The following is a 57671-nucleotide window of genomic DNA, read 5'->3' as shown; positions in this document are numbered from 1 at the left end:
GGCAGACGGACCGCCAGGTCCTCGCCCAGGAGCGGGGTGCACAGGCAGGCGAGGAACCAGCCGAGGTCGTATCGCTCCAGTTCGCTCAGCACCCGTGCCCGCCCGAACAGCAGCGTGCCGCCCCCGTCGATCTGCGGGAACTCCTGGTCGAGTGCCTCGTCGAGCGCCCGTGCGCGGGCACGGTCCGCGTCGGTGGGCTCCTCGCGCAGCACGACGAGCAGGTCCAGGTCGCTGCGTCCCACGCGCGCGGTGCCCCGTGGGATCGACCCGTAGAGGTACGCGCTGTGCAGCCCTGCCCCGAACACCGCCGGCAGCCGGTCCCGGGCCGCGGCGACCACGGGCCGGTAGTCGTGCGCCACGCGCGCGAGGGAGCCTTCGCGCGCGATGTAGCCCCGCGCGTCCAGCCCGGGGCGGTGAACGGTTTCGGTCATGCGTTCACTGTGCCGGGGGACGCGGGACGGCGCGGCTGGTTTTCGCGGGTGGGGCGACCGTCCGCGAGTGGCTGACGGTCGCCGCCGTGCGTCCAGAGGTTGACGGGCGCCGTGCGTCCAGGGGACTGACGCCCGCCGTGCGTCCAGGGGACTGACGCCCGCCGTGCGCCCAGGGGACTGACGGTCGCCATGCCCCGGGGGCTGAAGGCCGCCCTACGTCGGGGGTCAGCGCGAGCGCTTCGCCAGCCGCTCCACGTCCAGCAGGATCACCGCGCGTGCCTCCAGCCGGAGCCAGCCGCGCTGGGCGAAGTCGGCGAGCGCCTTGTTGACCGTCTCGCGCGAGGCGCCGACGAGCTGGGCCAGCTCCTCCTGCGTCAGGTCGTGGACGACGTGGATGCCTTCCTCGGACTGCACGCCGAAGCGCCGGGAGAGGTCCAGCAGGGCGCGGGCCACGCGGCCCGGGACGTCCGAGAAGACCAGGTCGGACATGGCGTCGTTGGTCTTGCGCAGCCTGCGGGCGACGGCGCGCAGCAGCGCGGTGGCCACCTCGGGGCGGGCGTTCAGCCAGGGCTGGAGGTCGCCGTGGCCGAGGCCGAGCATCTTGACCTCGGTCAGCGCGGTGGCCGTCGCCGTGCGCGGGCCCGGGTCGAAGAGCGACAGCTCACCGATGAGCTCGCTGGGGCCGACCACGGCGAGCATGTTCTCGCGGCCGTCGGGGGAGGTGCGATGCAGCTTGACCTTGCCCTCGGTGACCACGTAGAGCCGGTCGCCCGGGTCGCCCTCGTGGAAGAGGGAGTCGCCGCGTGCCAGGGTCACCTCACTCATGGAGGCGCGCAGCTCCGCGGCCTGCTCGTCGTCGAGTGCCGCGAAGAGCGGGTTGCGCCGCAGAACGTCGTCCACGAGTTCTCTCCTTGTCGACCTGCTCAGGGGATCTTGCTCCCCGGTGTACCAGGGGACCGTGTTCCCCGTTTTGCCGGACGGTCCAAACAGTGTGATCTGTCACAAGGATGCCGCACACGTGTCCCGAGGTAAGCGGCAGGGGGCCAATTGGGCGCCGATCTTCGAGGTCCGAGGCGGATGTCGGTGCCGGGCTTTAGGCTGGCCGGGTGTCCAAATCGCCGGTGAGAGCACAGGCCAAGGGGGCTGGACGGGTGGTTGTACGGCGTGATTCCGCTGTGGGCGAACAGGAGTCCGGTGGCGGTAGGAAAACGGCGAAGGCGGCAAGGCCGACGAGAGCGACCAAGCCGGTCAAGGCGGTAAAGACGGAAGAGGCGGTGGCGGCGAAGCCGGTGAAGAAGGCTGCCGTCAAGCCCGCGAAGGCCGAGTCCTCCACCGCCCTCGTCCGCCGCGCCCGCCGCATCAACCGCGAGCTCGCCGAGGTCTACCCCTACGCCCACCCCGAGCTGGACTTCGAGAACCCCTTCCAACTGCTGGTCGCCACGGTCCTGTCCGCCCAGACCACGGACCTCCGGGTGAACCAGACCACGCCCGCTCTCTTCGCCAAGTACCCCACCCCCGAGGACCTGGCGGTCGCCAACCCCGAGGAGGTCGAGGAGATCCTCCGCCCCACGGGCTTCTTCCGGGCCAAGACCCGGTCGGTGACAGGGCTCTCGAAGGCGTTGGTCGAGCAGTTCGGCGGCGAGGTCCCGGGCCGGCTCGAGGACCTCGTCAAGCTGCCCGGCGTCGGCCGCAAGACCGCCTTCGTGGTGCTCGGCAACGCCTTCGGACGCCCCGGCATCACCGTGGACACGCACTTCCAGCGCCTGGTGAAGCGCTGGCGGTGGACCGACGAGAGCGAGCCGGACAAGATCGAGGCCGCCGTCGGCGCGCTCTTCCCCAAGAGCGAGTGGACGATGCTCTCGCACCATGTGATCTTCCACGGCCGCCGGATCTGCCACGCCCGCAAGCCCGCCTGCGGCGCCTGTCCCATCGCCCCGCTCTGCCCCGCGTACGGCGAGGGCGAGACGGACCCGGAGAAGGCGAAGAAGCTCCTCAAGTACGAGAAGGGCGGCTACCCGGGCCAGCGCCTGAATCCCCCGCAGTCCTACCTGGACGCGGGCGGCAGGCCGGCCCCGCCGCTGGGGGCCGGATGAGGAGACGACCGGGGCGGCGGGAGCGGCGAGCGGCATCGCGGGAGCGCCGGCCGACTGCGCGAGGCCGTCGGCACTGGCGGTCGGCTGACGGGGAGTCGGCGGCCGGCGGGGACGAGCGGGCGACCGGCACGGAGCTTGCCACCCGGGCGCGGGCCCGCACCCGAACCCGCACCCGAACCCGAGCCCGCGGTCGAACCGCGAGGGGGCGATGGGGCGACCGGGTCAGCTGGGACGGTCGGGTCAGCTGGGACAGCCGGGTAGACCAGGTCGGCAGGGACGGCCGGACCGCAAGGCGCGGCCCCGCGATCCAGGGCGTCCGACATGTCGGGTATATCCAGAATGACCGCAGCCGTCGCGACGCCCGGAACGATTCGCGGGCCGTGGTGCGTTGGAGCAGGCAGGACGACAGGGGTGGCGATGACGCGGGCGAGTGACACGCAGGGCGGGCCGGTGGCGCTCAGCAAGAGCGGGCTGCCCGACTGGCTCGACCCGGTGGTGCACGCCGTCGAGACGGTCGAGCCGCTTCAGCTGAGCCGCTTCCTGCCGCCGGAGAACGGCGCGGGACGGCAGTCCGCCGTCCTCATCCTCTTCGGCGAGGGGGAGCGCGGTCCCGAACTGCTGCTGATGGAGCGCGCCAGCTCGCTGCGCTCCCACGCCGGGCAACCCTCCTTCCCCGGCGGCGCCCTGGACCCGGAGGACGGCGACCCGAAGGCCGACGGGCCGCTGCGCGCCGCCCTGCGCGAGGCCGAGGAGGAGACCGGCCTCGACCCCGGCGGTGTCCAGCTCTTCGGCGTGCTGCCCAAGCTGTACATCCCGGTCAGCGGCTTCGTCGTCACCCCGGTGCTGGGCTGGTGGCGTGCGCCGAGCCCGGTCGGCGTCGTCGACCCGAACGAGACGGCCCGGGTCTTCACGGTCCCCGTGGCGGATCTCACGGACCCCGGGAACCGCGCCACCACCGTCCACCCCAGCGGTCACCGAGGTCCGGCATTCCTGGTCGAATCGGCCCTGGTGTGGGGTTTCACGGCCGGCGTCATCGACCGACTGCTGCACTACGCGGGCTGGGAGCGTCCCTGGGACCGGGAGAAGACAGTGCCACTCGACTGGCGGTCATGACAGGGTGTCCACCGTGCTGTGTCCATCCGGGGGACAACCCCCGGACCTCCCGCGGCCGTCTGGAGTGACCCGAAAGTGTTGAGGCGAGGCCTGAAGCGGTGAACGTGCTGGACATCCTGCTGCTGGTCGCGGCCGTGTGGTTCGCGATCGTCGGCTATCGCCAGGGATTCGTCGTCGGCATCCTGTCGGTGATCGGCTTCCTGGGCGGCGGTCTCGTCGCCGTCTACGTGTTGCCCGTCATCTGGGACTGGCTGACCGATAACTCGGAGGTCAGTACCACGGCCGCGGTCGTCGCGGTGGTCGTCGTCATCGTCTGCGCCTCCGTCGGGCAGGCCCTGACCACCCACCTGGGCAACAAGCTGCGGCGGTACATCACCTGGTCCCCGGCCCGCGCGCTGGACGCGACGGGCGGCGCCCTCGTCAACGTCGTCGCCATGCTGCTGGTCGCCTGGCTGATCGGCTCGGCGCTGGCCGGCACCACCCTGCCGACGCTCGGCAAGGAGGTCCGCAGCTCCAAGGTGCTCCTCGGCGTCTCCCGGGCACTGCCCGCCCAGGCCGACACCTGGTTCGCCGACTTCTCCTCGGTGCTCGCGCAGAACGGCTTCCCGCAGGTCTTCAGCCCGTTCGCGAACGAGCCGATCACCGACGTGCGGCCCCCGGACCCGGCCCTCGCCAACAGCGCGGTCGCCCTGCGCGCCCAGCGTTCCATCGTCAAGGTCACCGGCACCGCCGAGAGCTGCGGCAAGGTTCTCGAGGGCTCCGGCTTCGTCTTCGGCGACCGCCGGGTGATGACCAACGCCCATGTCGTCGGCGGCGTGGACGAGCCCACCGTCCAGATCGGCGGCGAGGGCCGGCGGTACGACGCCACGGTCGTCCTCTACGACTGGCAGCGCGACATCGCCGTACTCGACGTACCGGACCTCGAAGCGCCCGCACTGCAGTTCTCGTCCGCGGACGCCGCGAGCGGTGACAGCGCGATCGTCGCGGGCTTCCCGGAGAACGGCTCGTACGACGTGCGCGCCGCGCGCGTGCGGGGGCGCATCTCGGCCAACGGGCCGGACATCTACCACCACGGCACCGTGCGTCGCGACGTCTACTCGCTCTACGCGACCGTCCGCCAGGGCAACTCCGGCGGCCCGCTGCTCACGCCCGACGGCAAGGTGTACGGCGTGGTGTTCGCGAAGTCGCTCGACGACGCCGACACGGGGTACGCGCTCACCGTCGACGAGATCCGGCAGGACATCGCCAAGGGACGGAGTGCGAACCAGCAGGTGAGCAGCGACAACTGCGCGCTGTAGTCCGGTGTGGCCCGCGCGGTGTCAGCCGCGCGGATGGCGCAGGCGCACCGAGACCCAGCGGGCCCGACGGCGCAGGATGCGGGGGATCCCCACCCTGGGGTCCGCCCCCGCGAGTTGCGGGGTGCCCCTCTGGTGGGAACTCAGACCACCGGCCGAGCGGCGGTCGCGTGCTGCGTCACTGTAGTCGTGCGTCCAGCCCATACCCCGACGTCTGCCCCTGCCCCAAGGTCGATAACCGCCTCGGAGGCGCCCAATTGGCCTATGCGCCGGGCAATTGGCTGTTCGTAGGACAGGTGTTCAGGTCCGGATACCGGGCGCGGGGGCACGGTCACCGATCGGGTTCGGGATCCTGCAGCCAGTTGACCAGTTCGGTCGAGAACGCGACCGGATCCTCCTCGTGCGGGAAGTGCCCGAGACCGTCGAACAGCCGCCAGCGGTAGGGCGCTTCGACGTACTCGCCGGAGCCCGCCGCGCTGCGCGTGCGCATCACCGGGTCGAGCGAGCCGTGCAGATGCAGGGTCGGCACGCGCACCGGCCGCTTCATCCGGCGGTTGAACTGGATGCCGTCCGGCCGGGCGAGGGAGCGCACCATCCACCGGTACGGCTCGATGGCGCAGTGTGCCGTGGAGGGGATGCAGAGGGCGCGGCGGTACGTCTCCACCGCCTCGTCGTCCGGCAGGCGCGGCCCGGACCAGTCCCGGATCAGCCGGCCGACCAGGGCTCCGTCGTCGGCGGTGAGCTGCCGTTCCGGGATCCAGGGCCGCTGGAACCCCCAGACGTAGGAACTCGCCGCCGTCTGCCTGACGTCGGAGATCATCGCGGAGCGCCAGCGCCGGGGATGCGGCATCGAGGCGACCGCGAGGCGCCGTACGAGCTTCGGGCGCATCACGGCCGCCGTCCACGACAGATAGCCGCCGAGGCCGTGGCCGACCAGCGCGGCGTCCGGCTCGCCGAGCGAGCGGATCACGCCGGTGATGTCCAGGGCGAGATTGGCGGGGTCGTAGCCGCGCGGCGTGCGGTCGCTGCCGCCCACCCCGCGCAGGTCCATCGCCACGGCCCGGAAACCCGCGTCGGCCAGCGCGACCAGCTGGTGCCGCCAGGCCCACCAGAACTGCGGGAAGCCGTGCACGAGCATCACCAGGGGGCCGTCGCCGAGCTCCGCGATGTGGAAGCGGGCGCCGTTGGCGGCGACGTCCCGGTGCGTGACCTCCTGCCCACCGGGCAGGGGCGAACGTACGACCGAGGTGGGCTGCGCCGAGGGAGTGGCGGGGTCCGTCATGAGGTCGAGCGTGCCACAGCCTCGATGGCGGCGGGCGTCCGGTCCTCCAGAGCCGGGGTCGCGGGGCGCGGGTGCGGCTTGGCCTTCTGCAGGACGCCCGCCGTCTCCTTCATCGAGGCGGCGACCTTCTGCGGGCCCTTGCTCCGCTGCGTCTTCTTCGCGAAGACGACGCCGATCAGGGCCAGCGCGGCCGCCACGAGGACGTTCGCGGCGAAGGACAGCAGGAAGCAGATCGCCAGGTTCCAGTTGCTCCAGGTCCGGATGCCGTACGCGAGGGCAAAGTTCAGCATCGGCAGCGAGAACAGCAGGAGCATGGCGGCCACGGAGAACGCGCCACCGCTCGTCAGCCCCTTCTTGACGTCCTGCTTCAGCTGCGCCTTCGCCAGCGCGATCTCGTCGTGCACCAGCGCCGACATGTCGGTCGTCGCCGAGGCGAACAGCTGGCCGATGCTGCGTTCGGCGCCGACCGGGCTGCCGTCGGGTGCGCTCATCGCGGTCTCCCTGTATCTGCGTGTATCTGCGTGTGTCTATGTGTGTCTGTGTACGTCTGCGTGTTTCTGCGTGCGTGCCGGTCCGCCGCCCCTGCGGACGACGTCCGTACGGCGTTCGTCCGACGTCTGTCCGACCGCGTACGGTCCCGCTCTTTTTGTATCGTCCCGCTCTTTTGTACCGTCCCGTCAGATCATGCCGGACCCTTGTCATCCTCGCCTGCCCCGCCCGCCACTTCGGCAAGCCCGTGCCGTGCCGCGGCCGTCTCCTGGGCCATCCGGCGGTGCTCGGCGGCCTTGCGCTCGTGGATCCGGGCCATGCGCAGGTGGTACGCGGGGTCGTCCTCCTCGTAGATGTCCGGGACGCCGTCGAGGTCGTCGTCGCGCTCCTCGTTCTCGCACAGCTTGCGGTACTTGGCGTTGCGCAGCTTCAACAGCACGGTCGCCAGCGTCGCCGCGATCAGCGAGCCGGTGAGTACGGCGGCCTTGACCTCGTCCGTCAGGACGGCGTCGCCGGCGAAGGCGAGCTCGCCGATGAGCAGCGAGACGGTGAAGCCGATACCGGCGAGCGTGGCGACGGCGCACACGTCGGGCCAGGCCAGGTCGTCGCTGAGGGAGGCCCGGGTGAAGCGGGCGGTGAGCCAGGTGCCGCCGAAGATGCCGACCGCCTTGCCGACGACGAGGCCCAGGACGACGCCGAGCGTCTCCGGCTTGGTGAAGACGTCCCCGAGCGCACTTCCGGAGACCGCCACACCCGCGCTGAACAGCGCGAACAGCGGCACGGCCAGTCCCGCCGACACGGGACGCACCAGGTGCTCGACCTGCTCGCCGGGGGAACGCGACTCGTCCTCCCTGGTGGTGCAGCGCAGCATCAGGCCCATCGCCACGCCGGCGATGGTGGCGTGCACGCCGCTGTTGTACATCAGCGCCCAGATCACCACGGCCAGCGGGACGTACACGTACCAGCCGCGTACGCCCTTGCGCAGCAGCAGCCAGAAGACGGCGAGGCCGACGACGGCACCGCCGAGCGCGGCGAAGTCGATCCGCGCGGTGAAGAAGACCGCGATGATCAGGATCGCGAACAGGTCGTCGACGACGGCGAGGGTGAGCAGGAAGGCGCGCAGGGCGCTGGGCAGCGACGTACCGATGACCGCCAGCACCGCCAGCGCGAACGCGATGTCGGTGGCGGTGGGGACCGCCCAGCCGTCCGTGGAGCCGCCGCCGACGAGGTTCGTGAGGGTGTAGACGAGGGCGGGCACCACCATCCCGCAGAGCGCGGCGACCACGGGCAGGGCGGCCGCCCTGGGGTCGCGCAGGTCACCGGCGACGAGCTCGCGCTTGAGCTCGATGCCGGCGACGAAGAAGAAGATCGCGAGGAGCCCGTCGGCGGCCCAGTGCGCCACGGACAGGTGCAGGCCAAAGGTCTCGGGGCCGAAGTGGAAGTGGCTGACGTGGACGTAACTGCCGTGCAGCGCGGGGATGTTCGCCCAGGCCAGGGCGGCGATCGCGGCGACGAGCAGCAGCACGCCGCCGACCGTCTCGGTACGCAGGGCGTTCGCGACGAAGTTCCGCTCGGACAGGGACAGCCGTCCGAGGACCTTGCGGGTGCTGGTCGCGGCCACGGCGCGGTCCTCCGGGTCGGGTACGGCGTGATGACCACCGTCGCGCCAGATCGCCGACGGCGTTGCCGACCAGACTTCCCGGCACACCCTTGTCGCGCCAGTTTACCCGACCATTACACCGGCAAATGCCACTCTACGGACATAGGGGGCACCCGGCTCTACCGGCCTAGGGGGTGCCCAGCTCCACTGGCCTGGGGGGGCGCTCGGCGCGCTGCCGGGCGCCCCCTAGGCCGCCCTCAGTCCTCGCTCGGCGCCGCCGGAAGCTTCGACTGGATCAGGTCCATGACCGAGGAGTCGGTGAGCGTGGTGACATCGCCCAGCTGGCGGTTCTCCGCGACGTCCCGCAGCAGCCGGCGCATGATCTTGCCCGAGCGGGTCTTCGGCAGCTCCGCCACCGGCAGGACCCGCTTCGGCTTGGCGATCGGGCCGAGGGTGGCGCCGACGTGGTTGCGCAGGTCGGCGACCAGGTTCTCGTCCTCGGCGTTCGCCGTGCCGCGCAGGATGACGAAGGCGACGATGGCCTGCCCGGTCGTCTCGTCCGCCGCGCCGACCACGGCCGCCTCGGCGACCGCCGGGTGCGAGACGAGCGCCGACTCGACCTCGGTGGTGGAGATGTTGTGGCCGGACACGAGCATCACGTCGTCGACGCGGCCCAGCAGCCAGATGTCCCCGTCGTCGTCCTTCTTCGCGCCGTCACCGGCGAAGTACTTGCCCTCGAAGCGCGACCAGTACGTGTCGAGGAACCGCTGGTCGTCGCCCCAGATGGTGCGCAGCATCGACGGCCACGGCTCGGTGAGGACGAGGTAGCCACCGCCGCCGTTCGGCACCTCCTTGGCCTCGTCGTCGACGACGGTCGCCGAGATGCCGGGCAGCGGGACCTGCGCGGACCCCGGCTTCGTCTCCGTCACGCCCGGCAGCGGGGAGATCATCATCGCCCCGGTCTCGGTCTGCCACCAGGTGTCGACGATGGGCGTCCGGTCCGCGCCGATGTGCTTGCGGTACCAGATCCAGGCCTCGGGGTTGATGGGCTCGCCGACGGATCCGAGCACGCGCAGGCTGCTGAGGTCGAACTTCGCGGGGATGTCGTCGCCCCACTTCATGAACGTACGGATGGCGGTCGGCGCCGTGTACAGGATCGTCACCCCGTACTTCTGCACGATCTCCCAGAAGCGGCCCTGGTGCGGGGTGTCGGGCGTCCCCTCGTACATGACCTGGGTCGCGCCGTTCGCCAGCGGGCCGTAGACGATGTACGAGTGCCCGGTGACCCAGCCGACGTCGGCGGTGCACCAGTACACGTCCGTCTCCGGCTTCAGGTCGAAGACGGCGTGGTGCGTGTACGCGGCCTGCGTGAGGTAGCCGCCGGAGGTGTGCAGGATGCCCTTCGGCTTACCCGTCGTGCCGGACGTGTAGAGGATGAACAGCGGCTGCTCGGCCTCGAACGCCTCCGGCGTGTGCTCGGTGGACTGCCGGTCGACGGCCTCGTGCCACCACACGTCCCGCTCGTCGTTCCAGGCGACCTCCTGGCCGGTGCGCCGTACGACGAGCACGTGCTCGACGTTGCCCGCCTTGGTGGCGGCCTCGTCGACGGCCGGCTTGAGCGCGGACGGCTTGCCCCGTCGGTAACCGCCGTCGGAGGTGATCACGACCTTGGCGTCGGCGTCCTGGATACGGGTGGCGAGCGCGTCCGCCGAGAAGCCGCCGAAGACGACCGAGTGCGCGGCGCCGATGCGGGCGCAGGCCAGCATCGCGATCGCGGTCTCGGGGATCATCGGCATGTAGACGGCGACCCGGTCGCCCTTGCGGACGCCCAGCTCCAGCAGGGCGTTGGCCGCCTTGGAGACCTCGTCCTTGAGCTCGGCGTAGGTGAGGGCACGGCTGTCGCCCGGCTCGCCCTCGAAGTGGATGGCGACCCGGTCGCCGTTTCCGGCCTCGACATGGCGGTCGACGCAGTTGTACGCGACGTTGAGCTCGCCGTCCTTGAACCACTTGGCGAACGGCGGGTTCGACCAGTCCAGCGTCTCCGTCGGCTCTTTGGCCCAGGCCAGCCGCCGGGCCTGCTCGGCCCAGAAGCCGAGCCGGTCAGCCTTGGCCTGTTCGTACGCCTCCGCGGTGACATTGGCGTGCGCGGCCAGGTCGGCGGGTGGCGCGAACCTGCGTTCTTCCTTGAGCAGGTTGGCCAGGCTCTCGTTGCTCACGACATCTCCCTTTCGAAGGGTGTCCGTTGTGTCCCAGACCACACCTCATCAGACGTGGGGGTCCGATGACAAGGGCCGCCCGAAAATTGGTTTAGACCTGTGTGTGGAGTCGTGGCGGCCGAGGTCATCCGTACCCACGGACACCGGCACGGCGGAGTTCAGCCACCGCAACGCTTTTCGGGCTTTCGGCCGGTCGCAGGGGGTGGACGCTGGAGGCCCGGCGGTCGCCGCGGCCACCGTTCCTCGGGGTGAGAGTGGGAGTGGGAGTGGGGGTGGGAATGGGAGTCGGAATGGGGCTGAGGCGGGGCGTCGGTGGAGGGGGCTCGCACGCGGGCGCGTCCGCGGCGGTGCGTGGGGTGCGTGGCGGTGCGCGGCGGTGCGCGACCCCATGCCGACCGGGGTCGCGCACCGCTTCCGGCTCACCGTGCCGGGGTCAGGCGGACAGGCCCGCCGTCCCCACGTGGTCGAACACCGCGTCGCCGTCGGTCTCCGTGAGCAGATACGCCTGCGCCTCACCCACGTGGAAGTACATCCCGTGCAGCTCCAGCGTCCCCTCCCGCAGAGCCTGGGCGACCGACTGGTTCGCGCGCAGATGCTCCAGCTGCTGGACCACGTTGGTCAGACAGAGCTGCTCGACCGCGTCGGCGGGCCGGCGCCCGGACAGCCGGGCCCCGGGCCGGCTGCCTTCGGCCATGCGCTCCAGGCTCGGCCGACCGTGGCGCAGCCAGCGCTTCAGCGGTGTCCGGGCCTCGCCCGGCTCGGATTCGAACAGCGCCTGCATGGCCCCGCAACCGGAGTGCCCGCAGACCGTGATGGAGCGCACCTTCAGTACGTCGACCGCGTACTCGATCGCGGCCGCGACCGAGTCGTCCCCGCCCTCCTCGTCGGGCATCGGCACGAGGTTGCCCACGTTGCGCACTACGAAGAGGTCGCCCGGACCACTGGAGGTGATCATCGAGGTGACGAGGCGCGAGTCGGCACAGGTGAGGAAGAGCTGGGCCGGGCGCTGACCTTCGCGGGCCAGCCGGGCCAGCTCGCCCCGCACCCGGGGCGCGGTGTTGCGCTGGAACGCGCTGATGCCGCGCATCAGTTGATGCTCGTTCGGGTCGGGCACGGAAGATCTCGCCGGGGGTCCGTCCGTGAGCGTGTCCAGGGTGCTGTCCGGGAGTGCGTGCGGGCGTCGGTTCGAAGGTCCTTCCGGGTGTGGGTCCGGGGCGCCCTCTGCCTGTGCGGCCCGGGGTCCGTCCGGGTGCGGGTTGGGAACATCGTCCGGGTGGGTGCCCGGAACTCTGTCCGTGTGTGTGCCTGGAACTCCGGCCCGGTGGGTGCCCGGTGTTCTGTTCTTGTGTGTGCCCGGAGTTTTGTGCGGGTCCGCGTCCGGCCCCGCGGCGGGGCGTTCACCGGTGAAGCCGGACGGGTGCTCGCCCGACAGCCGGCCCGACATACCGTCTGGATCTTCGCCGGGCGCTCCGGACGTGTGTCCGTGGGGTGACCGGGGAAACCGTGGGCGGTCGCACTGGTGGTTGCGCCAAGGGGTCCAGGGGCCACAGCGGCAGAGAGGCGATCTCTCGGTCCCGTCAGTCCCGTCGGTCGTGCGCGGCCCGTCGATCCCGTCCGGTTCGCCGGTCCCGTCGAACCCCGGGCCGGTGTGGTGGTCCGCCGGATCGGTGGGTTCGGCGATCCGGACCCCGGCGCGGCGGCCGGTCACCTCGGCGGAGCCGCCCTGCGCGGTGTGCGTCTTCTGCCAGTCCTGGAGGGACTCGAAGGCCGCGTGGTCCATGAACGAACCGCTCAACTTCACAACGGCGCGCGTGCCTTGGGGAACGAGATGCAGGGCCCGGCTGAGCCGCGGCACCGCGAGGAACGTCAGCTGTCCTCGTACGTGTACGTGATGGACTCCTTCCTTCTCGTCGTGCGTGATGCGGGTGTGGGTGAGGCGGTGCAGGGCGACGGCGACGGCCACGGCGACGCCCAGGGCCACGCCCTCCAGGACGCCGATGAACACCACGCCGAGTGTGGTGACGACGTACACCAGCACTTCTCGGTGGCGGGTCACGGTGCGGATGTGGTGCAGGGACACCATCTGGATACCGACGGCCATCACCAGGGCGGCGAGCGAGGCGAGCGGGATGAACTCCAGTACCGGGACCATCAGCAGCGCGGCGAACACTACGAGAACGCCGTGCAGCATCGTGGAGTTCCGGCTCACCGCACCGGCTCGCACATTCGCCGAACTGCGGACGGCCACTCCGGCGACGGGCAGGCCGCCGAGCGCGCCGGAGACGACGTTGGCGGCGCCCTGACCGAGCAGTTCCCGGTCCAGGCGGGAGCGGCCGACCCGGGCGCTCAGGCCCGGGGTCCCGGCCACCAGCTTGTCGACGGCGACCGCGCCGAGCAGCGACTGCACGCTGCACACCAGGGTGGTGGTGAGGATGGCCGCGGCCAGACCGAGCGCCGGTCCCTCTGGCAATCCGGCCAGGGCGTGACTGCGCCAGGACGGCAGGTCGACCCTGGGCAGGGTCAGTCCGGTCACGGTCGCGATCGCGGTGGCCCCGGCGACGGCGACGAGCGCCGCGGGGATGCGGTGCAGCAGACGTCCGGGCCGCCCCGGGATCCGCGGCCAGAGCAGCAGCAGGGTGAGGGTCAGCGCGCTCACGGACACGGCGGCGGGATGCAGGCCCGCCAACTGGGCGGGTAGCGCGCGCAGGTTGTCGAGGACGGAGCTCTGTGGATTGCCGCCCAGGACGATGTGCAACTGCGCGACGGCGATGGTGAGGCCGATGCCGGCGAGCATGCCGTGCACGACGGCCGGGCTGACGGCCAGCGCGGTGCGGGCCACGCGAAGACAGCCCAGGCCGAGTTGGGCGAGCCCGGCGAGCACGGTGATGGCGCAGGTCGTACGCCATCCGTAGCGGTGGATGAGGTCGGCGGTGACGACCGTGAGTCCGGCGGCCGGACCGCTGACCTGGAGCGCGCTGCCGCCCAGTCGGCCCGCGACCAGACCGCCCACGGCGGCGGCGACCAGGCCGGCCTGGAGCGGTGCGCCGGTGGCGAGCGCGATTCCCAGGGACAGCGGCAGGGCGATCAGGAAGACCGCCACCGAGGCGGACAGGTCGGCGCTCGCGACGGAGAAGCGGCGCGGCGGGACGGGTGGGGGGCTGTGGGGTGGGTGGTGGTGCTTCGTCGGGGTCGATTCGGCGGTGAATGCCGTCGTCTCCCGGGCGAGGCCGAGGACTTGGGTGCGAGTGGGGACGCTGGCTGACATGTTTCCCGTCTCCTCCGGGGCAGCGCGGTCGCGGAACGGATGGTCCCCGGCGATGGCGGGGATCTGGTCGCGGCCGTGGGGTCACGGCGTACAGCGGCGGGATAAATCAAAGTTCGGTAAATAGACCGTAATGCAAAGTAAAGGACTTGCATGAACTTTCCGGGCATATGGGTCAATAAATCACCCCGGCGAGTGATGTGAGCATTTCATCGGCTTGTCGTATTAATTCTCGTTCGGCCCCGTGCGACCTTGACGGCGCTGTCGGCTCGACCCGGCACATCTCCAGAAAACGCCCTCATCGGAGTTGGACTGAGAGAAGGAAGAAGGTGGGCGGAACATGGCCGCCACCCAGAGGATCGCCGCGGGCACCGTGGTCGCCGCGGCCGTAGCCGCATCGCTGGCCGGTTGTGGCACAGGAACTGGTTCCGGCGCGAACGAAGGAGCGCCCGGCCCACAGCAGGCCCAGGGTGCCCCGGCGCCGGGAAGCGTGCTCCGTCTGATCGGCGACGGCTCCACCTCGTACACCGGGGCGCAGCCGCATCTGCCGCGACCGGAGCGGCTCAAGCCCGGCCAGAAGCCCCCGCAGTTCGTGGTGTTCTCCTGGGACGGGTCGGGCGAGGACAGCCAGAAGCTGTTCTCCCACTTCCGCAAGGTCGCCAAGGAGAACCACGCGACGATGACGTACTTCCTCAGCGGCGTGTACATGCTGCCGGAGGAGAAGCGTGACCTCTACAAGCCGCCGCAGCACTCGCCGGGCCGCTCCGACATCGGCTTCAACGACGAGCGGGGCATCTCCGACACCGTGAAGCAGCTGCGCCTGGCGTGGCTGGAGGGCAACGAGATCGGCACCCACTTCAACGGCCACTTCTGCGGCCCGGACGGTGGGGTCGGCGAGTGGTCCGTCGACGAGTGGAAGGACGAGATCACCCAGGCCAAGCAGTTCGTCAAGAGCTGGAAGACCAACGCCGGCCTGACGAAGACGGCCCCGCTGCCCTTCGACTACGACAAGGAGCTCGTCGGCGCCCGCACCCCCTGCCTGGAGGGACAGAAGAACTTCATGCGGGCCGCCCGCGAGCTGGGCTTCCGCTACGACACCAGCGGCGTCAACGACCAGGTCTGGCCGAAGAAGAAGGAAGACCTGTGGGATCTGTCCATGCAGCTCGTGCCGTTCCCCGGCCACACCTACGAGCAGCTCACCATGGACTACAACTTCATGGTCAACCAGTCCGGCACCTCGACCCAGGGTGACCCGGACCTGTACGCGTACTGGGGCGACCAGATGCGGGACGGCCTGCTCAAGGGCTTCGACCGGGCCTATGACGGCAACCGCGCGCCCCTGGTCATCGGCAACCACTTCGAGTCCTGGAACGGCGGCACCTATATGCGGGCCCTCGACCAGGTGATCGAGACCGTCTGCAACAAGCCTGAGGTGCGCTGCGTCTCCTTCCGGCAGCTCGCCGACTGGCTGGACGCCCAGGACCCGCAGACTCTGGCCAGGCTGCGCACCCTGGAGGTCGGCGAGACCCCGAAGCAGGGCTGGGCGTCCTTCCTGTCGGCGCGGCCGGCACCCGCTCCCAAGGGCGTGCCCGGGGCACCGGCGGTCAAGCAGTAGTCCACGCCTCGGCGTCGTGGTCCTCGCGCTACGGCGACGATGACGCCTTCGCCGTCACCGGTGGGCCGTGACGCCTCTACGCGTGGGCGGCGACACTTTCGCCGTCACGCGTGGGCGGCGACGCCTTCGCCGAGCACGAACCCGGGGTCGATCTGCGCGGCCAGGTCGACCCCGGTGCGCTCGTTGCCCCACGACTGGGCGTTCTTCAGGTGGAAGTGCACCATCTGCCGTGTGTAGCGCTCCCAGTCGCGCAGCTCGTACGTCGCGTCGGCGGCCGCGTGCAGCAGGCGCAGGGCGCGGCGGTTGGCGTCCTCCAGGAGGTCGAACCGGGGCGGCCGGCCCTTCTCCATCGAGCGCACCCAGTCCGAGTGCCCGACCGTCACGAGCAGGTCGTCACCGACCTCGGCGCGCAGGAAGTCGATGTCGTCCTGGTTGTGCACCTTGTTGCCGACGACCTGGAGGACGATTCCGTAGTCGCGGGCGTACTCCTTGTACTGGCGATAGACGGAGACCCCCTTCCGGGTCGGCTCGGCGACGAGGAACGTGATGTCGAAGCGGGTGAACAAGCCGGAGGCGAAGGAGTCGGAGCCCGCTGTCATGTCGACCACGACGTACTCGCCGGGGCCGTCCACCAGGTGGTTCAGGCAGAGTTCCACCGCTCCCGTCTTGGAGTGGTAGCAGGTGACCCCCAGGTCGGCGTCCGTGAAGGGGCCCGTGACCATCAAACGGACGGCACCGCCGTCGAGTTCCACCGGTCGCGCGCAGGCGTCGTAGACCGGATTGGGGTCGCGCACCCGCAGCAGCCGTGAGCCCTCGCCGGGCGGGGTCGTCTTGATCATCGTGTCGGCGGAGGTGATGCGCGGGTTGGAGCCGCGCAGATAGTCCTTGATCAAGGACAGCTGCTCGCCCATCGCGGGGAGCCTCGCGGCTTCCGACTCGGCGAGGCCGAGCGCCGGGCCCAGGTGCTGGTTGATGTCGGCGTCGATGGCGACGACCGGCGCGCCGGCGGCCGTGAGGTGGCGGATGAACAGGGAGGACAAGGTGGTCTTGCCACTCCCGCCCTTCCCGACGAAACCAATTTTCATGTTCACCAAGAGTAGTGGGGCGATAGCTTTATGTGGCATACGGGAGTGAAGAAGACCACTCCTTCGTGGGGCATGTGCTTGGGGTGCGTAGGGTCGTACTCATGAGTACGACAGGCGCGACCGCCGATCCGCTCGCGGCCCTGGGCTCGCTGCCCGGCGTGGCCGAGTCCGTGGAGTCCGTGCGCAGGGCCGTGGACCGGGTCTACGGGCACCGGGTCATGCGGCGCCGCAGCACCGAGATCACCTCCGAGGCGGCGCTGCGCGGCGCCCGGGGTTCCGCGGCGCTGTCCGGCGCGGACTGGGGCCTCGAAGAGGTGCGCCGGCGTACGGACTTCGGTGGCGAGGGCGAGTCGCAGGTCATGGGCGCCGCGCTCAGGCTGACCGCCGAGGCGGGCCAGCTGCTGTCCATCTGGCGGCAGTCGCCCCTCAGGGTGCTGGCCCGGCTGCACCTGGTCGCCGCCGCGAGTCAGGGAGACGAGGTGGGGCGGCCCCGGCAGGCCGGGGAGAAGGCCGACGAACCGCTGATCGAGCTGCCGCTGCCGGACGCGGCGGAGGTCTCGGGCCGACTGGAGGGGCTGTCCGAGCTGATCATCGCGGGCGGTTCGGCGCCCGCTCTGGTGATGGCCGCCGTGGTCCACGGCGAGCTCCTCGCGTTGCGCCCGTTCACCTCCCACAACGGCCTGGTGGCGCGTACCGCCGAGCGCATCGTCCTGGTCGGCAGCGGCCTCGACCCCAAGTCCGTCTGCCCGGCCGAGGTGGGCCACGCGGAGCTCGGGCGGGCGACCTATCTCGCGGCCCTGGACGGCTATGTCTCGGGCACGCCCGAGGGTGTGGCGGCCTGGATCGCCCATTGCGGCCGGGCCGTCGGGCTCGGGGCCCGGGAGTCGACGGCGGTGTGCGAGGCGCTTCAGCGAGGCGCGGCGTGACCGCACGCGCGTACATGCCGTGGACGCGTGCATGAGAAAAGCCCCCGAAGGGGCCGAAAAAGGGGCTGAACAGGGTTGCGGCGGTACGAGTACTCGTACCGCCGCTGGCATGTCCACCGGGTTACCAAGCGTCCTCGATATATGCCCATCAGGCCGGGAACTTCGCCCGTCACCTGGTGCGGCTGGCCCGTAATCGACGGGTCGACGTCGCGTGGGTGCTCAGTGTTCATGCTCGGTCCGTGGGGCCAAATGCGTTAAAAAGGTGATCCTCTCGGATGTCCTTGGTCTCGCGGGCCGTTGAGTCCTTTGTACTGCACCCCCAGGGGAAGCGGAAGTCCTGGCAGCACTTCTTTACTTTTAGTATCAATCATGCGCGAAACGGTCATCGATGTGCCGACGAAGAGCGCGCGGCGGTGAAGGCGCAGGTCGGGCGACCAGGCCCGGTGACCGGGCCGGACGACTGCCGGTCGGCGTCAGACGACCGCCGCTCGGCGCCTGCTCGCGTACCAGACCAGTCCCGCCGTGGCTGCGGCCGCTCCTATCGCCGCGGCCGCGACGAGGACGGGGCGGGGCGGCACGGAGAGCCCGGGAATCCGCTGCTTGAGCCGCACCGGCCGGTGGAAGTCGAGGATCGGCCAGCCGCGCGCGACCGCCTCGCGGCGCAGCGCGCGGTCCGGGTTCACGGCGTGCGGATGGCCGACGGCGGAGAGCATCGGCAGGTCGGTCGCCGAGTCGCTGTAGGCGTAGCAGCGGTCGAGGGCGTACCCCTCCGACTCGGCCAGTTCCCTGATGGCCTCGGCCTTCGTCGGGCCGTAGGCGTAGTACTCGACCTCGCCGGTGAAACAGCCGTCGTCGCCCACCACCATCCGGGTGGCGACAACACGGTCCGCTCCGAGCAGTTCGCCGATCGGTTCCACGACCTCGGCGCCCGACGTCGACACGATCACGACGTCCCGTCCGGCGGTGTGGTGCTCCTCGATGAGGGAGGCGGCCTCGTCGTAGATGATCGGATCGATCAGGTCGTGAAGGGTCTCGGCGACGATTTCCTTCACCTGTTGGACGTTCCAGCCGCGGCACAGCGCGGAGAGGTACTCGCGTGTGCGCTCCATCTGGTCGTGGTCCATCCCGCCCAGCAGGAAGACGAACTGGGCGTACGCGGTGCGCAAGGCGGCCCTGCGGTTGATCAGGCCACCTTGGTAGAAGGACTTGCTGAAGGTGAGCGTGCTCGACTTCGCAATGACCGTCTTGTCCAGGTCAAAGAAGGCTGCTGTGCGAGGCAAGGAGTGGTTATCCACGCCCCCGAGCATAGGCGCAGCCCATTCGGCGTAAGGTTGGCGCGTGGGTTTGCCTGAGAGGGCTCTCGGGTACACCATGGAAGTCACGGATCGTTCGCGACCGTGCTAACCCGGTCCGACTCCTCCCCCCCCGAGTCGGCCGTGGAGACGACCCCCGCTCTCCCCCCCGGCGGGGGTCGTCGCATGTCCGGATGCGTTTTCTCCTCTTCCTGCGCGGCTGCGGTGCCGCATCGAGGCGGCTGCGGCCGCCTCTCTCGCGTGCCCATGATCGGTGACCGTGTGTAGCCGAAGGGCTGCTCTGTGGAAGTCGCACAGGGGGCAGTACAGGGGTCACCGGTATGGGTGACGGCGATATTCACAACGGCTGAGTTGTCCACAGTTTTCGACCAAGATCCACACGATTTCCGGGACAGCTGCACCGTGATTCCAACGCGTCCGGCCGACGGCGAGTTCCTGGCCGGATCCGATTGTCGGACGCATATGGCCGGTTTCTGGCGCCCGCTCATATGGCGGCGGAACCGGGTCTTCACGCGTTTGGGAATCGCGGGGCCGCAGAGGCTGCGCGACATGCAGCGAAGGGGGATGGAAACCGTGGCCGGAACCGTCACACACGACCCGCCGCCGACCACCGGAGGGCGGCAGGGCAAACCGTTGATCGTCACCGAGGACGCGGAACTCCTCGACGACCTGCTGCGCCTGTGCGCGGCGGCCGGTGCCACGCCCGAGGTCCATCACGGGGTACCGAAACCGCGAGGCAGTTGGGAGGCCGCACCGCTCGTCCTGGTCGGCGACGACGCCGCCCGACGGGTGCGCGGGGCCACCCGTCGACGCGGAGTGGTGCTCGTCGGCCGAGACCAGGACGACTCAGGGGTGTGGCAGCGGGCCGTCGAGATCGGCGCCGACCACGTCCTGATGCTGCCCGACGGGGAACAGTGGCTGGTCGACCGCATCGCCGACGTCGCCGAAGGTGTCGGCCGGCCCGCCCTCACCGTCGGAGTGATCGGCGGCCGCGGCGGTGCGGGAGCGTCCACGCTCGCGTGCGCCCTCGCCGTCACCTCCGCGCGTGAGGGATTGCGCACCCTGCTCGTGGACGCCGATCCGCTGGGCGGCGGACTCGACGTCCTCCTCGGTGGTGAGACGGCCGAAGGGCTGCGCTGGCCCGCCTTCGCCGCCTCACGCGGCCGGGTCGGCGGCGGCGCCCTGGAGGAGTCCCTGCCGCGCCTGCACGCCCTGCGGGTGCTGAGCTGGGACCGAGGCGACTGCGTCGCCATCCCGCCCCAGGCGGTACGGGCGGTGCTCGCGGCCGCCCGCAGGCGGGGCGGCACCGTCGTCGTGGACCTGCCGCGCCGCGTCGACGACGGGGTGGCCGAGTCGCTCGCCCAGCTCGACCTTGGGCTCCTCGTGGTCCCCGCCGAGCTGCGCGCCGTCGCCGCCGCGGGCCGGGTGGCCTCCGCCGTCGGCATGGTCCTGCGCGACCTGCGGGTGGCGGTGCGCGGGCCGTACTCGCCCGGGCTCGACGACCGTGAGGTGGCACGGCTGCTTGGACTGCCCCTGGCCGGTGAGGTGCCCGCGGAGTCCGGGCTGCTGCGGCCGAACGGCGGCAAGACGCCGCCCGGAGTGGCCGCGCGCGGACCGCTCGCCCGGTTCTGCAAGGAGTTCTGGGAGCGGGCTCTGGTCGAGGCGGGCACCGCATGAGCACGTTTCCTGGACTTGAACAGACGCCCGGACCGCGGCTTCTCGACGGCGTACGGCAATGGCTGGCCGAGAGCGGCGCCGAACCGACCCCCGCGCGCGTGGCACAGGCCTTGCGCGAGCAGGGGCGGGTGCTCGGGGACGCCGAGGTCCTCGGGGCCGCCGAGCAACTGCGCTCCGAGCTGGTCGGCAGCGGGCCCCTGGAGGCACTGCTCGCCGATCCCACGGTGACCGACGTGCTGGTGTCGGCCCCGGACCGGGTCTGGGTGGACCGGGGCGGCGGGCTGGAGCTGACCGCCGTCTCCTTCCCGGACGCGGCGGCCGTGCGGCGCCTCGCGCAGCGGCTGGCGGCGGTGGCCGGACGCCGGCTCGACGACGCACGGCCCTGGGCCGACGCCCGGCTGCCGGACGGAACCCGGCTGCACGCCGTCCTGCCACCGGTCGCCGTCGGCTGCACCTGCCTCGCCCTGCGGGTGGTGCGCCCGCGTGCGTTCACGCTCGACGAGTTGGTGGCGGCCGGCACGGTGCCGCCGGGCGGGGACCGCGTACTGCGGGCGCTGCTGCGAGCCCGGCTGTCCTTCGTGATCAGCGGCGGAACCGGGAGCGGCAAGACGACTCTGCTGAGCGCGTTGCTCGGCCTCGTCGGACCCGGCGAACGGATCGTCCTAGCGGAGGACTCGGCCGAGCTGCGGCCGGACCATCCGCACGTCGTACGTCTGGAGACGAGACCCGCCAATCAGGAGGGCGCGGGCCTCGTCACCCTCGAGGACCTGGTGCGACAGGCGCTGCGGATGCGCCCGGACCGGCTGGTCGTCGGCGAGGTGCGCGGCCCCGAAGTGGTCCATCTGCTGGCCGCGTTGAACACCGGCCACGAAGGCGGATGCGGGACCGTCCACGCCAACGCCGCCGCTGACGTGCCGGCCCGGCTGGAAGCGCTCGGCACGGCGGCCGGGCTCGACCGCGCCGCCCTGCACAGCCAGGTCGCGGCCGCGCTGTCGGTGGTCCTGCATCTGGTGCGCGACCGGGCGGGGCAACGGCGGATCGCCGAGGTGCACGTACTGGAACGGGACCCGTCGGGCCTGGTCAGGACGGTGCCGGCGCTGCGGTGGAGCCCGGAGGCGTTCGCCCACGAGCGGGGGTGGGAGCGGCTGCGCGGGCTGCTGGAGGGCGTGGGGCAGGAAGGCGGTTCGGGGGAGGAGGACGGCGGCTGGGGCCGCGAGGGGGGCGGTGCCGCGTGATGTGGGGGTGGTTGTGGGGTGCGGGCCGGGCGGATCGTGCGGGTGGGGGTCGTCGGGAGAGCGGGTCCGGGTGGGGTGGTCGGGAGGGCGGAGGGGCCGGGTGGGGCCGTTCGGGCGACGAACGGTTCGGGTCGGTTCGAGGGGGGGCCGGTCCGGGTCGGTCCGGGCGGGAGGGCGTGGCGGATGAGCGCGGAAGCAGGAGGGAGCGGTGAGCGGGATGGGTGAGTTTGCGTCGGGGGAGCTGGCGACGGGAGCGGCCGTGCTGTGTGCCGGAGCGGCTGCCTGGTCGATGGGCGGATGGCGCTTCGGGGCGCGGCGGGCGCAGTTCTTGTTCGCGGGTGGCGGGGCGGTGGGCGCCGGACCGCCGTCCGCGCGACGGCAACTGGCCGGGGAGCTGAGGCGGATCCGCGGGCGGTGGCGGGCCGAGTGGTGGGCGTTGCTCGCCGGCCTGGTGCTGGCGGTGCTGGGCGCTTCGGTGCTGCCGGTCGTCGTGGGGGCGGCGGGGGTACCGGTGGTGCGCCGGGTGCGGCTGGCCGCTCGGGCTGGACGGAGGCGGGAGCGCCGGGGGGACGCGGTCATCGCGCTGTGCGCGACGCTCGCCGCCGAGGTGCGAGCCGGGCGGCAGCCGGGCGAGGCGCTGCTGCGTGCCGCACGGGACTCCGACGGCCTCGCGGACGCGCAGGCGGCGGTGCTGGCGGCGGCACGGTTCGGCGGAGACGTCCCCGGGGTGCTGGCGGCGGCGGCCAGGCAACCGGGGGCCGAAGGACTGCTGGGGCTCGCGGCCTGCTGGCGGGTGGCCGTCGACCGGGGCGCGGGTCTCGCGGCCGGACTCGACCGGCTCGAAGGGGCGCTGCGTGCCGAACGGGACCAACGGGCCGACCTGCGCGCACAGCTCGCCGGGGCCCGCTCCACCGCGGTGATGCTCGCCGGACTGCCCGTCCTGGGTGTCCTCCTCGGCGCCGCGCTGGGTGCCGACCCGTTGCACGTGCTGTTGCACACCGGAGCGGGCCTGGGCTGTCTGCTGATCGGCGGCCTGCTGGAGGGCGCGGGGATGTGGTGGGCGCTGCGGATCGTACGAAGGGCGGAGGAGACGTGAGTACGGAGTCTGTCCACAGGCTGGGGGCGGCCTCGGGAGTCCTGATCGCCCTCGGGGTGCTGGGGTGCTGGGCGGCGGTGCGGAGGGAACGCAGGGTGCGCCGTCGGCTGGCCGAACTGCTGGCCCCGGAGGCGGTGGCGTCGGCGGGCTCCCACCTGGCCCTGAGCGGAGCCGCGCGGCGTTGGCTGCCCCTGATGGGAGCGGTGATCGCCGGGTGGGCGGTGATCGGTGGGGCGGCAGGTGTCCTGGTCGGACTGGTCGCGGCGGCCGCGCTGTGGCGATGGCGTGTCCGGCAGGCGTCCGCCGACTGCGCGGGCGGGGTCGACCCGCAGGAGGCAGCCCGACAACTCCCGCTTGCCGCGGAACTGTTGGGTGCCTGCATCGAGGCCGGGGCCGGCCCGGTGCTCGCCGCTCAGGCAGCGGGCGAGGCGCTCGGCGGACCGGTCGGGAACGCGCTGGCGCGCGGCGCGGCGGAAGTGCGGCTCGGGGGTGAACCGGCTGAGGCCTGGCGGAGGTTGGCCGCGATTCCTGGCGCCGAGTCGCTGGTTCGGCTGCTGGAACGGGCCGATGTCTCCGGGCTTCCGGCGGCCGGCCCCGTGGCGCGGCTCGCCGCGGACGCCCGCGCGGACCGGGCGCGCGACGCTACGGCGCGCGCCAGACGGGCGGCGGTGATGGTCACCGCGCCGGTGGGGCTGTGCTTCCTGCCCGCCTTCATCGCGGTCGGCGTGCTGCCCGTGGTGATCGGGCTGGCCGGCGAGGCGATGGGAGGAGGTGGTCGGTGAGGGGGTGACGGGCGTGGACGGCACGCGATGAGCAGTCCCGGACGGGCGGCACGACGAGCGGCACGACGGGCACTACGACCGGTACGTCGGGCACTACGACTGGCACGACGGCACCACGACCGGTGGAACGACGACCGGTCAGTACGGCGAGAGCGACTGGAAACCAGAACCTTCACGGGGGTTGAGATGAACAAGGCGGTACGGGCGCGGCTGCGCGCCCTGGTGTGCGGGGTGCGTACGGCACGCGCGGACGCGGGGATGGTCACTTCCGAGTACGCGATGGGAATCGTCGCGGCGGTGGCCTTCGCCGTGCTCCTGTACAAGGTGGTGACGAGCGGCGAGGTCGGCGAGGAGCTTCAGGCCATCGTGAAACGAGCGCTCAGTGCGGCGATGTGAGCGGGGCGCGGACCGGGGGTTCGTGACGGCCGAGTCGGCGATGGTGCTGCCCGTGCTGGTGCTGTTCACGATGGCCCTGGTGTGGGGACTGCTCGCGGTGGCCGCCCAGATCCAGTGTGTGGACGCGGCGCGGACCGGGGCCCGGGCGGCGGCTCGCCAGGACCCGGTCGACGCGGTCCTCGCGGTCACCCGCGCGGCGGCACCGGGCGGCGCGACGGTCACGGTCGGCCGGGAGGGCGACCAGGTGCGCGTGGTGGTCGTGGCCAGGCCTCCGGCGCTGCACGGGCTGCCCTTCGAGGTCCGGGAGGAAGCCGTGGCATCGGTCGAGGGAGAGGTGGTCGAGAACGTCGAGGACAGGGGCGTCGTGGACCAGGGCGTCGAGAGCGGGAGTGTCGAAGGCGAGGGTGCCGAGGACAGGAGTGTCGAGGACAGGGTGGGGGTGGGGCCGTGACACGGGAGATCGTGGTCCGGGCGCGGGGCGGTTTCGGACCGCGCGCGGACCGCGGTTCCGCCACCGTCTGGAGTATCGGCGCGATCGCGGTGCTGTGCGTCGTGTTCGGGGTCGTGCTGGCCCTCGGGCAGGCCGTCGTGGCCCGGCACCGCGCGGCCGGGGGCGCGGACCTGGCCGCGCTCGCGGCGGCCGACCACTGGGCGGAGGGCCACGCGGCGGCCTGTGCCCGGGCGGGGCGCGTGGCGCGGGCCCAGGGAGCCCGGCTGGTGCGGTGCGAGCTCGTGGGCGACACCTCGGACGTGTCGGCGGCGTCGGGGCGGGGGCCGTTCGCGGCGGAGGTCAGGGCGCGGGCGGGCCCGCCGGGCCCGCTCCCGCAGATTCTCCGTCCGCCCCTCCCAGGGGGCACTGCTCCGACCGCGGCTTCGTCGGCCGAGGGGCCCGCTGCTCCGCCGGTCGCTCCGCCCGCCGCTCCCCAGGCTGCTCCGTCAGTTACTGCGCCGGTCGCGCCCCGGGCTGGTCCGTCCGGCGCCGCTCCCCAGGCTGGTCCGTGAGCTGCTCCGTCTGCCCCTCCCCAGGCTGCTCCGCCTGCCGCTGCTGGTCCGGAGCCCCCTGCAGCAGGACCGTGAGCAGTCGTACGGCACCCCGTTTGTGCAGGGGATCGTTGCCGTTGCCGCACTTGGGGGACTGGATGCAGGAGGGGCAGCCCGCGTCGCACTCACAGGAGGCGATGGCCTGACGGGTGGCGGTGAGCCAGGCCTGGGCGGTGTGGAAGGCGCGCTCGGCGAAGCCCGCACCGCCGGGGTGGCCGTCGTAGACGAAGACCGTCGGCAGGAGGGTGTCGGGGTGCAGCGGCACGGACACGCCGCCGATGTCCCAGCGGTCGCAGGTCGCGAAGAGGGGCAGCATGCCGATCGAGGCGTGCTCGGCGGCGTGCAGGGCGCCGCCGAGGATCTCCGGGTTGATGCGGGCCTCGTCCAGCTGGTCCTCGGTGACCGTCCACCACACGGCGCGTGTGCGCAGCGTACGCGGAGGGAGGTCGAGTTTCGTCTCGCCCAGCACCTCACCGGTGAGGACACGTCGGCGCAGGAAGGAGACCACTTGGTTGGTGACCTCGACGGAGCCGTAGCAGAGGCGGCCGTCGCCCCAGGGGATCTCGACGTCCGTCTCCAGGACGGAGATCGAGGTCGTGTCGCGGGCGACCGTCGAGTACGGCGGGGCGGCCTCCTCGACCAGGGCGACGGAGTCCTCCAGGTCGAGGGAGCGGACGAGATACGTACGGCCCTGGTGGAGGTGGACCGCGCCCTCGTGGACGGTGGTGTGGGAGGCGCTCTCGTCGACCGTGCCCAGCAGCCGTCCCGTGCCCTCCTCGACGATCTGCACGGGCCGGCCGCCCTCGCCGCGGATGTCGGTCAGGTCGGCGGCCCGCTCCCGGCGCGTCCAGTGCCAGGCCTTCGTCCGGCGGCGCAGCAGTTTCGCGGCTTCCAGCTGCGGCAGCAGTTCCGCGGCGGCCGGTCCGAAGAGCGTCAGGTCCTCCTCGACCAGGGGGAGTTCCGCGGCGGCCGCGCACAGGTGCGGGGCGAGGACGTACGGGTTGTCGGGGTCCAGGACCGTCGATTCCACCGGCTGGTCGAACAGGGCCTCCGGGTGGTGGACGAGGAAGGTGTCCAGCGGGTCGTCACGGGCCACCAGGACGGCCAGGGCTCCCTGGCCGGAGCGTCCGGCCCGGCCCGCCTGCTGCCACAGGGACGCGCGGGTGCCCGGGTAGCCGGCGATCAGCACGGCGTCGAGGCCGGACACGTCCACGCCGAGTTCGAGCGCGGTCGTGGCGGCGAGGCCGAGGAGTTCGCCGGAGTGCAGGGCGCGTTCCAGGGCGCGGCGCTCCTCGGGGAGATAGCCGCCTCGGTAGGCCGCGACACGCCGGGCCAGTGACCGGTCCACCTCGGCGAGGCGCTCCTGCGCGATGACCGCGATGAGTTCGGCGCCGCGCCGGGAGCGTACGAAGGCGACCGTGCGCACGCCCTGCACGGCGAGGTCGGTGAGCAGGTCGGCCGTCTCGGCGGTGGCGGTGCGGCGGACCGGAGCGCCCTTCTCGCCGTGCATCTCGGTGAGCGGCGGCTCCCAGAGGGCGAACACCAGTTCACCGCGCGGGGAGGCGTCGTCGGCGACCTCGACCACCGGGAGGCCGGTCAGGCGGCGGGCGGCCACCGAGGGCTCGGCGGCGGTGGCGGAGGCCAGCAGGAAGACCGGGGAGGACCCGTAGCGGGCGCAGAGGCGGCGCAGGCGGCGCAGTACCTGGGCGACGTGGGAGCCGAAGACACCCCGGTAGGTGTGGCACTCGTCGATGACGACGTACTTGAGCGATTTCAGGAAGGAGGACCAGCGGGGGTGGGACGGAAGTATCCCGCGGTGGAGCATGTCCGGGTTGGTGAGGACGTAGTTCGCGTACTGGCGGATCCACTCTCGTTCCTCGAACGGAGTGTCGCCGTCGTAGACGGCCGGGCGCACCGCGCTGCCCAGCGGTTGTGAAAGTTCCTTCACCGAGCGGCACTGATCGGCCGCCAGGGCCTTTGTGGGGGCCAGGTAGAGCGCGGTGGCCCCCCGGCCGTTCGGGGCCTCGGAGCCGTCCAGGAGGGCGGACAGGACCGGGACGAGGTACGCCAGGGACTTGCCGGAGGCCGTGCCGGTGGCGACGACGACCGAATCGCCGTCCAGGGCGTGTTCGGCGGCCCGTGCCTGGTGGGCCCAGGGGTGCTCGATGCCCGCGCTCTGGACGGCGGCGATGACCTCGGGGCGAATCCGGTGAGGCCAGACGGCATGGCGACCCGCACGCGGGGGCAAGTGCTCCGTATGAGTGATGCGCGAAGCCCGGCTCGGCCCCGAGGCGAGCCGGTCGAGGACCGTGCTCGGCGCGGGGCGGGATTCGGGGCCCGCCGGGGACGGATCGGGTCGGAGATTCTTGGCCATCGGCACCGAGTGTGTCACCGGCGTGACGGACAATGGAGCCAAGGCGTCGTGCACGCCTGCCGGTAAGTGATTGAATGCCATCGCGGCTGGCGAACCGTCCTGGGGGCTCCGCCGAGGTGTTCCAACGGGCGACCGCTCGATAGCAAGGTGCTGGAGGATCCGTGGACCTGTCCCTGTCGACCCGTACCGTCGGCGATCGTACGGTCGTCGAGGTCGGTGGCGAAATCGACGTATATACCGCGCCCAAGTTGCGCGAACAGCTGGTCGAGCTGGTGAACGACGGGAATTTCCACCTCGTCGTCGACATGGAGGGCGTGGACTTCCTCGACTCCACCGGGCTCGGTGTGCTGGTCGGCGGCCTGAAGCGGGTGCGTGCCCATGAGGGCTCGCTGCGCCTGGTCTGCAACCAGGAGCGCATTCTGAAGATCTTCCGCATCACCGGTCTCACCAAGGTGTTCCCGATCCACACCTCGGTCGACGAAGCGGTGGCGGCCACCGACTGATCGTCGCGCCGGGCCCTGGGCCCGGACGGCAGAGTCGAACACCAGGGGGACCGGGCTTCCGCCCGGCCCCCCGACCGCACGCCCGTAGTTCCGAGGGGGATGCATGGCCACCGTTGAGCTCCGCTTCAGCGCGCTGCCCGAGCACGTCAGGACCGCCCGACTGGTGGCGGCAGCGGTGGCGCGCAGGGCCGGAGTGGACGAGGCCGTTCTCGACGAGGTCAGGCTCGCTGTGGGCGAGGCCTGTTCCCGCGCCGTCGGACTGCACCAGAGCGCCGGCATCACGGCGCCCGTGCAGGTGCTGCTGACCGAGGAGGAGAAGCAGTTCTCCATCGAGGTCGGGGACGAGGCGCGGCACTCGCCCCGGGCCGGCACGGCCAGCGCCATGGCCGAGGATCCGGACCTCGAAGCCGAGGAGGACGAGATGGGTCTCGCGGTCATCAGCGGGCTCGTCGACGACGTGGAGGTCGTCGCGGGGGAGGACGGCGGGCGCATCCGTATGACCTGGCCGACCACCCCGCCCGCCTCCGTACCGGTCTGACCCACCCTCCCCGTACGACCCCGTCCGTCACTCAAGGGCCCTGCTGAGCAGGGCCCTTTGTGCGTGCGTCACCCGGATGCAGGAATTCGTGAAGAAATTCACGATCAATCGCGCGATAATTCGATCAAGCGTCGACGGCGCGTCAATGCTTTTAGGGCGTTACTTCTTTCGGGTTGGTCGGCGTGACCTCGATCATTTGCTGGAGAGCAAGTGACGGCTAATTCCGCTTACCGCGCACTGTTTTGATCAGGTTCCGGTACCTAGAATCCGTCCACATCTTGAGCTCAGCCCAAGCGTCAAGGAGGACGAATGGCGGGGCTTTCTACCCCTCAGCAGTTCGATCACCCCACAACCTTCGCAGCCGCAGTCCTGACCGACGACAACCGCATCCTCGTGATGGTCATCGGCGTCGTGGCGCTGGCCGCGCTCGTGGTCGCGGGCGTCCTGGTGCGCCAGGTGCTCGCCGCGGGCGAGGGCACCGACAGCATGAAGAAGATCGCGGCGGCGGTCCAGGAAGGCGCCAACGCCTACCTGGCCCGGCAACTGCGCACGCTCGGCGTATTCGCCGTGGTCGTGTTCTTCCTGCTCCTGCTGCTGCCCGCGGACGACTGGAATCAGCGGGCCGGCCGGTCGATCTTCTTTCTGATCGGCGCGGGCTTCTCGGCGGCCACCGGCTATATCGGCATGTGGCTCGCCGTGCGCAGCAATGTCCGTGTCGCCGCGGCGGCCCGGGAAGCGACCCCGGCGGAGGGTGAGCCGGAAAAGGATCTCACCGCCGTCTCTCACAAAGCCATGAAGATCGCTTTCCGCACGGGCGGCGTCGTCGGCATGTTCACGGTGGGGCTCGGTCTGCTCGGCGCCTCCTGCGTGGTGCTGGTGTACGCGGCCGACGCGCCGAAGGTGCTCGAGGGATTCGGCCTCGGGGCCGCCCTGATCGCCATGTTCATGCGAGTCGGCGGTGGCATCTTCACGAAGGCCGCCGATGTCGGCGCCGACCTCGTCGGCAAGGTGGAGAAGGGCATTCCGGAGGACGATCCGCGCAACGCCGCGACCATCGCCGACAACGTGGGCGACAACGTCGGGGACTGCGCGGGCATGGCGGCCGACCTCTTCGAGTCGTACGCCGTGACCCTGGTCGCCGCGCTGATCCTCGGCAAGGCGGCCTTCGGTGACTCCGGCCTCGCCTTCCCGCTGCTGGTGCCCGCGATCGGCGTCGTCACCGCCATGATCGGCATCTTCGCCGTGGCTCCGCGACGCACCGACCGCAGTGGCATGTCCGCGATCAACCGGGGTTTCTTCGTCTCCGCGGTGATCTCGCTCCTGCTGGTCGCGCTGGCGGTCTTCGTCTATCTGCCCTCGTCGTACGCCGGTCTCGACGGCGTCACCGACGCGGCGATCAAGGGCAACGACGGCGATCCGCGCATCCTCGCCCTGGTCGCGGTGGCGATCGGCATCGTGCTCGCCGCCGTCATCCAGCAGTTGACCGGCTACTTCACCGAGACCACCCGCCGTCCCGTCCGGGACATCGGCAAGAGCTCGCTCACCGGCCCGGCCACCGTCGTCCTCGCCGGTATCTCCGTCGGCCTGGAGTCGGCCGTCTACACCGCCCTGCTGATCGGCCTCGGGGTGTATGGGGCGTTCCTGCTCGGCGGTACGTCGATCATGCTGGCGCTGTTCGCGGTGGCGCTGGCCGGCACCGGGCTGCTCACCACGGTCGGCGTGATCGTCGCCATGGACACCTTCGGACCGGTCTCCGACAACGCCCAGGGCATCGCCGAGATGTCCGGTGACGTCCAGGGCGCGGGCGCGCAGGTGCTCACCAACCTGGACGCGGTCGGCAACACCACCAAGGCCATCACCAAGGGCATCGCCATCGCCACCGCGGTCCTGGCGGCCTCGGCGCTCTTCGGGTCGTACCGTGACGCGATCACCACCGGAGCCCAGGAGGTGGGTGAGAAACTCACCGGGTCTGGCGCGCCGATGAGCCTGATGATGGACATCTCGCAGCCCAACAACCTGGTCGGCCTCATCGCGGGCGCGGCGGTCGTCTTCCTCTTCTCGGGGCTGGCGATCAACGCGGTGTCGCGGTCGGCCGGGGCCGTGGTCTACGAGGTGCGGCGGCAGTTCCGCGAGAAGCCCGGGATCATGGACTACACCGAGACCCCGGAGTACGGCAAGGTCGTCGACATCTGCACCAAGGACGCCCTGCGCGAACTCGCCACGCCCGGACTGCTGGCCGTGATGGCGCCGATCTTCATCGGCTTCACGCTCGGCATCGGTCCGCTCGGGGCGTTCCTCGCGGGCGCGATCGGGGCGGGCACGCTGATGGCGGTGTTCCTCGCCAACTCCGGTGGCGCCTGGGACAACGCCAAGAAGCTGGTGGAGGACGGCCACCACGGCGGCAAGGGCAGCGAGGCCCACGCGGCCACGGTGATCGGCGACACGGTCGGCGACCCCTTCAAGGACACCGCCGGGCCCGCGATCAACCCGCTGCTCAAGGTGATGAACCTGGTGGCACTGCTGATCGCGCCGGCCGTCATCAATTTCTCCTATGGCGACGACAAGAGCGTCGGAGTGAGGATCACGATCGCGGTCCTCTCGCTTCTCGTCATCGTGGTCTCCGTGTACATCTCCAAGCGGCGCGGGATCGCCGTGGGTGACGAAGACAACGCCGAACGGTCCTCCAAGTCGGCCGATCCTGCGGTGGTTTCGTAGGCGGTCCTGACGAGGCCCCAGCTCACAGGGCGGGTGATGGCGCGTACCGACGCGTCGTCGCCCGCCCTGTGGGTGTTCGGGCGTCCTGCTCGTGAGCCTTATCTCACTTGGTGCAAATGGCTGCAATAGCTGAACTGAGGGACATTCGTCGTGTGTCTGTCGCCCGCGCGACGTGTATGTTCCGGGGCCGAGAGCCATGGAAGGGACCAAACCGGTGAACAAGAAGCTCGCGGCCGCGCTGTCCGGCGGTGCGGTACTGGCGATGGCGCTGTCGGGATGCAGCAGTGACGACGGCGGCGGCAGCAGCGAGAAGCTGAGCGCCTGGGCCAAGCAGGTCTGCGACGCCGTACAGCCGCAGGCCAAGAAGATCGAGGCCGCCAACGCCGCCATCCAGAAGCAGACTTCGGACAGCAGCGCGCCGGAGGACGTCCAGAAGACCGACTCCCAGGCCTTCCAGGACATGTCGGACGCCTACAAGGCGATCGGTGGCGCGGTCGACAAGGCGGGCCCGCCGGACACCGGTGACGCCAAGAACGACGAGAAGAGGCAGCAGGACGCGGTCAAGGAGCTCGACGGCATCGCCGCGTCGTACGCCTCCCTGAAGAAGCAGGTCGACGCGCTCGACACGAAGAACCAGGCCAAGTTCGCGGACGGTCTCAAGGACGTCGCCACCGAGCTCGACAAGCTGAGCAAGAGCGGGAACGGCGCCCTGAAGACCCTGGAGGAGGGTGACGTCGGCAGGGCCATGGGCGAGCAGGCGAGCTGCAAGGCGGCGGCCTCCTCGGCGCCCGCCACGACGGGCTGACCCCCCCGGCCACCGCAACCCCGTACGACCCCGGAAGCCCCCGTACGCGCGCGTGCGGGGGCTTCGGCGCGTGCACCCGCGGTGTGGCCGCTCCCGCGGTGTGGGCGTCGCCACGGATGAGTGGACGGGGGCGGGGGGCGAGTGGCGGGGCACGGGGGACGAGTGGACGGGATGGGGGACGAGGACGCGCGGATGCGCGGGTGTGTGGCCGGACGCGACCGCGATGTCGGTGCGAGCGGCCACAATGGGGGCGTGAGCGATTCCCCCCTCAGCCCCCTGCCCTCGGCCGACCGCCCCGACGTCGCCGCCCGGCTGCGCGACGCCCTGCTCGACGCCTCCTTCACCGCCGACGGACTGCTCGAACTGCTCGGCGCCCCCGCGTACGCGGCGCTGGCGCGCAGTGAGACCGTCCCCGCGCTCCGGGCGACCCGCGGGGACACGCCCCTGGAGACGCTCGTCCGACTGTTCCTGCTGCAACAGCCCGTGCCGCACGCGCGCGTGGCGGGCTTCCTGCCCGTCGACGCGTGTCTGGAGAGCGGCTGGCTGACGCGGGCGGGTGACGAGGTCGCCGCGACCGTGGACGTACGGCCGTACGGCGGACCCGACGGCGAGGACTGGTTCATCGTGTCCGACCTGGGGTGCGCCGTCGGCGGCGCGGGCGGCATCGGCAGCCGGGACGAGGGCGTAGTGCTCGGCGTCGGCGGCGCCTCCACGACCCTCGCCGGCATCACCGTCCGCACGCCCGTCTCCGCCGCGCTCGACCTCGGCACCGGCTCCGGGATCCAGGCGCTGCACGCCTCCCGGCACGCCACCCGCGTGACGGCGACCGACCTCAACCCGCGCGCGCTGCACATCACCGCCCTCACGCTCGCGCTGTCCGGCGCACCGGCCGCCGACCTGCGCGAAGGGTCGCTGTTCGAGCCGGTCCGGGACGACGAGACGTACGACCTGATCGTGTCGAACCCGCCGTTCGTGATCTCGCCGGGTGCCCGGCTGACCTACCGCGACGGCGGGATGGGCGGGGACGATCTGTGCCGCACGCTCGTTCAGCAGTCGGGACAGCGGCTGAACGAGGGCGGGTTCGCGCAGTTCCTCGCCAACTGGCAGCACGTGGAGGGGGAGGACTGGCAGGACCGGCTGCGGTCCTGGGTGCCGCGCGGGTGCGACGCCTGGATCGTGCAGCGTGAGGTGCAGGACGTCACGCAGTACGCCGAGCTGTGGCTCAGGGACGCGGGCGACCACCGGGGCGACACGGCCGAGTACCAGGCGCGCTACGACGCGTGGCTGGACGAGTTCGAGGCACGCAAGGTGAAGGCCGTCGGCTTCGGGTGGATCACCCTGCGCAGGACGGCGGCCGCCGAGCCCTCCGTCACCGTGGAGGAGTGGCCGCACCCCGTCGAACAGCCGCTCGGTGACACGATCCGGGCGCACTTCGACCGCCTCGCCTACCTGCGGGGTCACGACGACGCGGCGCTGCTCGCCGGTCACTTCAGGCTCGCCGCCGAGATCGTCCAGGAGCAGGTCGGGCTGCCCGGCGCCGAGGACCCGGAGCACGTGGTGCTGCGGCAGCACCGCGGCATGCGCCGGGCCACCAAGGTGGACACGGTCGGCGCGGGCTTCGCGGGCGTGTGCGACGGCTCGCTGACCGCGGGCCGCATCCTCGACGCCATCGCGCAACTGGTCGGCGAGGATCCGGTGTTGCTGCGCGACCGTACGCCGGCGCAGATCCGCCTGCTGGTGGAGCAGGGATTCCTCGAACCGACTCGGTGATCCGGTGCCTCGGTGATCCGCTGCCTCGGTGGCCCGGTGGCCCGGTGGCCCGGTGGCCCGGTGGCCCGGTGGCCCGGTGGCCCGGTGGCCCGGTGGCCCGGTGGCCCGGTGGCCCGGTGCGCTGCTGACCCGGCGTGCGGCCCGTCCGTGTGACACGCCTGGGGCGTGAGCGCACCTCTGGGGCCCGCGTGTCCGGTCTGGCGGGATTGATCCGGTAAAGGCCTCCTGTCAGTGGCAGGTGCGAAGCTACCTTCGAGGGACAGGTCCACGCGTTCTCGGGGGGCGCGCTGTCCCGGGGGAGGCGTGATGGCGGGGGAGACGCCGGAGCAGGGTGCGGGCAGGGTCATCAACGGCCGGTATCGGCTGTCGCGGGCGCTCGGCGCGGGCGGCATGGGCCGTGTCTGGCGGGCGTACGACGAGGAGTTGGCCTGCGACGTCGCGATGAAGGAGATCGCGTTCCCGGATGTGCCGATGGACGCGACCGAGCCCGCGCAGCGCATCGCCCGGGCCCGCAGCGAGGCCCGGCACGCGGCACGGCTGCGCGGCCATCCGCACGTGGCGACGGTGCACGACGTGGTGGTGCACGAGGGGCTGCCGTGGATCGTCATGGAGTACGTGCCGGACGCCGTCGACCTCCAGGCGGTCGTGCGCGGTTCGGGGCCACTGCCGCCCGCGCAGGTGGCCCGCATCGGACTCGCCGTCCTCGACGCGCTCACCGCCGGACACCGCATCGGCATCCTGCACCGCGACGTGAAACCGGCCAACATCCTCCTGGCGCCGGACGCTTCGGGCGACGCCTACGCGCGCGTGCTGCTCACCGACTACGGCATCGCCCTGCAGCCCGAGTCCCGTGAGCCCCGGCTGACCTCCACCGCCGGCATCCTCGGCACGCCGGGCTACCTCGCCCCCGAGCGGGCCCGTGGCGAGCCGCCCACGCCGGCCGCCGACCTGTTCTCCCTGGGCGCCACGCTGTACGCCGCGGTCGAGGGCCGCGGCCCCTTCGACCGCCACGGCGAGTACGCGACCCTGACGGCCCTGCTCGGCGAGGAGCCCGCCCCGCCGGCGCATGCCGGTGAACTGGCCCCCGTGCTTCAGGGGTTGCTGGTCAAGGACCCGGTGCGCCGGTCGGCGCCCGAGGCGGTCGCCCGAGGACTGGAGCGGGTGGTGCAGAGCGCGGAAGCCGTGGCGGGGCCGGGCCGGCCGGCGGGGTCCGCGCAGGCCGGGTTCGGTCCGCCGCCGCCGGGTTTCGGCCCGGCGCCGGGTACACCGCACACACCGGGTGTCCCGCAGGCTCCCGGCACGCCTTCGTCGCCGGCCGCGCCCGCCACACCGCACACCCCGCCCGGCGGTCCCGGACTGCCCGTGGCGGGCGGTCCGTTCACCCCGGGAGGCGTCGGCCCGGCCACGCCCGGTGGGACGCCCGGCCGGCCCGCGTACGACGCCTGGCCGCCGCCGGCCCCGCAGCACGCCGCCGACTCCGGCAACCCGTACGCGCACGGCGGCTCCGCGAGCGGCCCCCCGTACGGGAACGGGCCGTACGCGGGCGGTGGCGGGCAGGCGCCGTACGGAAGCGGCGGCACGCCGACGCCCTACGGCGGTGGTGGCGCCCCGCCCCCCTCTTCGGGCAACGGCACACCGACGTACGGGGGAGGCGCCGGTCCCGCGGCCTTCGGTGCCGGGGGTCACGGCACCCCCGGCGGGCCGCCTCCCGGCGGCATGAACGCGGGTCCGCGGCCGTCCGGGGGCAAGCGGCGGGCGGCCGTGGTCGCGCTCGTGGTGGCCGTCGTCCTCGTCGTCGCGGGGGGTGCCTGGGCGGCCGTCTCGCTGATCGGCGGCGACGGGGACGACGGCAAGGGCGGTGTCGCGGCGAAGAAGTCGCCCGCGGCGAGCGCGTCGCAGGGTTCGCCGTCACCGACCGGGCCCGTGTATCCCTACGGGGACGTGGTCGGGCTCACCGAGCCGCTGGAGACCGGGGACTGCGTCAAGGCGGTGTGGTCGGGGACGCCGTTCGAATCGGTGCCCAACCTGGGTGTGGTGGACTGCGCCGAGGACTGGCCGGACGGGCAGGTCGTGGCGGTCGACACGGCGACCGACTACGCCGACGCCAGCGGGCAGGGCGCCAAGCGGTGCGAGAGCCAGAGCCGCGCGGTCGTCGCCGCGCTGCCGGACGCGGGCGGATACGCCGTCGTCCCCACGAAGGCGGGCTTCGCCGCGGCGGAGAGTGGTACGGCATGTCTCGTCCTCGGCCGCCACGCGGCGATCGGCGGGGAGGTGGGCAGCTTCCGCGACGCGGGCACGGATCTGTGGATCGGTCAGATGAGCGTGGCCGACTGCTGGATCTACGAGGACCTGGACGACGACGGATACAAGGCCCTGCTCACCGACTGCGCCAAAGCGCATACGGATCAGGTGATCGGAAGCATTCGGGCGCCCGCCGGAATGAGCTACAAGAAGGCCGTCGACAACGCGACCAAGCTCTGCGGCAACAAGTTCGAATCGGCCTGGGCGCCGGGGGCGACGCGCAGGGTGTTCGGCTGGATCACCAGTGAGGACGACTGGACCGCCGGGTTCGACAGGGTGGTGTGCACGGTGGGCCGTGCCGACAACGCGAAGACGACCGGAAAGATACCCTTGCCCGGTTCGGTCTGAGGCCGCCGGGGGTCCCGGCGCGTCGGCCCGGCGTTCACCCGGGGTTCGCCCGCGCGCCGCCCGCGCGTGCCAGCCTGCGGGGGTCGACCCGTCGTGGACGGCAGAAAAGGGGCGCGGCAGCCATGGAGAGCGGACCGGCGATCTTCACCGGAGCGGTGTTCGCCCTGTTCGGAACCGCGTTGCTGGTGTGGACCGCGACCCGTGTCAGGCGCCGTGAACCCGTCGCCCTCGGTGTGAACCCGGTCGCATCGGCGGCCCTCGCGAGCGTCGCGGGAGTGGTCGCGCTGGTCCTCGCCGCATGGTGTCTCGCCCGCGCCTGATACCTGTCCCGCCACCTTCCCGCCAGTAACTGAGAAGTCACACTCCGGATGGGCCCGGAAGGGCTGGTCGACGGTCCGGGCGGCAGGAATGGCGGTAGTCGGGTTACCGTTCGAGTGGCCGTTGCGGGCTTTTCCCGTTTGACACGGGGGCGGGATGTACCGTCACACTCCGCAGCGTCACCATGACCCGACCCCGGGACGAAGGCCTGGGGAGGCTCCCAGCGTCGACCGGAGAGAAGAGCGAAGTTGTCCCCGACCAGCGAGACCGCACACGGCGGCCGCCGACTCGTCATCGTCGAGTCGCCTGCCAAGGCGAAGACGATCAAGGGCTATCTCGGCCCCGGCTACGTCGTCGAAGCGAGCGTCGGGCACATCCGCGACCTCCCCAACGGCGCCGCGGAGGTGCCCGAGAAGTACACCGGTGAGGTCCGCCGCCTCGGTGTGGACGTCGAACACGACTTCCAGCCGATCTATGTGGTCAACGCCGACAAGAAGGCTCAGGTCAAGAAGCTCAAGGACCTGCTGAAGGACTCGGACGAACTCTTCCTCGCCACCGATGAGGACCGCGAGGGCGAGGCCATCGCGTGGCACCTCCTGGAGGTGCTGAAGCCCAAGGTCCCGGTCAAGCGGATGGTGTTCCACGAGATCACCAAGGACGCGATCCGGGCGGCCGTGGCCAACCCCCGCGACCTCAACCAGCGCATGGTCGACGCCCAGGAGACCCGCCGCATCCTCGACCGCCTCTACGGCTACGAGGTGTCGCCGGTCCTGTGGAAGAAGGTTATGCCGCGCCTGTCGGCAGGCCGGGTCCAGTCCGTCGCCACCCGGCTCGTGGTGGAGCGGGAACGCGAGCGCATCGCCTTCCGTTCCGCCGAGTACTGGGACCTGACGGGCACCTTCGCGACCGGTCGCTCGGGAGACGCGTCGGACCCGTCGTCGCTGGTCGCCCGCCTCCAGAGCGTCGACGGCAAGCGGGTCGCGCAGGGTCGCGACTTCGACTCCCTGGGGCAGCCCAAGAGCGCGAACATCCTGCACCTCGACGAGTCGAACGCCCGCGCCCTGGCCGCGGCCCTGGAGAACACCCGGTTCGCCGTCCGGTCCGTCGAGTCCAAGCCGTATCGCCGCTCGCCGTACGCCCCGTTCCGTACGACGACGCTTCAGCAGGAGGCGAGCCGCAAGCTCGGCTTCGGCGCCAAGGCCACGATGCAGGTCGCGCAGAAGCTGTACGAGAACGGCTACATCACGTACATGCGTACGGACTCCACCACGCTGAGCGACACGGCGATCACCGCCGCCCGCGCCCAGGTCACGCAGCTGTACGGAGCCGACTACCTGCCGGCCCAGCCGCGCACGTACGCCGGGAAGGTCAAGAACGCGCAGGAGGCGCACGAGGCGATCCGCCCTTCGGGTGATCGTTTCCGCACGCCCGCCGAGACCGGTCTGACCGGCGACCAGTTCAAGCTCTACGAGCTGATCTGGAAGCGGACCGTCGCCTCCCAGATGAAGGACGCGGTCGGTAACTCCGTCACGGTGAAGATCGCCGGCGCGGCCGCCGACGGCCGGGACGTTGAGTTCAGCGCGTCCGGCAAGACGATCACCTTCCACGGCTTCCTGAAGGCGTACGTCGAAGGCGCCGACGACCCGAACGCCGAGCTCGACGACCGCGAGCGCCGCCTGCCCCAGGTCGCCGAGGGCGACGCGCTCACGGCCGAGGAGATCACGGTCGACGGGCACGCCACCAAGCCCCCGGCCCGCTACACCGAGGCCAGCCTGGTCAAGGAGCTCGAAGAGCGCGAGATCGGCCGCCCGTCGACGTACGCGTCGATCATCGGCACGATCCTCGACCGGGGCTACGTCTTCAAGAAGGGCACGGCACTCGTGCCGTCGTTCCTCTCCTTCGCCGTGGTCAACCTGCTGGAGAAGCACTTCGGGCGGCTCGTCGACTACGACTTCACCGCCAAGATGGAGGACGACCTCGACCGCATCGCGCGCGGTGAGGCGCAGGCCGTGCCGTGGCTGAGGCGGTTCTACTTCGGCGAGGGCGAGGCGACCGGCGCCGCCGAGGCGGGCAACGGCGACGGGGACCACCTCGGTGGCCTCAAGGAGCTGGTGACCGACCTGGGCGCGATCGACGCGCGCGAGGTGTCGTCGTTCCCCGTGGGCAGCGACATCGTGCTGCGGGTCGGCCGCTACGGCCCGTACGTCGAGCGCGGTGAGAAGGACGCCGAGAACCACCAGCGCGCCGACGTGCCGGAGGACCTGGCCCCGGACGAGCTCTCCGTCGAGTTCGCGGAGGAACTGCTCGCCAAGCCGAGCGGCGACTTCGAGCTGGGCGCGGACCCGGAGTCCGGCCACCAGATCATCGCCAGGGACGGCCGCTACGGCCCGTACGTCACCGAGGTGCTTCCCGAGGGCACCCCGAAGACCGGCAAGAACGCGGTCAAGCCGCGCACGGCCTCCCTCTTCAAGTCGATGTCGCTGGACACGGTGACCCTTCAGGACGCGCTCAAGCTGATGTCGCTCCCGCGCGTCGTCGGCGCCGACGCGGAGGGCGTGGAGATCACCGCGCAGAACGGCCGCTACGGCCCGTACCTGAAGAAGGGCACGGACTCGCGCTCCCTCCAGACCGAGGACCAGCTCTTCACGATCACGCTGGAGGAGGCGCAGGCGATCTACGCCCAGCCCAAGCAGCGTGGCCGCGCGGCCGCCAAGCCGCCGCTGAAGGAACTGGGCGTGGACCCGGTCAGCGAGCAGCCGGTCGTCGTCAAGGACGGTCGCTTCGGGCCGTACGTCACCGACGGGGAGACCAACGCGACCCTGCGCTCCGGCGACAGCGTCGAGGAGATCACCCCGGAGCGCGGCTTCGAACTGCTCGCCGAGAAGCGGGCCAAGGCGCCCGCCAAGAAGACGGCGAAGAAGGCGCCCGCCAAGAAGGCCCCGGCCAAGAAGGCGGCCGCCACGAAGACGGCCGCCAAGAAGACCACGGCGGCCAAGAAGACGACGGCCGCGAAGAAGACGACCGCCAAGACGACCGCCGCGAAGAAGACGGCCGCGAAGGCGACGGCTTCGAAGGCGACCACGGAGGACTGAGCGAGGCGGAGCGCGGCCGAGAGGCCGCCGAGGGTCGCCGAGAGCGACCTCGCTTCCTTCACCGCGGACACGCGAGACGCACGCCCCGGCATCACTTTGGTGTCGGGGCGTGCGTACGTCCGGGCGCGCGCCCCAGGCTGTCGGTGGCTGCCGATAGGCTGAAAGCATGACGCGAGCCGAGCAGCCAACGGCCAACCACCCGGCCCCGGACGACGCCCTGGTGGCGGACTCCCGCGAGCGCGCGGTCCGCGCCCTGCTGCGCCAGCCGCAGCTCAAGCGGCTGTGGAGCGCCCAACTCGTGGGAGGCGTGGGCGACATCCTCGCCCTCCTGGTGCTGGTCGTCCTGGCCCTCCAGACCGCTGTCGCCGAGGGATCGTTCGGCGGTGGTTACCGAGGCGTGGCCTTCGCGGTGGCGGCCGTCTTCGGGGCGCGCATCCTGGCGACGCTGCTCTTCGGCGCCGTCCTCCTCGGTCCGCTCACCTCGCTGACCTCACAGGAGGGCCCGCTCGACCGCCGCTGGACGATGGTCGGCGCCGACGGTCTGCGGGCCGCGCTGCTGCTCGTGGCGCCGCTGTGGATCGACTGGACACCGGACGACGCACTCGCGCTCCTTCTGGTCACCGTGTTCGTGACCGGGGTCGCCGAGCGATTCTGGACGGTGTGCCGCGAGAGCGCGGCACCCGCACTGCTGCCCGTCCCGCCCCTGGAGGGCGCGACGGTACGGCCGCTGCCGGACCACATGGACGCCCTGCGCCGCCTGTCGCTGCGTACGAGCTTCGTCGCGATCCCCCTCGCGGCCGCCGCGCTGGCCGCCGCGGCCCTGGTCAACAATCTGCTGGGTGCCGGTATCGACTGGTTCGCCCAGCACCAGGCGGCCCTCGGTTCGTACGTCGCCGCGGGCCTGTTCGCCGCGTCCCTGTCGGTGGTGACCTTCCTCGAACTGCCCGGCGTGCGCACCCCGCGCGCGCGGTCGCCGCTGGAGGGCCTGCGCCGGCCCAGGACCGCGGCGGGAGTCGACACCGGCCGTACGGGCGCGATCCCGCTGCTGGTGCTCGCCTGCGCCGCCGTCGCCGCGGCGGTCGCCGCCGCCGTCGCCGTGTCGGTGCTGCACGCCAAGGACCTGGGCGGCGGCCCCGTGCTGTACGGGCTGCTGGTGCTCGCGCTGACCGGCGGGGTCGTGGTCGGCATCCGGACCGCTCCGGCCGTCCTGCCGACGCTCTCCCGGCGCCGCCTGCTGGCCCTGGCGATCGCCTTCACCGGCGTGGCACTGCTGGCCGCCGGGCTCGTCCCGGACGTCACCAGCGTGTTGCTGATCCTCGCGCTGGCCGGGGTCGGCGCGGGGGTGGCCGCCAACACCGGGCACGCCCTGCTGGACCAGGAGGCCGAGGACCACCGGCGGGCGCGGACGACCGAGCACCTGCAGGCGGTCGTACGGGTCTTCGTGGCGCTCGGCGCGCTGCTCGCCCCGCTGGTCGCCGCGCTCATCGGGCCGCACCGGCTGGAGAACGGCAAGTTCGTGTTCGCGCACGGCGGGGCCGCCTTCACCCTGATGCTGGTCGGCGCGCTGCTGCTGCCGGTGGCCGCGCTGGTGCTCGCCAAGGTCGACGACCGCTCCGGCGTCCCGCTGCGGCACGACCTGCGGGACGCGCTGCTCGGTGGCGACGACCCGGTGCAGACGCCCGCGACCGGCGGTTTCTTCATCGCGCTGGAGGGCGGCGACGGCGCCGGCAAGTCCACCCAGGCCGAGGCGCTCGCCGACTGGGTCCGGGCCAAGGGGCACGAGGTCGTGCTCACGCGCGAGCCGGGGGCCACGCCCGTGGGCAAGCGGCTGCGGTCGATCCTGCTGGACGTGTCGTCGGCCGGGCTGTCGCACCGCGCGGAGGCGCTGCTGTACGCGGCGGACCGTGCCGAACACGTCGACACCGTCGTACGGCCCGCGCTGGAGCGCGGCGCGGTGGTGATCTCGGACCGGTACATCGACTCGTCGGTGGCGTATCAGGGGGCGGGCCGTGATCTGTCCCCGACCGAGATCGCGCGGATCTCGCGCTGGGCGACGAACGGGCTGGTGCCCCATCTGACGGTCCTGCTGGACGTGTCGCCGGAGGCGGCCCGCGAGCGGTTCACGGAGGCGCCGGACCGGCTGGAGTCGGAGCCGGCCGAGTTCCACGCGCGCGTGCGGTCCGGGTTCCTGGCGCTGGCCGCCGCCGACCCCGGGCGGTACCTGGTCGTCGACGCCGGGCAGGAGCCCGAGGCGGTGACCACGGTCGTCCGGCACCGGCTCGACCAGATGCTGCCGCTGTCCGAGGCCGAGGTGAAGGCCGCCGAGGAGGCCCGCAAGGCCGCCGAGGAAGAGGCCCGCCGCAAGGCCGAGGAAGAGGCCGCCCGCAAGGCCGAGGAGGAACGCCTCGAGCGCGAGCGCCAGGAGCAGCTGGCACGGCTGCGCGCCGAGGAGGAGGAGCGCAAGCAGCGCGAGCTGGAGGAGGCGCAGCGGCGCGAGGCCGAACGGCAGGCGGAGGAGGCCCGGCTGCGGGCCGAGGAAGCACGTCGGCGGGCCGAGGAGGAGCGGGTCAGGCTCCTCGCCGAGGAGAAGGCCCGGGCCGAGGAGGAGACGCGGCGCAGGGCCGAGGAGGAGCGACGGCGCAAGCAGGCCGAGGAGGAGGCCCGGCTGCACGCCGAGGCCGAGGAACGACGCCTGGAGAAGCAGCGCAAGGCCGAGGAAGCCCTGATGCGGGCCGAGCAGGCACGCCGGGCCGCCGAGCAGGCCACGGCCGCCGCGCAGGCCGGTCCGCGGCCGGCGTCGCCGTCGGCGGCCGCCGTGACGCCGGAGGCGGCGACCGTGCCGACACCGGTGGTGTCGCCGTCGCCGAAGAACGCGTCGGGCGGGGCGGACGAGACGGCGGTACTGCCGAGGGTCGACGACCGGGCCCCCGACAGGGACCGGACCCAGGATCGGGATCAGGCGCAGGACCGGGACAGCGACCGGGAGCGCGACGGGGACGACCCGCGGGCATCCGGTGTCCGGTGGGCCTCCGACGACCAGCGGTCCTCTCAGGATCAGGGGTCCTCTCAGGCTCAGCGGTCCGCTGAGGCGCAGCGGTCTTCCGGCGATCAGCGGTCGGCCGGTGCGCGGTCCGCCGCCGGGTCCGACTCGGAGGTGACGACCCAGCTGCCGCAGCCGTCGGCGCCGTCCGGCGCGGCCGACGAGACGGCCGTACTGCCGCCCGTGGCCTCCCGGGCCGCGGACGAGACCGCGGTGCTGCCGCCCGTCGTTCTCGGCGCGGCGGACGAGACGGCCGTGCTGCCTCCCGTGCGCGACGAGGACCCCGCGGACCGTGTGCCCTCCGGGTTCTTCCGCGACGAGCCGACGGCGCCGCGGGCCACGGACCGCTCCGACGACCGTACGCGGGAGCTGCCGCAGGTCGACGAGGAAGGCGCGCCGCGCAGGCGGCCCCGGTCCGACTGGGCCGAGGAGACGCCGTTGGACGACCTGCCGACGCTGGCGGACGAGCTGCTCGGATCGCGCGAGGACGAGGACGAGGGGTACGGCGAGGAGCGGGGCCGCAGGCGCGGCCGGGGCCGCTGAGCCCGGCCCGCACGGGGCGCCTCGGCGGCAGGCGCCCTGTCGGCGGCGCGGTGCCGTCGGCGGCCGCCCCCTCGGCGGTCGCTGCCCCGCGGCCGACGACCGCGTTGCCAGTGGTTCCGCACACAGTTGCCAGTGGCCCTGCGCACGGTTGTCAGTAGCTCTGCGCACAGTTGTCAGTGGCTCCGCGCACAATGGATCCCGCACCTCGAAACGTGACGAAAGGGCGGCGTGACCCATGACCGTGTGGGACGACCTCGTCGGGCAGGAGAAGGTCAGCGAACAGCTGGCCGCCGCTGCCCGGGACGCCGACGCCCTCGTCACGGCGGTCGCCACCGCCGCGCCGAGGCCCGAGGGGTCCAAGATGACCCACGCGTGGCTGTTCACCGGGCCGCCCGGAGCGGGCCGGACCCAGACGGCGCGCGCCTTCGCCGCCGCGTTGCAGTGCGTCAGCCCCGACCGCGCGCTCGGCGGAGCCCCCGGCTGCGGGTTCTGCGACGGATGTCACACCGCGCTCGTCGGCACCCATGCCGACGTGAGCACGGTCGCCGCGGTGGGCGCGGAGATCCTGGTGAAGGACATGCGGGACACGGTCCGCAAATCGTTCACGTCGCCGGCGAACGGCCGCTGGCAGGTGATCCTCGTCGAGGACGCCGAGCGGTTGAACGAGAAATCGGGCAACGCCGTCCTCAAGGCGGTGGAGGAGCCGGCGCCGCGCACGGTCTGGCTGCTGTGCGCGCCCTCGCTGGAAGACGTCCTGCCGACCATCCGCTCCCGCTGCCGCCACCTGAACCTGCGGACACCCTCCGTCGACGCCGTCGCCGACATGCTCGTACGCCGTGAGGGCGTCGAGCCCGGCATCGCCGCCGCCGCGGCCCGCGCCACGCAGGGACACGTCGACCGGGCCAGGCGCCTGGCCTCCGATCCGGCCGCGCGCGAGCGCCGGGCGGCCGTGCTGAAGCTGCCGCTGCGGGTCGAGGACGTCGGCGGCTGTCTCCGGGCCGCCCAGGAACTCGTCGACGCGGCCGCCGAGGACGCCAAGCAGCTCGCCGAGGAGATGGACGACAAGGAGACGGAGGAGCTGAAAACGGCACTGGGCGCGGTCCAGGGCGGCCGGATGCCACGCGGCACGGCGGGCGTCATGAAGGATCTCGAGGACATGCAGAAGCGCCGCCGTACGCGGACGCAGCGCGACAGCCTCGACCTCGCGCTCACCGACCTCACGGGCTTCTACCGCGACGTCCTCGCCCTCCAGCTCGGCTCCCGCATAGCCCTCGCCAACGTGGACGCCGAGGACAGCCTGGAGCGTCTGGCCCGTGGCAGCGGTCCGGAGGCCACCCTGCGCCGGATCGAGGCGATCAACGCCTGCCGCGACGCCCTCGACCGGAACGTGTCCCCGCTGCTGGCGGTGGAGGCGATGACGATGGCACTGAGAGCGGGCTGAACGGGGTCATCCCCGAGCGGTGATCGGCGTACGGGGCCGGCGCGCGGAGATCACCCATCACCGCAGGTTGACGGCATAACTCGTACGAGCCACATCGCGTACGCAGCGCACTCGGGCCGTCGCACAGGGTTAGGCTCGCTTGATGTACATCAGGCGCGCCCTCCGCCCGACCGGCCGAAACCCCCGGCACCGTTACCCCCGGCGCCGTTCCGGAGTCACCGGCACCGTCACGATCCGTACCGTCGGCTCCCTGCTCGCCGTCGGGGCCCTGCTCGTCTCCGCGTGCTCCGCCGGGGGCGCGACGAGTTCCGGGACCGCGGCGGCGCAGGCGGCGCTCGCCGCACTGCCCCGTGCCACCCCCTCCGCGCTCAAGTCGTACTACGACCAGAAGCTGAACTGGCGCACCTGCGGCGTCCCCGGCTTCGAGTGCGCCACGATGAAGGCGCCGCTCGACTACGACCGTCCCGGCGCCGGCGACGTACGGCTGGCCGTCGCCCGCAAGAAGGCCACGGGGCCGGGCAAGCGGCTGGGCTCCCTGCTGGTGAACCCGGGCGGACCGGGCGGCTCGGCGGTCGGCTACCTCCAGCAGTACGCCGGTATCGGCTACCCGGCCGAGGTCCGCGCCCGCTACGACATGGTCGCCGTAGACCCGCGCGGGGTGGCCCGCAGTGAGCCGGTCGAGTGCCTCGACGGGCGGCAGATGGACGCGTACGCGCAGACGGACGTCACGCCGGACGACCAGCGGGAGGTCGACGGACTCGTCGACGCGTACAAGAAGTTCGCGGAGGGCTGCGGCCGGGACTCCCCGAACCTGCTCCGCCATGTCTCCACCGTCGAGGCGGCCCGGGACATGGACATCCTGCGGGCGGTGCTCGGCGACCAGAAGCTGAACTATGTGGGGGCTTCGTACGGGACGCTGCTCGGGGCGACGTACGCAGGCCTGTACCCGAAGCGGGTGGGCCGGTTCGTCCTGGACGGCGCGCTCGATCCGTCGCTCTCCGCCCGGCGGACCAACCTCGACCAGACGGCGGGCTTCGAGACGGCCTTCAAGTCCTTCGCGAAGGACTGCGTGCGGCACAGCGACTGCCCGCTGGGTGATCGGAACACGACGCCCGAGCAGGTCGGCGACAACCTGAAGGCGTTCTTCCAGAAGCTCGACGCCCACCCCATCCCCACCGGCGACGCGGACGGCCGCAAGCTCGGCGAGGCTCTCGGTACCACCGGCGTGATCGCCGCGATGTACGACGAGGGTGCCTGGCCGCAGCTGCGCGAGGCGCTGAACTCGGCGATGAAGAAGAACGACGGCGCGGGCCTGCTCGCCCTCTCCGACAGCTACTACGAGCGGGACGCCGACGGCGGCTACACGAACCTGATGTTCGCCAACGCGGCGGTGAACTGCCTGGACCTGCCCGCGGCGTTCTCCTCCCCAGACCAGGTGAAGGAGTCCCTGCCCGTCTTCGAGAAGGCCTCCCCGGTCTTCGGCGAGAGCTTCGCCTGGTCGTCCCTGAACTGCGCGTACTGGCCGGTGAAGGCCACGGGTGAGCCGCACCTCATCCAGGCGCAGGGCGCGGCGCCGATCGTCGTCGTCGGAACGACCCGCGACCCGGCGACCCCGTACCGCTGGGCCCAGTCCCTGGCGGCCCAGCTCTCCTCGGCGCGCCTGCTCACCTACGACGGCGACGGCCACACCGCCTACGGCCGCGGCAGCACCTGCATCGACTCCGCCATCAACACCTACCTCCTGCGCGGCACGCCTCCGGCCGAGGGAAAACGCTGCTCATAGCGCAGGTCACCGCCCCCGCAGACCCCGCTCCGGGGGCGGTACGAAGCACCCCTCGAAACTGTGTAGACTTACCGACGTTGCTGATCGCACCATGGTGCGTGCAGCGCGCCGCCTTAGCTCAGATGGCCAGAGCAACGCACTCGTAATGCGTAGGTCTCGGGTTCGAATCCCGAAGGCGGCTCAGTCAAACCCCAGGTCACAGTGCCCGTGACTTGGGGTTTTCTGTTGCTCGGGGGCAGGACGCGTCACGCTACCGGGATGCCGTGACTGTGCTTGCGTGAGCGGAGGGGTGGGGTGGGAAGGCCCTGCGACGTGAGGGAGCACGCTCTGGTAGACGTTCCGCGTGATCCGGGCCACGTTCTCGCTGACCTGACAGGTCAGACGATCCTCGACGGGGCCACTGGCCGACGACCAGCGCTGCTCTCCCGATCTTCACACCAGGTCGTGACCAGCAACTTCATGATGCACACCACTCATTGTCCCGGAATGCCTTCTCCAATGCGAAGCGCAGCCCAAGGCGTTGACCTTCCTGGTATGCGTGTGTGTATTCGATTTCCCCTAGTGTCCTACGAGCGTTCCGGAGACCGCGTTCGTGGTGGACGGTCAGGCGGGCGAAGCCGAAGAGGCGAGGAACGCCAGACGGGTGCCACACGCGGTTCACGGCCCCCAGCAGGACCGCCGCTGAGCGTGCGTCGCCGTAGGAGGAGAGCACCCAAGCCAGGGTCTCGCTCAGAGTCGCCTCCCCCATGTGTTCGTCGATCTCCCTGGCCTGTCGGAGCGCACGGTGGAGGAGTTGCAGTGCAACCTTCGGCCGTCCTGCTTCGCCGTGGTCGACGGCAAGGGCCCATAGCAGGTAGCACCGGTGCCATACGTTTCCTTGAGCCTCGGACATCGCCAGTGCCTGTTCAAGCAGGGCAGTGGAGCGAGAGTGGTCGCCCTCGATGACGGCGGAGAAGCCGAGTTGAGCGATGCACTGCTGTTGTGTCAGCAACGAGGCAGACCATTGCCCGGTTGCCAGGGCGGACCGTGCGTACCTTGCCGAGGTCTCCGTGTCCTCGGTGACCAGCGCGGCCAGGCTGCGCAGCTGGAGAAACGCGGCAGTGATTTCGGCTCTGGTCGCCTCGTGCGCCGAGCGGTCCGCGGTGCCGGACGCGATGGGCATGTCGGCCAGGGCTTGTTCGCTCCGGTTGATCATCTCGTGGGTGCTGTGGTGTTCTCCGTGCAGGAGGAGCAGAAAGCCAGCCACCCATGCGGCCTGGCACCATGTGGCGGTGGCCTCGATGGAGGGGGGTTGTGGGTGTTGTTCGAGCATCTTCCGCATCCAGTGTGCGCCCTCTCCCACGTTGGCCGACGTCAGACAGTGCAGCCAGAGGCCGAGGGACGCGCGCAGTACGGTCTCCGCCGGCTCACCGGTTGGCGGCGGTGCGGGGACGATCTGCCGCAGGTTGGGGTGCTCGGCACGCAGACGACGCAGCCAGTCGGCCTGTCCGGGCGAGCCGTAAGCGATCCCCGCCTGTGCGGCGAGGTTGAGATAGTACGCACGGTGGCGACGCAGGGCGGGTTGCGCGCGACCGCTCTCCGTGAGGCGTTCCTGCCCGTAGGCGCGAACGGTTTCGAGCATGTGCAGACGGGTTTGACCGCCCGTTTCGACGCTGGTGAGAAGTGACTTGTCCACGAGCCCGGCCAGGGCTTCGAATGCGTCATCGGTTGCGGCGGCATCGGGGAATCCGTCTTTTCCGGCGCGCGTGCAGAGCTGTTCGGCATCGGTCAGCAACACTCCGCCGGAACACAGCGACAGCTGTTGCCAGGCCGTCCGCTCGGCCTCAGTGCACAATTCGTAGCTCCAGTCGAAGAGTGTACGCAGCGCCTGGTGGCGAGGGTGCGCTGTGCGGTCGCCGCCGCCGGGGCCGAGGAGACGGAAGCGTCGGTCGAGTCGTTCCACAAGTTGGTCGAGGGTCAGTGTGCGCAGTCGTCTCGCGGCGATCTCCAAGGCGAGGGGCAGGCCGTCCAGCTTCTGGCACACACGGGCGACGGTGTGTTGGTTCGCCGCGGTGGTGCGAAAACCGGGGGAAGCGGCCTCGGCCCGGTCGGTGAAGAGGGCCACGGCCGGAGAGGCCACGGGGTCCTCCTCCAGGGCACATGTGTCGTGCCGGTGCCCGTTCGCCCAGGTGGGCAGGCCCAACGGTTTCACCTGCAACACATGCTCGGCACCGACATCGAGGGGCTGCCGGCTGGTGGCGAGGATGCGTAGCTCCGGCAGGAGTGCGAGCAAACCACGGGCAGTGTGAGCACATCCGTCCAGTACGTGCTCACAGTTGTCCAGCAGAAGCAGGACACTGCGACCCCGTAGCGCCACGCTAAGCGCGTGCAAGGGGTCTTGGCCCGCCTTGGCATGCACGCCTATGGCGGAGGCGACCGCCTCGGCGACGGCGTGGTTGCTGCCGAGGTCGGTCAGCTCCGCGCAGTACGTACCGTCTGTGAATCGGCCGGCCACCTCATGGACGATTCGCCTGGCCAAACGAGTTTTACCCACGCCGCCGATCCCGACCAGTGTGACCAGCCGGTTCCGCCCCAGCAACTCGTCGGCGGCAGCCAGCTCAGGTTCACGGCCCACGAAACTGTTGGCTTCCATATGGCCGAAGTCATGTGGAACGGCGCGGGCAGCCTTCCGCTGCGTCCCAAGCCCGTACAGGTCACGCCGCACGCGCTCCCAGCGCTCTTCCCACCGATGTGGATCCCCGCCGCAGGCACGGACGTAGGCCTGGAGTACTTCTCGGGTGGGAAGCCGATGCCCAGCGGCGGCCTGAGACAGGGTACTGGCAGCGAAATGGGACTCATCGGCCATCTCCATGTAGGTGAGTCCGGCCCTTTCACGCAGAGCGCGCAGCTCTAGCGCGAAGCCTTCCAGCGGACCCGCCTGTGGATCGAGCGGTTGCTCCCGTCGCCCCGGCCTGCCTGCCAATTCGTGCAACCTCCCCGGACGTCCGGTTGATTGGTTGATTAGGTCCGCTTCCACAGAGTGGTGAACAACCCTCGCCGTCCCCGATGCTCAAGTGCAGTCGCCCGGCCGACAGCAGACCGTCAGGCCGCCGTCGGCGGCTTTCACCAACTGGATTCCAGAAAGCCGACCGTTTGCGTGCTGACGGCATCGTCGACCGCCACACCTGGGCCGCACTGATCCGCCGCTGAACCCCTCTCCAACCCGCTCTCACGGAACCGATTCCGTACACGAAAGGAAGCAAACCCATGCGTACCTCCGTGCAGAACCGACGCATTGTCTCCACGGCCGTCTTGTCCGCCCTTCTCGCAGTCGGCGTCACAGCGACCGAGGCACCAACCGCCCTTGCCCATCCCGCCACGACGACTGCGGCGGTATCTCAGGCCTCCTCGCTGACCGTCAAGGCTGGTCGGCCTGGCGTCGACCCGACAGCGGTCCAACTGCGGCCGACCGCACACGGTTACGCGGCGAATGCCCGCGGCATTTCCCCAGGAGGAAGTGGTGCCGTCTTCCTGAAGTTCGACAAGAACCCGAACGATGTGACCTCGGCCAGGCTCTACGTCATGCGAGGCAACCGGGTGGTCGCCAGCTACCGCGCCGGATCGGGCGTCAACAAGAAGGTGTGTACGACAGGGAAGGGCTGGCTGCCCAACGCCACTTACACCATCGGCCTGCACTCCCGGACCTACGACGGCCAACTCATCAAGGGCTACGCGATCCGACTGGCCGACAAACGCTGCAACAACAACGGCACCACCGGCCGCAAGCGGACAGAGCTGTTCATTCACAGCGAGATGACCAGGACCGGAGGTCAGGGCGTCGGGGAGCGTCGGAAGTGGACCGAGCGCAACCCGAACGACTTTTATTCCAACGGCTGCATCAAGCTGCGCCCCAACGACATCAAGAGCATGTTCCGGCTGCTCGACCAGATCGGCTGGCCGCAGTCGCTGAAGGTCGTCAACTAGACCCCACCGTGGCCTGCTGATCCGGCCCCCGCGCCGGAAGCGGAGGTATCCGCCACCACGGCGGACCAGGCCCGGAACGCTCCGTAAAAAGAAAATGCCCCGCGCCCGCGGATACGTCCGGGGGTACGGGGCCTGAGTGAGGCGTTTTCCGAAGTGGGGTGTTCACGAGCGGGGTTGGCCTGTGCTGTAGGGAGCAGGGTGAAGATCGCTCACCGTCCGCAGCGTGATCGTTCCCCACGGTGCAAGACCGCTTGGCCGACCACGAACGAGGTGGCCATCTCTGCGTTGAACTCGATCACTTGTTGTCCTGCGCGGCAATTGGGCGGAGCCCCCGGTGCCGATGCTGGAGCCTTGGTGGTCGATGGACTGGGCATCGCCTCAGGACTCACTCGCCGTGAACTGGGGCTTTTGTTTTTTGCCGGAAGCGGGTGTGCGGCAGGATCTTCATGGTGCTGGGCAGGGCGGATCTACCGCCTGACCGTCGGGCGGTCCTGCGAACCGCCCCGTCCGGTCCGGCATGGGATGCCCGACCGCGCGCCTGGAGTGCCTCTTTTGGATCTTCGTCTCCAGGGTCCCGAGGGAGCGACACAGTGCGCGCCGTGGGCATATTCGATTGGTTCGACTGGATCTTTCTCGGCCTGGTCGCCTTGCAGGTTCTTGGCCTCGTCCCCATCATCCGCCGACTGCGCGGACTCGACCCCGCGGTGCGCTTCACGGCGCGCCTCGACCTGCTGGACGCCGTCGGTTGGCTGCTGGCCGTCGGCGGCTTCCTTCTCAGTTCTGTGGCGGCGGATTCTTGGCTCTGGCTCAGCCTGGCCGGCCTCGCGCTCATGGGTGTCGGCTACGCCGTGAAGGGCGTTCAGCTGCTCCGCGCCCGCCACCGCTCCGCAGCCTGATCCGGAAGGCGGGCTCAAGCGGGGGCAGTCTCAGTCGCAGTCTCATTCGGTGCTCGGTCCAGCACTGTGCACCGGGGTCCGCGCCGCCCATTTTCTGACCCGTCGTGCCCCGGGCCAGGGTCTCGGTCGGGAGCCTGAGCTGTTCTCGGAGCCGCCGGGTTGCGCGGCGGGCAAGTGCTCGCTTTCGCCAGGTGCGCGGAAAATCGCCGCAAACGGGGCGCAAAGTGAAGGGGAGTCGGGGGAACCGTCGGACCTGAGGCAACATCTTGGTGAACGACAGGCGTCGTCGTGGGCCGGATGGGGTGAGGGATGTCGGTGGAGCCGAGAATCGCGGTCGCGGTGGTGACCATGGGGAACCGGCCCGCCGAAGTCGACGCCCTGCTGGGGTCGGTGGCCAAGCAGGATCTCGCGCCCGCCCGCATCGTGATCGTCGGCAACGGCTCCCCGCTTCCCGAGTTCGCCCGCCGGCTGTCGTTGCCGGGTGAGGTCACCGTCGTGGAGGAGGACGAGAACCTCGGCTGCCCGGGCGGCCGCAATGTCGCCCTGGCCCGGCTGCGGGAGTTCGCGGACGTGGACGTCGTGGTCGAACTCGACGACGACGGGCTGCTGGTCGACTCCGACGTGCTGCGCCGCGTACGGGACCTGTACGCGGCCGATCCCCGCCTGGGCGTGGTCGGGTTCCGTATCGCCGACGAGCACGGCGAGACGCAACGCCGGCACGTGCCGCGGGCCGGGGCCGCCGACCCGATGCGGGGCGGGTACGTGACCGGGTTCCTCGGGGGCGCGCATGCCCTGAGCATGGCGATGCTGGCGGAGACCGGTGACTGGCCCGCCGCGTTCTTCTTCGCGCACGAGGAGACCGATCTCGCCTGGCGGGCCGCCGACGCCGGCTGGAAGATCCTCTACGCACCCGAACTCCTGCTCCAGCACCCGAAGACCTCGCCCGCCCGGCACGCCATCTACTACCGGGTCACGGCCCGCAACCGGGTGTGGCTGGTGCGGCGGCGGTTGCCGCTGCCGCTCATCCCCGTTCACCTGGGGGTGTGGATCGTCGTCACGCTCCTGCGGACCCGGTCGCTCGGCGGGCTGCGGGCCTGGTTCGGCGGCTTCGTGGAGGGCCTGCGTGAGCCTGCCGGGGAACGCCGGCCCATGCGCTGGCGGACCGTGTGGCGACTGACTCGACTGGGGCGACCGCCGGTTGTCTGAGGGCCCGCCGCCGCCATCGGTCACCTGAGGACCTGGGGCGCGGACGCCGTCGGGGGTCGCACGCGGGCGCGGACGAGGGCCCCGGTCGTTCACCTCCGACGACCGAGGCCCTGCGCGCCCTCGGACCGGGCCGCGGCGGCGACACTCCCCCGAGTTGCGCGTCTTGACGCGCGCACCGTCGAGGCCAGATCCGACGTAAAGATCACATCAGGCCTTGCCAACAGATCGCTAACATGTGGCCAACGGTCTACTTCGTTGCCGCTGCTCGACTGGCTTGAACTCGCCTTGCGGCTGCGCGATGCCACTGCTGCCTCGGCGGAGTCCGCCGGGTTCCGGCAGAGCGACCGTCAGGGACAGGGGTGGCCAGAATCCACCATGAAGTGACGAGAATCCGCCAATCACGGCAGGGTTCCGTCGGAGAGCGCGCGGTCGGGTGGGGCGCGCGGGAAGGCAGTGGGCGGCGTGATGCGGTGCGCGCTGCGGTTCGGACTGTTGGGGCCGCCGGTTCTGTACGACGCGGGGGAGCCCGCGACGGACCAGGTAGCCGGGGACGTTCCCGGCGCCGGGGCCCCCGTTCACGCCCGCGACGGAGTGCGCACCGTCGGCAGTCCCAAGGTGCGGTCCCTGCTGGCCGCGCTGCTGCTGGAAGGCGGCCGAGTCGTCCCCGTCGAGTCGCTCAAGGACATCCTGTGGGCAGGCGCGCCGCCCGCCTCCGCCCAGGCCTCGCTGCACAATCACGTGACCCGGCTACGTCGACTGCTCGACACCCCGGAGCGGCTGCGCGCGGTGCCGCCCGGCTATCTGCTGCGCGTCGAGCAGGGCGAGTTGGACATCCACGTCTTCGAGCGGCACGTCGCGGCGGCGCGCGGTGCGCATGCCGCGCGCGACTGGAGGCGAGTTCTGCGCGAGTGCGGGTCCGCGCTCACGCTGTGGAGGGGTACGCCGTTGAGCGGGCTGCCGTCCGAAGTGGGCGGGTACGCGTTCGTCCAGCGGCTCCAGGAAGCCCGGCTGCTCCTCCTGGACTGGCGCTACGACGCCGAGCTCGCCCTGGGCGGCTTCCGACTCTGCTCGCTCGTACCGGAGTTGGCGGCACTGTCCGCCGAGCATCCGTTGCGCGAGTCGTACCACCGCCAGCTGATGCTCGCCCTGCACCGCACCGGCCGACAGGCCGAGGCCCTCGCCGTCCACCGCGACCTGCGCACCCGCCTCGTCGAGGAACTCGGTGTCGAACCGGGACCAGGCGTGCGCGAGGCGCATGCGGAGGTGCTGCGAGGGGTGCCGGGGGAGGGCGCACGCGAAGGCGGTCTCGGTTCCATCGGTTCCATCAGCACCTTCGGTTCCCCTGGGTCTCCTGGTCCCCCTGCTTCCGGTGGATTCGGCGATTTCGGCGATTCCGGCGGTCGGGTGGCGGTGGCGTCGTCCGGCGGGTCCGATTTCGGCTCGGGCTCCGATGTCGGCTTCAGCTCTGGCTCGGGGGCCAACTCCGGCTCTGGTTCCGACGTCGGTCAGCGGGAGGCCTCCGCCGTCCCGCCCCTCTCTCCAGCGGCGAGCGCTTCCGCCGACGCGCCCCTCCGTCTTCCTCGTCCCGCGCAACTGCCCACCGCACCAGGACACTTCATCGGCCGTTCCGACGTCCTGCACGGCCTGCGCCGGACCTTGACCGCCGACGCTCCCGACGGCGACGGCGACGGCGACGGCGACGGCGACCGCGACCGCGACGGCACCCGTCCCCGTCCCCAGCCCGTCCCCCTCGCCGTCGTCAGTGGCATGGCCGGGGTCGGGAAGAGCGCCCTCGCGCTGCATGTCGCACACGGGCTGCGGGAACGTTTCCCCGACGGCCAGCTGTACATCAACCTGCACGGCGCCACGCCGGGCATGACGCCCCTCACCGCCGCCCAGGCCCTCGCCGCCCTGCTGCGCGACCTCGGCGCCGATCCCCGGCATGTACCCGAACACCCGGACGCCGCAGCCGCGTTGCTCCGCTCCCTCCTCGCCCCGACGCGCACGCTGATGGTGCTGGACGACGCCGGGAACGCCGGGCAGATTCGTCCGCTGCTGCCGGCCGGCACCGGCTGCGCGGTCATCGTGACCAGCCGTTCCCCGCTGACCGCCCTCGACGGCGCCCACCGCTTCCCGCTCACACCGCTCTCGGACGAGGACAGCGCGGCGCTGCTGCGCGCGGTGTCCGGCCGCGACGGCCTCGCCCCCGCCCACCCCCTCGTCGAACTCGCCGGCGGCCTCCCGCTGGCTCTGCGCGTCGTCGCCGCCCGGCTCGCCGCGCGCCGCGCCCTCACCCCCGACGTGCTCGCCGGTCAACTGGCCGCCACCGGACGGCTGCACCACCTGGAGTACGACGACCTGAGCGTCCGCCGCTCCCTCGCCGTCGCCCACGACGCGCTGGCCGCCTCGGAGCGCGAGACCGACCGGGACGCGGCCCTCGCGCTGCGCCGCGTCGGCGCGCTCGATCTGCCCACGTACGGCGCCCCCCTGATCGCCCGGCTCACCGGCACCGACGAGCGCCGCGCCGAGGCCGCCCTCGACCGTCTCGTGGAGGTGGCCCTGCTGGAAGAGACGGCATACGGCCGCTACGCCCCCCACGACTTGGTCCGCGACTACGCCCGCGAACTCGCCGAAACGGAGACCGACCAGGGGCCCGGGCACGGCCCCGGCCAAGGACCCGGGCGCGGCAACAGTCAGACGAAGGGTCCCGGGAACGGTCCCGTAAACGACCGCGCATCCACCACCGCCCTCCTCGTGACCGCCCTGCGCTGGTACGCCGCCGTCGCCGAGCGCCTGCTCACCGCGATCGTCGAGCCGGGCCACGACCAGGACGACCGCCGTCGGCCGACCGCGTCCCAGCCGTCCGGCCGGCCGGGGCCCACCGTGCCGCCCTTCGGCAGTCCCGAAGAGGCCTTCGCCTGGGGCGACCTGGAGCTGGAGAACATCGTCACGCTGGTGCGCCACCACACCGAGGACGCGGGGGAGGGCACGGTGGAGATCGCGGGGGACGACACCGAGGACACGGAGGACACCTCCCGCGTCGTCGCCCATCTCTCCGCCCTCCTCCGGCTCTTCCTCCCCTACGTCCAGCGCAGCGGCCGTCTCGTCGAGATGGAGGTGCTCGGGCGGGCCGCGCTCTCCGTGGCCCGGCGGCTCGGGGACGCGGCGGCCGAGGCCTACGCACTGGGTGATCTCGTCGCCCTGCACTTCCTGACCGGCCGCCAGCGCGAAGCCCTCGCCCTCAACGACCGCGCGCTGACGATCTGGCGTCGGCTGGAGAGGTCCTCCCGGACCCGGCGCTGCCTCAACAACCGGGGACTGCTGCTCGAAGGGCTCGGCCGCTACGAGGAGTCCGGTGCGGCGCTGCTGCGGAGCCTGGAGCACTCGCGGCAGCTGAACGACCCCCTCGGCGAGGCCGTCACCCACAGCCACCTCGGCAACCTGTACGAGCACACCGACCCGCGGGCCGCCATCGAGCAGCACCGGCGCTCCCTCGCCCTCGGGGACGAGATCGGCGCCGTCATCGTGCGGTACTCCGCGCACTGCAACATCGGCTTCGCCCATCTGACCCTCGGCGAACCGGCCGCCGCGCTGCCGCACTTCGAGGAGAGCCGGCGCATCCTCGGCGGCCACGGCGACTGGCACGGCGAGTCCCAGACCCGGCTCGGTCTGGTACGCACCCTGCGGCTGCTGGGCCGCGCCGAGCAGGCCGGCCGGGAGTGTGCCGAGTTGCTGCACCGCGCGGACGCCCGCGCCGACCGCTACACCGGCGGACTCGCCCGGCACCAGAACGGACTCCTGCTGCACGAGCGGGGGCGCGTCGGGGAGGCGTACGAGGAGTGGTGTGCGGCGCTCGCGGCGCTGGACGGGACGGACGAGAAGGCGGTCGTCGCGGAACTCACCGCACTGCTCTCCGCGCCCCGCTGATCCCGCCGCTCACTTCGCGTCCGCGTAACACTCCACCACCGCCGTCGTGAACGGAAACCGCACCGGCGTCTCACCGAACGTCAGCCGCCCCGCCAGGGCCGACGCCTCCCGGATCGCCGCGACGACCGTGTCGGCCTCCTCCGCCGGACAGTGCACGATCACCTCGTCGTGCTGGAAGAAGACCAGTTCGGCCGCCAGACCCGCGCAGGTCCGACGCAGGGCGGCGAGCAGCAGCAGGGTCCAGTCCGCCGCACTGCCCTGGACGACGAAGTTGCGGGCGAAGCGGCCACGGGCGCGGGCGTCGGTGGAGGCGTGACCGGGCATCCATCCCTGCTCCACGGGCTGCCCGGCCGGATCCTCCTGGGGCATCCCCGCTTCCTCCGCTCCGTCGTCTCCCGCCCCGGCCGCCGGCGGGCAGGTGCGCCCCAGCCAGGTCCGCACCAGCCGCCCTTCCTCCCCGGCCCGCGCCGCGTCGTCGACGTACGCCACCGCCTTGGGGAAGCGGCGTCTGAGGGCGGCGAGGTTCTTCAGCCCGTCGCCGGAGGTCTGGCCGTAGACCGCGCCGAGCACGGCCAGCTTGGCCTGGGCGCGGTCGCCGGAGAAGGCGCGGTCGGAGACCGCCTGGTACAGGTCGCTCTCCCGGCCGGCCACCTCCATCAGGCCGGGATCACGGGAGATCGCGGCGAGCACCCGCGGCTCCATCTGGTCGGCGTCGGCGACGACCAGCCGCCAGCCGGGTTCGGCCACCACGGCGCGCCGGATGACCTTGGGGATCTGCAAGGCGCCCCCGCCATTGGTCACCCAGCGTCCGGTGACCGTCCCGCCCGCGAGGAACTCGGGCCGGAACCGTCCGTCCCGCACCCAGTCCTGGAGCCAGGACCAGCCGTGCGCGACCCAGATCCGGTACAGCTTCTTGTACTCGACCAGCGGCTTCACCGCCGGGTGGTCGAGGGACTCGATCTCCCAGCGGCGGGTCGATCTGACCTTGATCCCGGCCTGGGCGAAGGCCTTGATCACATCGGCGGGCAGGTCGGGCCGCACCCGGCGGCCGAATGCGGCCGACACCTCGTCCGCGAGCTCGGCCAGGCGCCGGGGCTCACCCCCGCCGGTGTAGCGGTCGCCGAGCAGTTCGTGCAGCACCTCCCGGTGTATGTCCGCGCT

40 protein-coding genes, 1 tRNA gene and 1 pseudogene (2 of these 42 only partly in view) are annotated in these 57671 nt (G+C 71.6%); 28 read left to right on the top strand and 14 right to left on the bottom strand.

The window, feature by feature from the left end; translation table 11 throughout:
• Together ACWCQK_RS05145 and ACWCQK_RS05140 are read right to left on the bottom strand one after the other, a co-directional pair.
• Positions 1-431: the 5' portion of a nucleotidyltransferase domain-containing protein gene (locus ACWCQK_RS05145; protein WP_451152055.1), read on the bottom strand. 391 nt of this gene lie to the left of the window's left edge; only the first 431 of its 822 coding nucleotides appear in the window; it begins with the start codon at positions 429-431; the stop codon falls past the left edge of the window.
• 225 nt (positions 432-656) lie between these two features.
• Entirely contained in the window at positions 657-1331 is a 675-nt protein-coding gene (locus ACWCQK_RS05140; RefSeq protein ID WP_351138581.1) for a Crp/Fnr family transcriptional regulator, read from the bottom strand.
• 251 nt (positions 1332-1582) lie between these two features.
• Between ACWCQK_RS05140 and nth the strand changes: the two genes are divergently transcribed.
• The 3 genes from nth (at position 1583) to ACWCQK_RS05125 (ending at position 4935) form a co-directional block, all read left to right on the top strand.
• On the top strand, positions 1583-2524 hold the full coding sequence (gene nth, locus ACWCQK_RS05135; RefSeq protein WP_451152053.1) for an endonuclease III: 942 nt from the start codon (positions 1583-1585) through the stop codon (positions 2522-2524).
• Between the two features lie 417 nt (positions 2525-2941).
• Positions 2942-3637 (top strand): NUDIX hydrolase, encoded by a 696-nt coding sequence (locus ACWCQK_RS05130; RefSeq protein WP_451152051.1) that lies wholly within the window; start codon positions 2942-2944, stop codon positions 3635-3637.
• Between the two features lie 98 nt (positions 3638-3735).
• The gene (locus ACWCQK_RS05125) at positions 3736-4935 is read left to right on the top strand and encodes a MarP family serine protease (RefSeq protein WP_451152049.1); all 1200 of its coding nucleotides are present in this window, start codon (positions 3736-3738) and stop codon (positions 4933-4935) included.
• Between the two features lie 21 nt (positions 4936-4956).
• Here ACWCQK_RS05125 and ACWCQK_RS05120 read toward each other — a convergent pair whose 3' ends face one another.
• From ACWCQK_RS05120 to ACWCQK_RS05095, 6 genes are all read right to left on the bottom strand, one after another.
• The gene (locus ACWCQK_RS05120) at positions 4957-5136 is read right to left on the bottom strand and encodes a hypothetical protein (protein WP_385775701.1); all 180 of its coding nucleotides are present in this window, start codon (positions 5134-5136) and stop codon (positions 4957-4959) included.
• 127 nt (positions 5137-5263) lie between these two features.
• A complete protein-coding gene (locus ACWCQK_RS05115) occupies positions 5264-6214 on the bottom strand; it encodes an alpha/beta fold hydrolase (RefSeq protein ID WP_451152047.1) in 951 nt (316 codons plus the stop codon).
• Positions 6211-6705 carry a phage holin family protein gene (locus tag ACWCQK_RS05110; RefSeq protein WP_451152045.1) on the bottom strand — a complete coding sequence of 165 codons (495 nt, stop codon included), beginning with the start codon at positions 6703-6705 and terminating at the stop codon, positions 6211-6213. The genes ACWCQK_RS05115 and ACWCQK_RS05110 overlap by 4 nt, the downstream gene beginning before the upstream one ends.
• 191 nt (positions 6706-6896) lie before the next feature.
• Positions 6897-8324: a Na+/H+ antiporter NhaA gene (gene nhaA, locus ACWCQK_RS05105; RefSeq protein ID WP_451152043.1), complete on the bottom strand. Its 1428-nt coding sequence runs from the start codon at positions 8322-8324 to the stop codon at positions 6897-6899.
• A gap of 236 nt (positions 8325-8560) precedes the next feature.
• Positions 8561-10519, bottom strand: coding sequence for an acetate--CoA ligase (gene acs / locus ACWCQK_RS05100; protein WP_451152041.1), 1959 nt, complete (start codon positions 10517-10519; stop codon positions 8561-8563).
• Positions 10520-10952: 433 nt separating this feature from the next.
• Positions 10953-13784 carry a SulP family inorganic anion transporter gene (locus ACWCQK_RS05095; protein ID WP_451152039.1) on the bottom strand — a complete coding sequence of 944 codons (2832 nt, stop codon included), beginning with the start codon at positions 13782-13784 and terminating at the stop codon, positions 10953-10955.
• A 337-nt stretch (positions 13785-14121) separates the two neighbouring features.
• On the opposite strand from ACWCQK_RS05095, the gene ACWCQK_RS05090 reads away from it, so the two are divergent.
• The gene (locus tag ACWCQK_RS05090; protein ID WP_451152037.1) at positions 14122-15396 is read left to right on the top strand and encodes a hypothetical protein; all 1275 of its coding nucleotides are present in this window, start codon (positions 14122-14124) and stop codon (positions 15394-15396) included.
• 104 nt (positions 15397-15500) lie between these two features.
• Here the strand turns inward: ACWCQK_RS05090 and ACWCQK_RS05085 are convergent, their stop codons facing one another.
• Positions 15501-16481 carry an ATP-binding protein gene (locus ACWCQK_RS05085; RefSeq protein WP_451152035.1) on the bottom strand — a complete coding sequence of 327 codons (981 nt, stop codon included), beginning with the start codon at positions 16479-16481 and terminating at the stop codon, positions 15501-15503.
• Between the two features lie 101 nt (positions 16482-16582).
• On the opposite strand from ACWCQK_RS05085, the gene ACWCQK_RS05080 reads away from it, so the two are divergent.
• Positions 16583-17407: an oxidoreductase gene (locus tag ACWCQK_RS05080; RefSeq protein WP_451152033.1), complete on the top strand. Its 825-nt coding sequence runs from the start codon at positions 16583-16585 to the stop codon at positions 17405-17407.
• Positions 17408-17880: 473 nt separating this feature from the next.
• Here ACWCQK_RS05080 and ACWCQK_RS05075 read toward each other — a convergent pair whose 3' ends face one another.
• Positions 17881-18714, bottom strand: coding sequence for an HAD family hydrolase (locus ACWCQK_RS05075; protein ID WP_451152031.1), 834 nt, complete (start codon positions 18712-18714; stop codon positions 17881-17883).
• Positions 18715-19284: 570 nt separating this feature from the next.
• On the opposite strand from ACWCQK_RS05075, the gene ssd reads away from it, so the two are divergent.
• The 7 genes from ssd (at position 19285) to ACWCQK_RS05040 (ending at position 24908) form a co-directional block, all read left to right on the top strand.
• Positions 19285-20397, top strand: coding sequence for a septum site-determining protein Ssd (ssd, locus tag ACWCQK_RS05070; RefSeq protein WP_451152954.1), 1113 nt, complete (start codon positions 19285-19287; stop codon positions 20395-20397).
• Positions 20394-21632: a TadA family conjugal transfer-associated ATPase gene (locus tag ACWCQK_RS05065; RefSeq protein WP_451152029.1), complete on the top strand. Its 1239-nt coding sequence runs from the start codon at positions 20394-20396 to the stop codon at positions 21630-21632. The genes ssd and ACWCQK_RS05065 overlap by 4 nt, the downstream gene beginning before the upstream one ends.
• Before the next feature lie 217 nt (positions 21633-21849).
• Positions 21850-22728: a type II secretion system F family protein gene (locus ACWCQK_RS05060; RefSeq protein WP_451152027.1), complete on the top strand. Its 879-nt coding sequence runs from the start codon at positions 21850-21852 to the stop codon at positions 22726-22728.
• Positions 22725-23510 carry a type II secretion system F family protein gene (locus tag ACWCQK_RS05055; RefSeq protein WP_451152025.1) on the top strand — a complete coding sequence of 262 codons (786 nt, stop codon included), beginning with the start codon at positions 22725-22727 and terminating at the stop codon, positions 23508-23510. Before ACWCQK_RS05060 ends, ACWCQK_RS05055 begins: the two co-directional genes overlap by 4 nt.
• A 186-nt stretch (positions 23511-23696) precedes the next feature.
• Positions 23697-23906, top strand: a complete 210-nt coding sequence (locus ACWCQK_RS05050) for a DUF4244 domain-containing protein (RefSeq protein ID WP_451152023.1) — start codon at positions 23697-23699, stop codon at positions 23904-23906.
• Between the two features lie 22 nt (positions 23907-23928).
• Positions 23929-24357, top strand: a complete 429-nt coding sequence (locus ACWCQK_RS05045; protein ID WP_451152021.1) for a TadE family type IV pilus minor pilin — start codon at positions 23929-23931, stop codon at positions 24355-24357.
• A gap of 8 nt (positions 24358-24365) precedes the next feature.
• Positions 24366-24908, top strand: a complete 543-nt coding sequence (locus ACWCQK_RS05040; protein ID WP_451152952.1) for an Rv3654c family TadE-like protein — start codon at positions 24366-24368, stop codon at positions 24906-24908.
• Here ACWCQK_RS05040 and ACWCQK_RS05035 read toward each other — a convergent pair.
• Positions 24847-27402: a DEAD/DEAH box helicase gene (locus tag ACWCQK_RS05035; protein WP_451152019.1), complete on the bottom strand. Its 2556-nt coding sequence runs from the start codon at positions 27400-27402 to the stop codon at positions 24847-24849. The two genes, ACWCQK_RS05040 and ACWCQK_RS05035, sit on opposite strands and share 62 nt — an antisense overlap.
• A gap of 80 nt (positions 27403-27482) precedes the next feature.
• On the opposite strand from ACWCQK_RS05035, the gene bldG reads away from it, so the two are divergent.
• From bldG to ACWCQK_RS04975, 12 genes are all read left to right on the top strand, one after another.
• Positions 27483-27824 (top strand): anti-sigma factor antagonist BldG, encoded by a 342-nt coding sequence (bldG, locus tag ACWCQK_RS05030; RefSeq protein WP_009189842.1) that lies wholly within the window; start codon positions 27483-27485, stop codon positions 27822-27824.
• A gap of 103 nt (positions 27825-27927) precedes the next feature.
• Positions 27928-28362 carry an ATP-binding protein gene (locus ACWCQK_RS05025; RefSeq protein WP_451152017.1) on the top strand — a complete coding sequence of 145 codons (435 nt, stop codon included), beginning with the start codon at positions 27928-27930 and terminating at the stop codon, positions 28360-28362.
• 309 nt (positions 28363-28671) lie between these two features.
• Positions 28672-31077: a sodium-translocating pyrophosphatase gene (locus ACWCQK_RS05020; RefSeq protein ID WP_451152016.1), complete on the top strand. Its 2406-nt coding sequence runs from the start codon at positions 28672-28674 to the stop codon at positions 31075-31077.
• 196 nt (positions 31078-31273) lie between these two features.
• Complete coding sequence (locus ACWCQK_RS05015) at positions 31274-31882, top strand: small secreted protein (RefSeq protein ID WP_451152015.1); 609 nt, start codon at positions 31274-31276, stop codon at positions 31880-31882.
• Between the two features lie 252 nt (positions 31883-32134).
• The gene (locus ACWCQK_RS05010; RefSeq protein ID WP_451152014.1) at positions 32135-33652 is read left to right on the top strand and encodes a DUF7059 domain-containing protein; all 1518 of its coding nucleotides are present in this window, start codon (positions 32135-32137) and stop codon (positions 33650-33652) included.
• Between the two features lie 306 nt (positions 33653-33958).
• Positions 33959-36301 carry a protein kinase domain-containing protein gene (locus tag ACWCQK_RS05005; RefSeq protein ID WP_451152013.1) on the top strand — a complete coding sequence of 781 codons (2343 nt, stop codon included), beginning with the start codon at positions 33959-33961 and terminating at the stop codon, positions 36299-36301.
• Positions 36302-36423: 122 nt separating this feature from the next.
• Complete coding sequence (locus ACWCQK_RS05000; RefSeq protein ID WP_451152011.1) at positions 36424-36621, top strand: hypothetical protein; 198 nt, start codon at positions 36424-36426, stop codon at positions 36619-36621.
• A 246-nt stretch (positions 36622-36867) separates the two neighbouring features.
• Positions 36868-39711, top strand: a complete 2844-nt coding sequence (gene topA, locus ACWCQK_RS04995; RefSeq protein WP_451152010.1) for a type I DNA topoisomerase — start codon at positions 36868-36870, stop codon at positions 39709-39711.
• Positions 39712-39877: 166 nt separating this feature from the next.
• Positions 39878-43294: a dTMP kinase gene (gene tmk / locus ACWCQK_RS04990; RefSeq protein WP_451152009.1), complete on the top strand. Its 3417-nt coding sequence runs from the start codon at positions 39878-39880 to the stop codon at positions 43292-43294.
• Between the two features lie 235 nt (positions 43295-43529).
• Complete coding sequence (locus ACWCQK_RS04985; RefSeq protein WP_451152008.1) at positions 43530-44735, top strand: DNA polymerase III subunit delta'; 1206 nt, start codon at positions 43530-43532, stop codon at positions 44733-44735.
• 142 nt (positions 44736-44877) lie between these two features.
• Positions 44878-46518 carry an alpha/beta hydrolase gene (locus tag ACWCQK_RS04980; RefSeq protein WP_451152006.1) on the top strand — a complete coding sequence of 547 codons (1641 nt, stop codon included), beginning with the start codon at positions 44878-44880 and terminating at the stop codon, positions 46516-46518.
• A 107-nt stretch (positions 46519-46625) separates the two neighbouring features.
• Positions 46626-46699 (top strand) — tRNA-Thr (locus ACWCQK_RS04975).
• A gap of 276 nt (positions 46700-46975) precedes the next feature.
• Here ACWCQK_RS04975 and ACWCQK_RS04970 read toward each other — a convergent pair.
• The gene (locus tag ACWCQK_RS04970) at positions 46976-49150 is read right to left on the bottom strand and encodes an ATP-binding protein (protein ID WP_451152950.1); all 2175 of its coding nucleotides are present in this window, start codon (positions 49148-49150) and stop codon (positions 46976-46978) included.
• Between the two features lie 99 nt (positions 49151-49249).
• Positions 49250-49534 (bottom strand): annotated as a pseudogene (locus ACWCQK_RS04965) (helix-turn-helix domain-containing protein); the annotation flags it as partial.
• A gap of 230 nt (positions 49535-49764) precedes the next feature.
• On the opposite strand from ACWCQK_RS04965, the gene ACWCQK_RS04960 reads away from it, so the two are divergent.
• The 4 genes from ACWCQK_RS04960 (at position 49765) to ACWCQK_RS04945 (ending at position 56510) form a co-directional block, all read left to right on the top strand.
• Positions 49765-50481 carry a L,D-transpeptidase gene (locus ACWCQK_RS04960; RefSeq protein ID WP_451152004.1) on the top strand — a complete coding sequence of 239 codons (717 nt, stop codon included), beginning with the start codon at positions 49765-49767 and terminating at the stop codon, positions 50479-50481.
• A gap of 599 nt (positions 50482-51080) precedes the next feature.
• Complete coding sequence (locus ACWCQK_RS04955) at positions 51081-51377, top strand: hypothetical protein (protein ID WP_451152002.1); 297 nt, start codon at positions 51081-51083, stop codon at positions 51375-51377.
• A 309-nt stretch (positions 51378-51686) separates the two neighbouring features.
• Complete coding sequence (locus ACWCQK_RS04950; protein ID WP_451152000.1) at positions 51687-52583, top strand: glycosyltransferase family 2 protein; 897 nt, start codon at positions 51687-51689, stop codon at positions 52581-52583.
• Between the two features lie 465 nt (positions 52584-53048).
• Positions 53049-56510: a BTAD domain-containing putative transcriptional regulator gene (locus ACWCQK_RS04945; protein WP_451152948.1), complete on the top strand. Its 3462-nt coding sequence runs from the start codon at positions 53049-53051 to the stop codon at positions 56508-56510.
• Between the two features lie 9 nt (positions 56511-56519).
• On the opposite strand, the gene ACWCQK_RS04940 is transcribed toward ACWCQK_RS04945, so the two are convergent.
• A protein-coding gene (locus tag ACWCQK_RS04940) for a bifunctional 3'-5' exonuclease/DNA polymerase (RefSeq protein ID WP_451151999.1) crosses the window boundary here: on the bottom strand, positions 56520-57671 show its 3' portion. Its footprint extends 543 nt past the window's final position; only the last 1152 of its 1695 coding nucleotides appear in the window; the start codon falls outside the window, past its right edge; its stop codon occupies positions 56520-56522.

Source organism: Streptomyces sp. NPDC002306 (assembly GCF_053593435.1).
This window is presented reverse-complemented; position numbering and strand designations above follow the sequence as displayed.

What these genes read in the sequence shown, in the direction of transcription:
- ACWCQK_RS05130 (WP_451152051.1), top strand. Translation starts at nt 2,942, where the DNA reads ATGACGCGGGCGAGTGACACGCAGGGCGGGCCGGTGGCGCTCAGCAAG.
- ACWCQK_RS05120 (WP_385775701.1), bottom strand. Translation starts at nt 5,136, where the DNA reads ATGGGCTGGACGCACGACTACAGTGACGCAGCACGCGACCGCCGCTCG.
- ACWCQK_RS05115 (WP_451152047.1), bottom strand. Translation starts at nt 6,214, where the DNA reads ATGACGGACCCCGCCACTCCCTCGGCGCAGCCCACCTCGGTCGTACGT.
- ACWCQK_RS05110 (WP_451152045.1), bottom strand. Translation starts at nt 6,705, where the DNA reads ATGAGCGCACCCGACGGCAGCCCGGTCGGCGCCGAACGCAGCATCGGC.
- ACWCQK_RS05095 (WP_451152039.1), bottom strand. Translation starts at nt 13,784, where the DNA reads ATGTCAGCCAGCGTCCCCACTCGCACCCAAGTCCTCGGCCTCGCCCGG.
- ACWCQK_RS05090 (WP_451152037.1), top strand. Translation starts at nt 14,122, where the DNA reads ATGGCCGCCACCCAGAGGATCGCCGCGGGCACCGTGGTCGCCGCGGCC.
- ACWCQK_RS05085 (WP_451152035.1), bottom strand. Translation starts at nt 16,481, where the DNA reads ATGAAAATTGGTTTCGTCGGGAAGGGCGGGAGTGGCAAGACCACCTTG.
- ACWCQK_RS05080 (WP_451152033.1), top strand. Translation starts at nt 16,583, where the DNA reads ATGAGTACGACAGGCGCGACCGCCGATCCGCTCGCGGCCCTGGGCTCG.
- ACWCQK_RS05075 (WP_451152031.1), bottom strand. Translation starts at nt 18,714, where the DNA reads ATGCTCGGGGGCGTGGATAACCACTCCTTGCCTCGCACAGCAGCCTTC.
- ssd (WP_451152954.1), top strand. Translation starts at nt 19,285, where the DNA reads ATGGAAACCGTGGCCGGAACCGTCACACACGACCCGCCGCCGACCACC.
- ACWCQK_RS05065 (WP_451152029.1), top strand. Translation starts at nt 20,394, where the DNA reads ATGAGCACGTTTCCTGGACTTGAACAGACGCCCGGACCGCGGCTTCTC.
- ACWCQK_RS05060 (WP_451152027.1), top strand. Translation starts at nt 21,850, where the DNA reads ATGGGTGAGTTTGCGTCGGGGGAGCTGGCGACGGGAGCGGCCGTGCTG.
- ACWCQK_RS05050 (WP_451152023.1), top strand. Translation starts at nt 23,697, where the DNA reads ATGAACAAGGCGGTACGGGCGCGGCTGCGCGCCCTGGTGTGCGGGGTG.
- ACWCQK_RS05035 (WP_451152019.1), bottom strand. Translation starts at nt 27,402, where the DNA reads ATGGCATTCAATCACTTACCGGCAGGCGTGCACGACGCCTTGGCTCCA.
- ACWCQK_RS05025 (WP_451152017.1), top strand. Translation starts at nt 27,928, where the DNA reads ATGGCCACCGTTGAGCTCCGCTTCAGCGCGCTGCCCGAGCACGTCAGG.
- ACWCQK_RS05020 (WP_451152016.1), top strand. Translation starts at nt 28,672, where the DNA reads ATGGCGGGGCTTTCTACCCCTCAGCAGTTCGATCACCCCACAACCTTC.
- ACWCQK_RS05015 (WP_451152015.1), top strand. Translation starts at nt 31,274, where the DNA reads ATGGAAGGGACCAAACCGGTGAACAAGAAGCTCGCGGCCGCGCTGTCC.
- ACWCQK_RS05005 (WP_451152013.1), top strand. Translation starts at nt 33,959, where the DNA reads ATGGCGGGGGAGACGCCGGAGCAGGGTGCGGGCAGGGTCATCAACGGC.
- ACWCQK_RS05000 (WP_451152011.1), top strand. Translation starts at nt 36,424, where the DNA reads ATGGAGAGCGGACCGGCGATCTTCACCGGAGCGGTGTTCGCCCTGTTC.
- tmk (WP_451152009.1), top strand. Translation starts at nt 39,878, where the DNA reads ATGACGCGAGCCGAGCAGCCAACGGCCAACCACCCGGCCCCGGACGAC.
- ACWCQK_RS04985 (WP_451152008.1), top strand. Translation starts at nt 43,530, where the DNA reads ATGACCGTGTGGGACGACCTCGTCGGGCAGGAGAAGGTCAGCGAACAG.
- ACWCQK_RS04980 (WP_451152006.1), top strand. Translation starts at nt 44,878, where the DNA reads ATGTACATCAGGCGCGCCCTCCGCCCGACCGGCCGAAACCCCCGGCAC.
- ACWCQK_RS04970 (WP_451152950.1), bottom strand. Translation starts at nt 49,150, where the DNA reads ATGGAAGCCAACAGTTTCGTGGGCCGTGAACCTGAGCTGGCTGCCGCC.
- ACWCQK_RS04960 (WP_451152004.1), top strand. Translation starts at nt 49,765, where the DNA reads ATGCGTACCTCCGTGCAGAACCGACGCATTGTCTCCACGGCCGTCTTG.
- ACWCQK_RS04950 (WP_451152000.1), top strand. Translation starts at nt 51,687, where the DNA reads ATGTCGGTGGAGCCGAGAATCGCGGTCGCGGTGGTGACCATGGGGAAC.
- ACWCQK_RS04945 (WP_451152948.1), top strand. Translation starts at nt 53,049, where the DNA reads ATGCGGTGCGCGCTGCGGTTCGGACTGTTGGGGCCGCCGGTTCTGTAC.